Annotated in this window: 52 protein-coding genes, 1 tRNA gene and 1 pseudogene (1 of these 54 only partly in view); 22 read left to right on the forward strand and 32 right to left on the reverse strand. The window is 68.8% G+C overall.

Annotation, left to right across the window (positions count from 1 at the left end):
• From ACFDTH_RS01340 to ligA, 3 genes and pseudogenes are all read right to left on the reverse strand, one after another.
• Positions 1 to 579, reverse strand: a pseudogene (locus tag ACFDTH_RS01340) (sensor histidine kinase); the annotation flags it as partial.
• Between the two features lie 94 nt (positions 580 to 673).
• Positions 674 to 3,973 (reverse strand): carboxypeptidase regulatory-like domain-containing protein, encoded by a 3,300-nt coding sequence (locus tag ACFDTH_RS01345; protein WP_375285702.1) that lies wholly within the window; start codon positions 3,971 to 3,973, stop codon positions 674 to 676.
• Between the two features lie 167 nt (positions 3,974 to 4,140).
• Positions 4,141 to 6,270, reverse strand: a complete 2,130-nt coding sequence (gene ligA, locus ACFDTH_RS01350) for an NAD-dependent DNA ligase LigA (protein ID WP_375285703.1) — start codon at positions 6,268 to 6,270, stop codon at positions 4,141 to 4,143.
• Between the two features lie 95 nt (positions 6,271 to 6,365).
• Between ligA and ACFDTH_RS01355 the strand changes: the two genes are divergently transcribed.
• Positions 6,366 to 7,328, forward strand: a complete 963-nt coding sequence (locus tag ACFDTH_RS01355) for an SDR family oxidoreductase (protein ID WP_375285704.1) — start codon at positions 6,366 to 6,368, stop codon at positions 7,326 to 7,328.
• 82 nt (positions 7,329 to 7,410) lie between these two features.
• Complete coding sequence (locus ACFDTH_RS01360; RefSeq protein ID WP_375285705.1) at positions 7,411 to 7,824, forward strand: response regulator; 414 nt, start codon at positions 7,411 to 7,413, stop codon at positions 7,822 to 7,824.
• Here ACFDTH_RS01360 and recN read toward each other — a convergent pair.
• Entirely contained in the window at positions 7,821 to 9,473 is a 1,653-nt protein-coding gene (recN, locus tag ACFDTH_RS01365; RefSeq protein ID WP_375285706.1) for a DNA repair protein RecN, read from the reverse strand. The genes ACFDTH_RS01360 and recN overlap by 4 nt on opposite strands.
• Before the next feature lie 56 nt (positions 9,474 to 9,529).
• Positions 9,530 to 10,522, reverse strand: coding sequence for an outer membrane protein assembly factor BamD (gene bamD / locus ACFDTH_RS01370; protein WP_375285707.1), 993 nt, complete (start codon positions 10,520 to 10,522; stop codon positions 9,530 to 9,532).
• Positions 10,523 to 10,621: 99 nt separating this feature from the next.
• Between bamD and ACFDTH_RS01375 the strand changes: the two genes are divergently transcribed.
• Genes ACFDTH_RS01375 through ACFDTH_RS01395 form a run of 5 tightly spaced genes read left to right on the forward strand, consistent with a single transcriptional unit; the run spans position 10,622 to position 14,244 of the window.
• The gene (locus tag ACFDTH_RS01375) at positions 10,622 to 11,449 is read left to right on the forward strand and encodes a class I mannose-6-phosphate isomerase (protein WP_375285708.1); all 828 of its coding nucleotides are present in this window, start codon (positions 10,622 to 10,624) and stop codon (positions 11,447 to 11,449) included.
• Between the two features lie 58 nt (positions 11,450 to 11,507).
• Positions 11,508 to 12,047, forward strand: coding sequence for a hypothetical protein (locus ACFDTH_RS01380; RefSeq protein WP_375285709.1), 540 nt, complete (start codon positions 11,508 to 11,510; stop codon positions 12,045 to 12,047).
• On the forward strand, positions 12,044 to 12,637 hold the full coding sequence (locus tag ACFDTH_RS01385) for an OmpA family protein (protein WP_375285710.1): 594 nt from the start codon (positions 12,044 to 12,046) through the stop codon (positions 12,635 to 12,637). Before ACFDTH_RS01380 ends, ACFDTH_RS01385 begins: the two co-directional genes overlap by 4 nt.
• A gap of 25 nt (positions 12,638 to 12,662) precedes the next feature.
• Complete coding sequence (locus ACFDTH_RS01390) at positions 12,663 to 13,823, forward strand: glycosyltransferase (RefSeq protein ID WP_375285711.1); 1,161 nt, start codon at positions 12,663 to 12,665, stop codon at positions 13,821 to 13,823.
• 43 nt (positions 13,824 to 13,866) lie between these two features.
• On the forward strand, positions 13,867 to 14,244 hold the full coding sequence (locus ACFDTH_RS01395; protein ID WP_375285712.1) for a VOC family protein: 378 nt from the start codon (positions 13,867 to 13,869) through the stop codon (positions 14,242 to 14,244).
• Positions 14,245 to 14,446: 202 nt separating this feature from the next.
• Here the strand turns inward: ACFDTH_RS01395 and ACFDTH_RS01400 are convergent, their stop codons facing one another.
• From ACFDTH_RS01400 to yajC, 4 genes are all read right to left on the reverse strand, one after another.
• Entirely contained in the window at positions 14,447 to 14,815 is a 369-nt protein-coding gene (locus ACFDTH_RS01400) for an Mth938-like domain-containing protein (protein WP_375285713.1), read from the reverse strand.
• A gap of 71 nt (positions 14,816 to 14,886) precedes the next feature.
• A complete protein-coding gene (secF, locus tag ACFDTH_RS01405) occupies positions 14,887 to 15,858 on the reverse strand; it encodes a protein translocase subunit SecF (protein WP_375285714.1) in 972 nt (323 codons plus the stop codon).
• Between the two features lie 12 nt (positions 15,859 to 15,870).
• A complete protein-coding gene (secD, locus tag ACFDTH_RS01410) occupies positions 15,871 to 17,469 on the reverse strand; it encodes a protein translocase subunit SecD (RefSeq protein WP_375285715.1) in 1,599 nt (532 codons plus the stop codon).
• Between the two features lie 10 nt (positions 17,470 to 17,479).
• Positions 17,480 to 17,818, reverse strand: a complete 339-nt coding sequence (gene yajC / locus ACFDTH_RS01415) for a preprotein translocase subunit YajC (protein ID WP_375285716.1) — start codon at positions 17,816 to 17,818, stop codon at positions 17,480 to 17,482.
• Between the two features lie 185 nt (positions 17,819 to 18,003).
• On the opposite strand from yajC, the gene ACFDTH_RS01420 reads away from it, so the two are divergent.
• Positions 18,004 to 18,080: transfer RNA gene (locus ACFDTH_RS01420), tRNA-Pro, on the forward strand.
• A 404-nt stretch (positions 18,081 to 18,484) separates the two neighbouring features.
• Here ACFDTH_RS01420 and ACFDTH_RS01425 read toward each other — a convergent pair.
• From ACFDTH_RS01425 to ACFDTH_RS01440, 4 genes are all read right to left on the reverse strand, one after another.
• The gene (locus ACFDTH_RS01425; RefSeq protein ID WP_375285717.1) at positions 18,485 to 18,799 is read right to left on the reverse strand and encodes a hypothetical protein; all 315 of its coding nucleotides are present in this window, start codon (positions 18,797 to 18,799) and stop codon (positions 18,485 to 18,487) included.
• Complete coding sequence (locus ACFDTH_RS01430) at positions 18,796 to 19,929, reverse strand: class I SAM-dependent methyltransferase (protein ID WP_375285718.1); 1,134 nt, start codon at positions 19,927 to 19,929, stop codon at positions 18,796 to 18,798. The genes ACFDTH_RS01425 and ACFDTH_RS01430 overlap by 4 nt, the downstream gene beginning before the upstream one ends.
• Positions 19,926 to 20,864 carry a VOC family protein gene (locus ACFDTH_RS01435; protein WP_375285719.1) on the reverse strand — a complete coding sequence of 313 codons (939 nt, stop codon included), beginning with the start codon at positions 20,862 to 20,864 and terminating at the stop codon, positions 19,926 to 19,928. Before ACFDTH_RS01435 ends, ACFDTH_RS01430 begins: the two co-directional genes overlap by 4 nt.
• Before the next feature lie 95 nt (positions 20,865 to 20,959).
• Positions 20,960 to 21,718 carry a GntR family transcriptional regulator gene (locus ACFDTH_RS01440; RefSeq protein ID WP_375285720.1) on the reverse strand — a complete coding sequence of 253 codons (759 nt, stop codon included), beginning with the start codon at positions 21,716 to 21,718 and terminating at the stop codon, positions 20,960 to 20,962.
• 65 nt (positions 21,719 to 21,783) lie between these two features.
• Between ACFDTH_RS01440 and ACFDTH_RS01445 the strand changes: the two genes are divergently transcribed.
• A complete protein-coding gene (locus ACFDTH_RS01445) occupies positions 21,784 to 22,182 on the forward strand; it encodes a heme-binding protein (RefSeq protein WP_375285721.1) in 399 nt (132 codons plus the stop codon).
• A gap of 191 nt (positions 22,183 to 22,373) precedes the next feature.
• On the opposite strand, the gene ACFDTH_RS01450 is transcribed toward ACFDTH_RS01445, so the two are convergent.
• The 7 genes from ACFDTH_RS01450 to ACFDTH_RS01480 form a co-directional block, all read right to left on the reverse strand.
• Positions 22,374 to 23,225, reverse strand: a complete 852-nt coding sequence (locus ACFDTH_RS01450; protein ID WP_375285722.1) for an SDR family NAD(P)-dependent oxidoreductase — start codon at positions 23,223 to 23,225, stop codon at positions 22,374 to 22,376.
• Between the two features lie 19 nt (positions 23,226 to 23,244).
• Positions 23,245 to 25,215 (reverse strand): FAD-dependent oxidoreductase, encoded by a 1,971-nt coding sequence (locus ACFDTH_RS01455; protein ID WP_375285723.1) that lies wholly within the window; start codon positions 25,213 to 25,215, stop codon positions 23,245 to 23,247.
• Between the two features lie 8 nt (positions 25,216 to 25,223).
• Positions 25,224 to 25,523, reverse strand: a complete 300-nt coding sequence (locus ACFDTH_RS01460) for a hypothetical protein (RefSeq protein WP_375285724.1) — start codon at positions 25,521 to 25,523, stop codon at positions 25,224 to 25,226.
• A gap of 60 nt (positions 25,524 to 25,583) precedes the next feature.
• Positions 25,584 to 27,974 carry a TonB-dependent receptor gene (locus tag ACFDTH_RS01465; RefSeq protein WP_375285725.1) on the reverse strand — a complete coding sequence of 797 codons (2,391 nt, stop codon included), beginning with the start codon at positions 27,972 to 27,974 and terminating at the stop codon, positions 25,584 to 25,586.
• A gap of 222 nt (positions 27,975 to 28,196) precedes the next feature.
• Positions 28,197 to 28,790 carry a glutathione S-transferase family protein gene (locus tag ACFDTH_RS01470; protein WP_375285726.1) on the reverse strand — a complete coding sequence of 198 codons (594 nt, stop codon included), beginning with the start codon at positions 28,788 to 28,790 and terminating at the stop codon, positions 28,197 to 28,199.
• Entirely contained in the window at positions 28,787 to 29,605 is an 819-nt protein-coding gene (locus ACFDTH_RS01475; RefSeq protein ID WP_375285727.1) for an alpha/beta fold hydrolase, read from the reverse strand. Before ACFDTH_RS01475 ends, ACFDTH_RS01470 begins: the two co-directional genes overlap by 4 nt.
• Positions 29,605 to 31,023, reverse strand: coding sequence for an FAD-dependent oxidoreductase (locus ACFDTH_RS01480; RefSeq protein WP_375285728.1), 1,419 nt, complete (start codon positions 31,021 to 31,023; stop codon positions 29,605 to 29,607). The genes ACFDTH_RS01475 and ACFDTH_RS01480 overlap by 1 nt, the downstream gene beginning before the upstream one ends.
• Before the next feature lie 194 nt (positions 31,024 to 31,217).
• On the opposite strand from ACFDTH_RS01480, the gene ACFDTH_RS01485 reads away from it, so the two are divergent.
• The gene (locus ACFDTH_RS01485; RefSeq protein WP_375285729.1) at positions 31,218 to 32,168 is read left to right on the forward strand and encodes an alpha/beta fold hydrolase; all 951 of its coding nucleotides are present in this window, start codon (positions 31,218 to 31,220) and stop codon (positions 32,166 to 32,168) included.
• A 3-nt stretch (positions 32,169 to 32,171) separates the two neighbouring features.
• Here ACFDTH_RS01485 and ACFDTH_RS01490 read toward each other — a convergent pair whose 3' ends face one another.
• Genes ACFDTH_RS01490 through ACFDTH_RS01500 form a run of 3 tightly spaced genes read right to left on the reverse strand, consistent with a single transcriptional unit; the run spans position 32,172 to position 35,518 of the window.
• A complete protein-coding gene (locus ACFDTH_RS01490; protein ID WP_375285730.1) occupies positions 32,172 to 32,939 on the reverse strand; it encodes an IclR family transcriptional regulator in 768 nt (255 codons plus the stop codon).
• A gap of 28 nt (positions 32,940 to 32,967) precedes the next feature.
• Complete coding sequence (locus tag ACFDTH_RS01495) at positions 32,968 to 34,326, reverse strand: MFS transporter (protein ID WP_375285731.1); 1,359 nt, start codon at positions 34,324 to 34,326, stop codon at positions 32,968 to 32,970.
• Between the two features lie 4 nt (positions 34,327 to 34,330).
• A complete protein-coding gene (locus tag ACFDTH_RS01500; RefSeq protein WP_375285732.1) occupies positions 34,331 to 35,518 on the reverse strand; it encodes a methyltransferase domain-containing protein in 1,188 nt (395 codons plus the stop codon).
• 175 nt (positions 35,519 to 35,693) lie between these two features.
• Between ACFDTH_RS01500 and ACFDTH_RS01505 the strand changes: the two genes are divergently transcribed.
• The 7 genes from ACFDTH_RS01505 to ACFDTH_RS01535 are packed head-to-tail and all read left to right on the forward strand — an operon-like array spanning position 35,694 to position 42,677.
• A complete protein-coding gene (locus tag ACFDTH_RS01505; protein ID WP_375285733.1) occupies positions 35,694 to 36,905 on the forward strand; it encodes an FAD-dependent oxidoreductase in 1,212 nt (403 codons plus the stop codon).
• A complete protein-coding gene (locus ACFDTH_RS01510; RefSeq protein WP_375285734.1) occupies positions 36,902 to 37,672 on the forward strand; it encodes a hypothetical protein in 771 nt (256 codons plus the stop codon). Before ACFDTH_RS01505 ends, ACFDTH_RS01510 begins: the two co-directional genes overlap by 4 nt.
• A 3-nt stretch (positions 37,673 to 37,675) precedes the next feature.
• On the forward strand, positions 37,676 to 39,133 hold the full coding sequence (locus ACFDTH_RS01515) for an aldehyde dehydrogenase (RefSeq protein ID WP_375285735.1): 1,458 nt from the start codon (positions 37,676 to 37,678) through the stop codon (positions 39,131 to 39,133).
• Positions 39,130 to 40,473: an MFS transporter gene (locus ACFDTH_RS01520; RefSeq protein ID WP_375285736.1), complete on the forward strand. Its 1,344-nt coding sequence runs from the start codon at positions 39,130 to 39,132 to the stop codon at positions 40,471 to 40,473. The genes ACFDTH_RS01515 and ACFDTH_RS01520 overlap by 4 nt, the downstream gene beginning before the upstream one ends.
• A complete protein-coding gene (locus ACFDTH_RS01525; protein ID WP_375285737.1) occupies positions 40,470 to 41,375 on the forward strand; it encodes a hypothetical protein in 906 nt (301 codons plus the stop codon). Before ACFDTH_RS01520 ends, ACFDTH_RS01525 begins: the two co-directional genes overlap by 4 nt.
• Positions 41,372 to 41,851, forward strand: a complete 480-nt coding sequence (locus tag ACFDTH_RS01530) for a YybH family protein (RefSeq protein WP_375285738.1) — start codon at positions 41,372 to 41,374, stop codon at positions 41,849 to 41,851. Before ACFDTH_RS01525 ends, ACFDTH_RS01530 begins: the two co-directional genes overlap by 4 nt.
• Position 41,852: 1 nt before the next feature.
• On the forward strand, positions 41,853 to 42,677 hold the full coding sequence (locus ACFDTH_RS01535; RefSeq protein ID WP_375285739.1) for an alpha/beta fold hydrolase: 825 nt from the start codon (positions 41,853 to 41,855) through the stop codon (positions 42,675 to 42,677).
• Positions 42,678 to 42,729: 52 nt separating this feature from the next.
• Here ACFDTH_RS01535 and ACFDTH_RS01540 read toward each other — a convergent pair whose 3' ends face one another.
• From ACFDTH_RS01540 to ACFDTH_RS01555, 4 genes are read right to left on the reverse strand one after another with little or no spacing between them, the layout of a single operon-like run.
• Positions 42,730 to 43,653: a polysaccharide deacetylase family protein gene (locus tag ACFDTH_RS01540; RefSeq protein WP_375285740.1), complete on the reverse strand. Its 924-nt coding sequence runs from the start codon at positions 43,651 to 43,653 to the stop codon at positions 42,730 to 42,732.
• Positions 43,653 to 44,576 (reverse strand): polysaccharide deacetylase family protein, encoded by a 924-nt coding sequence (locus tag ACFDTH_RS01545; RefSeq protein WP_375285741.1) that lies wholly within the window; start codon positions 44,574 to 44,576, stop codon positions 43,653 to 43,655. Before ACFDTH_RS01545 ends, ACFDTH_RS01540 begins: the two co-directional genes overlap by 1 nt.
• The gene (locus tag ACFDTH_RS01550; protein ID WP_375285742.1) at positions 44,576 to 45,256 is read right to left on the reverse strand and encodes an isochorismatase family protein; all 681 of its coding nucleotides are present in this window, start codon (positions 45,254 to 45,256) and stop codon (positions 44,576 to 44,578) included. Before ACFDTH_RS01550 ends, ACFDTH_RS01545 begins: the two co-directional genes overlap by 1 nt.
• Positions 45,253 to 46,209 (reverse strand): hydroxymethylglutaryl-CoA lyase, encoded by a 957-nt coding sequence (locus ACFDTH_RS01555; protein ID WP_375285743.1) that lies wholly within the window; start codon positions 46,207 to 46,209, stop codon positions 45,253 to 45,255. The genes ACFDTH_RS01550 and ACFDTH_RS01555 overlap by 4 nt, the downstream gene beginning before the upstream one ends.
• Positions 46,210 to 46,327: 118 nt before the next feature.
• Between ACFDTH_RS01555 and ACFDTH_RS01560 the strand changes: the two genes are divergently transcribed.
• From ACFDTH_RS01560 to ACFDTH_RS01575, 4 genes are read left to right on the forward strand one after another with little or no spacing between them, the layout of a single operon-like run.
• The gene (locus ACFDTH_RS01560; protein WP_375285744.1) at positions 46,328 to 47,485 is read left to right on the forward strand and encodes a CaiB/BaiF CoA transferase family protein; all 1,158 of its coding nucleotides are present in this window, start codon (positions 46,328 to 46,330) and stop codon (positions 47,483 to 47,485) included.
• A 1-nt stretch (position 47,486) separates the two neighbouring features.
• The gene (locus ACFDTH_RS01565) at positions 47,487 to 48,896 is read left to right on the forward strand and encodes a 3-isopropylmalate dehydratase large subunit (RefSeq protein WP_375285745.1); all 1,410 of its coding nucleotides are present in this window, start codon (positions 47,487 to 47,489) and stop codon (positions 48,894 to 48,896) included.
• Complete coding sequence (gene leuD / locus ACFDTH_RS01570) at positions 48,893 to 49,516, forward strand: 3-isopropylmalate dehydratase small subunit (protein WP_375285746.1); 624 nt, start codon at positions 48,893 to 48,895, stop codon at positions 49,514 to 49,516. Before ACFDTH_RS01565 ends, leuD begins: the two co-directional genes overlap by 4 nt.
• Positions 49,517 to 49,538: 22 nt before the next feature.
• Positions 49,539 to 50,168 (forward strand): glutathione S-transferase family protein, encoded by a 630-nt coding sequence (locus tag ACFDTH_RS01575; RefSeq protein ID WP_375285747.1) that lies wholly within the window; start codon positions 49,539 to 49,541, stop codon positions 50,166 to 50,168.
• 372 nt (positions 50,169 to 50,540) lie between these two features.
• On the opposite strand, the gene ACFDTH_RS01580 is transcribed toward ACFDTH_RS01575, so the two are convergent.
• The 4 genes from ACFDTH_RS01580 to ACFDTH_RS01595 all read right to left on the reverse strand — a co-directional run bounded on the left by ACFDTH_RS01580 (position 50,541) and on the right by ACFDTH_RS01595 (position 52,941).
• Positions 50,541 to 50,810: a DUF3297 family protein gene (locus ACFDTH_RS01580; protein WP_375285748.1), complete on the reverse strand. Its 270-nt coding sequence runs from the start codon at positions 50,808 to 50,810 to the stop codon at positions 50,541 to 50,543.
• A 93-nt stretch (positions 50,811 to 50,903) separates the two neighbouring features.
• Complete coding sequence (locus ACFDTH_RS01585) at positions 50,904 to 51,260, reverse strand: hypothetical protein (protein ID WP_375285749.1); 357 nt, start codon at positions 51,258 to 51,260, stop codon at positions 50,904 to 50,906.
• Between the two features lie 125 nt (positions 51,261 to 51,385).
• Positions 51,386 to 52,144 (reverse strand): SDR family NAD(P)-dependent oxidoreductase, encoded by a 759-nt coding sequence (locus ACFDTH_RS01590; RefSeq protein WP_375285750.1) that lies wholly within the window; start codon positions 52,142 to 52,144, stop codon positions 51,386 to 51,388.
• The gene (locus tag ACFDTH_RS01595; protein ID WP_375285751.1) at positions 52,141 to 52,941 is read right to left on the reverse strand and encodes an enoyl-CoA hydratase/isomerase family protein; all 801 of its coding nucleotides are present in this window, start codon (positions 52,939 to 52,941) and stop codon (positions 52,141 to 52,143) included. The genes ACFDTH_RS01590 and ACFDTH_RS01595 overlap by 4 nt, the downstream gene beginning before the upstream one ends.
• Before the next feature lie 69 nt (positions 52,942 to 53,010).
• Between ACFDTH_RS01595 and ACFDTH_RS01600 the strand changes: the two genes are divergently transcribed.
• Entirely contained in the window at positions 53,011 to 53,904 is an 894-nt protein-coding gene (locus tag ACFDTH_RS01600) for a crotonase/enoyl-CoA hydratase family protein (protein ID WP_375285752.1), read from the forward strand.
• 22 nt (positions 53,905 to 53,926) lie between these two features.
• Here ACFDTH_RS01600 and ACFDTH_RS01605 read toward each other — a convergent pair whose 3' ends face one another.
• Positions 53,927 to 55,047, reverse strand: the 3' portion of a protein-coding gene (locus ACFDTH_RS01605) for a cation acetate symporter (protein ID WP_375285753.1). Its footprint extends 583 nt past the window's final position; only the last 1,121 of its 1,704 coding nucleotides appear in the window; its start codon lies beyond the right edge, outside the window; it ends in the stop codon at positions 53,927 to 53,929.

Raw genomic sequence — 55,047 nt, forward strand, 5'->3', positions numbered from 1 at the left:
CGTGTTGAACAGGAAATGCGGGTTGAGCTGGTAGCGCAGCATCGCCAGCTGCGCGGACGAGGCCTGCATCTCCAGGTCGCGCATCTGATCGATCTGGTCCTCGACGATCAGATAGAAATTGATCCCGAAATAGAGCGCTGACCAGCCCGCCAGCACCGTGAAATTCAGGAACACGCTGCCCAGCAGCAGCGCCAGATCAATCCCGGGCGCGCCGTTCTTGATGAAGCCGAACGAGAAGGCGTCGAGCAGCGAATAGAAGAAGGTGGCCGACCCCAGCGTCAGCACCGTCAGGATCACGCCCGAGATCCGCCCCACCCGCCGGTACACGCCATAAAGCGCGGAGAGCAGCAGGGTCAGGCAATAGCCGACGATCGATTCGATGATGATCGGCACGATCAGCTGGAGCGAGAAGCCGCTCGACAGCGTCGAAACCGAACGCAGGATCAGGTAACCCGACCAGCCCGCCGCCTGGAGGAACCAGAAGGCGCGCGCCTTGTCCTCGAAGAAGGGACGGACGGAGATCGGCGGCCGCGGCTGCGCGACCTGTCCGGCGAGCGGGGAGGCGGGAAGGGTCGCCATTGCCCGACCCTCTACACGGGCCACCGCGCCGGCGCAAAGCAAAGGGCCGCCGCTCGTGAGAGCGACGGCCCGATGGCTTGCCGTGGAGGCCCGATCAGAACTTGAAGCGGGCACCCAGGCGGATGAAGTACAGCGACGGGCGGATCTCCGGGATCGCGTCGCTCGGCTTCACGGCCGAGGAGTAGCGATACTGCGCGCAGGGCTGCGCAGTGGAGGTCGCGACCGGGCCGCCGGCCGAGGTCAGGCACTGCACCTGCACCACGTCCTCGATGTACGGGAAGCCCGACTGGCGGAAGCCGCCCCAGTCCTTGTTGAGCAGGTTCGGCAGGTTCTGGATGTCCGCGAACACCGAAACGCGCGAGCGGCCGATGAACGTCGGGATCTCCTGCTCCACGTGCAGGTCGATGCGGGTGAAGGCACGCGCGCGGCCCAGGTTACGCGGAGCGATCTTGCCGCGGTAGTTCTTGAGGTTGGTCGAGCCGATGATGCTCTCAAGCGCTGCCTGGGTCTCCGGGCTGTCGTAGCTGACCAGCGGATCGGTGCCCGACTGCGGCACGTACAGCAGGTAGCGGTCGTCACGGCCGGTCAGGCCAAACACCGTGCTGCGCTGGCCGCTGCCCGCATCGGCCATCGTGTAGCTGTACGGACGGCCCGCGGATGTCTCGCCGAACAGCTGGATGATCGAACGATAGTCGCCGAAGAACGAGTGATCGAAGCCGACGCCGTACTTGAACGACCAGGCCACCTGGTCGTTCGACGTGCCATAGGCCGCCGCATCGCCCAGGAACGCACCGTTGGCGTAGTTCGAACCCGCGGTCGACGAGGTCGCCGGGGTCTGATCCTTCACGTCCTGCAGCGTGTACGAGAAGTTCAGGTTCAGGCCGAAGTCGAACTGCTTGTCGACGCGCACCACGCCGACGTGGCTGCGGCCCTTGTCGCCGTTGGTCAGCACGATGTCGGTGTTGGTGCTGTTGTTGGTGCCGGGGAACGGACCGAAGCGCGGGCGACCGTCCGGCAGCGTACCGTTGGCGACCGAGCGATAGTCGACGAACTGGATCGAGTCCTTGGTGCGGCTGAAGTAATAGTCCGCGCCGAAGGTCCAGCCGCCGCCTAGGAACTCGCGCGGGGTCCAGTCGGCCGACAGCGTCGCCTTGTAGACCGAGGGGATACGGAAGTCCTTCGACAGCGCGTTGATGTTGGTCGTCGGGTTCGCGCCGGTATCCGGGATCAGCGCCTGGAGCTGCGCCGGAACGGTGCTGCCCGAGACGTTGTTGAGCACGGCATTGCCGATCGCCGGATCGAGTGCCGCGCCGTTCAGCGTGTAGCTGTTCGGGCCGGTGCGGATCACGGTGACCGAGCCGATGCCGACGCCGCCGATGCCCGCGCCCGAGTTCGAGTAGCTGTTGGACAGGTACACGTCCGGGGTGCCGCCACCGAATACGCCGAAGCCGCCGCGGAACTTCACGTCATCGATCGGCTCCCAGTTCACGCCGATGCGCGGCTGCCAGAGGTCGAGACCCTTGAAGTTCTTGCCGTTCGAATAGCCGTAGCGGTCGACGAAGCCCGGATTGACCGGGATGTCGGTGTCCTGGTCGAACAGATCGTAGCGGATACCATAGCTCAGGTTCAGGCGCGGCGTGATCTGCCAGTCGTCCTGGATGCCGGCGGTGAACTGGCGATACTGGAAACTGGCGGCGGCATCGTTGATGTCGCCTGAGGCCGGACGCTGGAAGGTCACCGAATTTGCGGTGCCCGCCTGGAAATCGGCCAGCGAGTCGAAGTAATAGTTGCCGGTCGCGTTCTGCAGGAACAGGTTGAAGATCTTCGTCTGGCTATATTCACCGAACACGCGCAGGTCGTGATCGCCATGCTGCAGGCGAGCCATCAGCGAGCCATTGTACGTGTCCGTGTTGAACACGTTCGCCTGGCGCGAGATGTCCGGGCCGAAGAAGATGCGGCCGGTCGCCTGCGTGCCGGCGGCGTTGTCGGCCGGGCTGCACTGGTTGGTGGCGCCGACGCTGTTCGGATCCAGGCAGACGCCGAACTGGGCGAAGCCGGTGCCGTTCAGCGAGAATGAGCCACGCTCGTAGCTCTTGTACAGGAAGCGCGCTTCGGTCGAGAACTCGTCGGTCCACTGCGAGTTCAGCTGGGCGATGCCCGCGCGCAGCAGCTCGGTCGCCTGATAGCCGTTCGACGACAGACCCAGCGTCGGCCCGGTGTTCGACGCGCTGGTGTTCTGCTGGAAGGTCGTCACGTCATAGGCGTTAATGTAGCTGACCGAGAAACGCTGATTGTCGGTGACGTTCCAGGTGATCTTACCGACGATCTTCTCGTCCTTGTCCTGCGAGATCGTCAGCGGATCGCCGGCCTCGAAGCCATACTGGTTCTGGGCGATGTTCTGGATGTTGGTCACGTCCGCCGCGGTGATGCGGGGGATCTGGCCGATCACCGGCGACAGCGGATTGCCCTCGGTGTTCTTTTCGCCGGAGATCATGAAGAACAGCTTGTCCTTAATGATCGGGCCGGAGAGCGTCGCGCCGTAGGTCTCGCTCTTGAAGTCGAAATTGGTGCGAACGCCGTCACCATTGCGGTCACCGGTCAGCCCATCGGTGTTCTGGCTGTAGAAGCCGTTGCCGTGGAACTCGTTAGTGCCGGTCAGCAGCACCGCGTCCATCGCGCCGCCCAGAAAGTTGCCCTGGCGAATGTCATAGGGCGCGACCGAGGTGGAGAACTGGCCGATCGCGTCCAGCGGCACCGGGCCGCGGCGGGTCGGGTTGGCGTCGGAGTTGAGGCCGAAGTTGTCGGAGACGACGACGCCGTCGATCGAGAAGCGGTTGTAGCGCGGGTTGATGCCGGCGAACGAGATCGCCTTGCCGCCGCCCGAACCGGACGTGTCCTCGAACTTGGCGAACGGATCGCGGCGGGCGAGGTCGCGGATGTCGCGGTTGACCGATGCGACGCGGCCGATCTGGCGGGCGGTCAGGATCGTCTGCGGGCCATCGCCCTTCGAGCCGGCGCCGGCGACGCTGGCGGCGGTGACGACGATATCCGCGCCGGCATCGCTCTCGCCAGCGAGATCGATCGGCAGGTCATAGGGCTGGCCGACGACGAGGTACACGTCGGTCACGGTGCGGTTGCCTTGCGCGCTCGTCACTTCCACGCTGTACGGGCCGCCCGGGCGCAGGCCGCCAAGGCTGAAGCTGCCGTTGTTGCCGCTGGTGCCGGTGGAGCGGCTGTTGGTGGAGGTGTCGGTCACCACGATCGACGCGCCGGCGACCGGCGCACCCGCCGCGGTTACGGTACCGCGGACGGTTGAGGTCGTCTCCTGCGCGTGAGCCGCGGCCGGAATGACGAGCGCGGCAATGGCCGCACCCAGCAACAGATTGTTTCGCATGTCTCTTTCCCTTTGCGCGAGGCGCCTGGTGGCCGCTTTTTGCGGCTCGACCCGCGGGCCCCTGCGCCGGATTTATGACAGGTCTGAGACAGCTGTGGCGTTGGTTCCGTGTCGTGGGCGCTTTAAAATGCTGCGTTGCAATATTGCGACAGTGCGACCGGCTGATGTCATTCCGCCGCCGCCACGATCGCCTGCCATCCGGCTTCATCGACGACGCGGATGCCCAGATCGCGCGCCTTGGTCTCCTTCGATCCCGCGCCGGGGCCCGCCACCACCAGATCGGTCTTGGCCGAAACCGATCCGGCCACACGCGCGCCCAGTGCGATCGCCTGTGCCTTGGCCTCGTCGCGACTCATCGTCTCAAGTGTGCCGGTGAACACCACCGTTTTGCCGGATACCTCGGAGGCGCGGGTCTCCACCACAAATGGCGGTGGCGACACCTCGGCGAGCAGGTCGTGCCAGACCGTGCGGTTGTGCGCTTCGTGGAAGAAGTCCGCCAGCGCATGGGCAACCGCGCCGCCGACATTCTCCACGCCGATCCGCTCGGCCAGCGCCTTGTCGAGTCGGGTCTGGTGCTTGCGGTCGGTCTCGCCAAGCTCTGCCCCGGTGCCGGCACGCAGCGCGATCAGCGCGTCGGCGAGCGCTTCGATCTCGGCGAAAGTGGGATAGCGCTTGAGCAGGTCGCGCGAGGTGACGCTGCCGATGTGGCGGATGCCCAGGCCGAACAGCAGCCGCACCGGATCGGGCGCACGCTTCGCCTCGATCGCGGCGAGCAGCCCGTCGACCGATTTCTCCTGCCAGCCTTCCCGGCCGAGCAGGGCGTCGCGGTGCGCGGCGAGGCGGAAGATGTCGGCCGGCTCGGCGATCCAGCCGAGATCGAGGAACTCGACGAGCGTCTTTTCGCCCAAACCCTCGATGTCGAGTGCGCCGCGGCTGACGAAATGGCGCAGCCGCTCCAGCCGCTGCGCGGGGCAGACGAGCCCGCCGGTGCAGCGGATATCGACCTCGTCCTCCTCGCGCACCGCCTCCGAGCCGCATTCGGGACAATGCGTGGGGAAGGCCCACGCGTCGCGGGGCGTGTCGTGCGTGAGGTTCTCGACGATCTGCGGGATCACGTCGCCCGCGCGCTGGAGCACCACGCGGTCGCCGGGGCGGACGCCGAGCCGGTCGATCTCGTCGGCATTGTGCAGCGTCGCGTTGGAGACGACCACGCCGCCGACGGTGACGGGCGTGAGCCGGGCGACCGGGGTAAGCTTGCCGGTGCGCCCGACCTGGATGTCGATCGCCTCCAGCGTCGTCTCGGCGCGCTCGGCCGGAAACTTGTGCGCGATCGCCCACCGCGGGTTGCGGCCGACGAAGCCGAGCCGCTCCTGCCAGTCGAGCCGGTCGACCTTGTACACCACTCCGTCGATGTCGAACGGCAGGTCGGCGCGCTCCTTCTCGATCTGGCGATACACCATCAGTGCGATCTCGACCGTGCCGGCAACGCAGAAATAGTCGGAAACCTGGAAGCCCCACTCTCGAAGCCTCTCGATCACCTCCGATTGGGTCGCGCCGGGCACCTTGCTCGACTCGCCCCAGCCGTGCGCGAGGAAACGCAGAGGACGGCTGGCGGTGACGGCGGCGTCCTTTTGCCGCAGCGAGCCGGCGGCGGCGTTGCGGGGATTGGCGAACTGGCGCGCCTCCTTGCCAGCCGCTTCCGCCTCGGCGAGCAGTCGGGCATTCAGTGCGGCAAAGTCCGCCTTGGCCATATAGACCTCGCCGCGCACCTCGAACACGTGCGGCGCGCCGGTGATCTCACGCGGCACGTCGGCGATGGTGCGGACGTTGTCGGTGACCACCTCGCCGGTCGTCCCGTCGCCGCGGGTCAGCGCCTGGACCAGCCGGCCGCCCTCGTAGCGGAGCGAGCACGAGAGGCCGTCGATCTTGGGCTCGGCAGTGAGCTTGATCTGTTCATCGTCGGCGAGGCGCAGGTAGCGACGCACGCGGGCGACGAACTCGGTCACCTCCTCGTCCGAGAAAGCATTGTCGAGGCTGGTCATCGGTCGGGCGTGGCGCACCTTGGCGAGATGCGCGGCGGGTGCAGCGCCGACCTGGTGCGTCGGCGAGTCGCTGCGCACGAGGTGCGGGAAGGTGGCCTCGATCGCGCTGTTGCGGCGGCGCAGAGCGTCATAGTCCGCATCCGGTATCTCGGGCGCATCGTCGGTATGATAGAGCGTATTGTGGCGGGCGATCTCGGCGGCGAGGCGGGCCAGCTCGGCGGCGGCCTCTTCGTCGGTGCGGGGCAGCGCGGTCATGACACCGGGCTATGCGCTGGCGCTTTCGCATTCAAGGCGGGTGAACCGATCGGGAGCGAAGTGGTTGAGGCGGAAGCCGAAACGGAGTTCCCGCCATGACCGACACCAGCCGCCGCGACATCCTGAAGGGCGGCGCCGCCGCGACCACGCTGGCCGCGGCTGCGCAGGCCGCGCCCGCGCCGCGCACCGACCCGCAGACGAAATACACGTCGGAGCCCTTTCAGGAGCAGCCGCAGAAATGGCCCGCGCTCCAGCGCGACATGAAGCCGGTGCCCGATTCGGGCGAAACCAGCTACAAGGGTTCAGGCCGGCTCCAGGGCATGAAGGCGCTGGTCACCGGCGGCGACTCTGGCATCGGCCGCGCCGCAGTGATCGCCTTCGCGCGCGAGGGCGCGGACGTTGCGATCAATTACTATCCCACCGAGGAGCCCGACGCGCAGGATGTCGCCAAGCTGCTGCGTGCGGAGGGGCGCAAGGTGGTGCTGCTGCCTGGCGACCTGACCGACGAGAAATTCTGCCTCAAGCTGATCGCGGACGCCAACCGCCAGCTCGGCGGCCTCGACATCCTGGTCAACAACGCCGCCTATCAGCAATCGAAGGCCTCGATCGCGGAGATCACCCACGAGCAGTTCGACCGGACGATGAAGACGAACGTCTATGCCATGTTCTACCTGTCCAAGGCCGCGCTTCCGCTGATGAAGCCGGGCGCGACGATCATCAACACGGCAAGTGTCAACAGTGTCAATCCTGGCGAGGAGCTGCTGGACTATGCCACCACCAAGGGTGCCATCGCGATCTTCACCAAAGGTCTCGCCAAGCAGGTCGCCAGGCAGGGCATCCGGGTGAATGCGGTCGCGCCGGGACCGGTGTGGACCCCGCTCCAGGTCGCGGGCGGCCAGCTGCCGGGCAAGCTGGGCGAATTCGGGCAGGACACACCGCTCGGCCGCGCCGGACAGCCCGCGGAGCTGGCCGCGCTGTACGTGACGCTGGCCGATCCGACCGTCAGCTTTACCAGCGGTAGCGTGTTCGGCGCCAACGGCGGCACCGGCGCGATCTAGAAAGAACCTTAACGACTCGTCCCGTTTGAAGCGGGAGTGCAGCCACTTATATGGTTAACGCACTGAAAACGCGACGAACTGCATGCTGCGGCGCGGAACGGGTCCGCGCCGCTTCGGTTCGAGCCGCATGACTGAACGACGTCCCGTCGTCCTCGTGGTCGAGGATGAGCCGCTGATCCTGATTCATTCGCATCTCGCCCTGGAGGATGCTGGCTACTTGCCGATCGCCGTTGCCAGTGCTGGCGCCGCACTCGACGCGCTGCGCGAGCGCGGCGATGTCGAGATCATGTTCACGGACGTGCGCCTGCCCGGCGGCATGGACGGCCTGGCGCTCGCCCGGCGCGTGCGGCAGGCCTATCCGCACGTCGCGATCGTAGTCACCTCCGGCTCGCAGCGCGTCGAGCCGGAGATGCTGCCACGCGGCGCCGCCTTCGTTGCCAAGCCCTATACCGCTGCGCAGATTACCCGAATGCTGGAGCGTGCCATCGCCGCCTAGCTCACCAGCAGGCGATCCGCCTGGGCGCGCGCCTCATCGGTGACGGTGGCGCCCGAGAGCATCCGGGCGATCTCCTCGCGGCGCTCGTCCGGCGAGAGCTGGCGCACACCGGTGCGGGTGACGGTGCCGTCGCTTGCCTTGGCGATCAGCAGGTGCTGCGCGCCGCGCGCGGCAACCTGGGGCGAGTGGGTCACCACCAGTAACTGGGTGCGCTCCGCCAGTCGCGCCAGCCGCTCGCCGATCGCCGAAGCGACCGCGCCGCCGACACCGCGATCGATCTCGTCGAACACCATGGTCGCAGCGGCGCCCTCCTCCGCTAACGCGACCTTGAGCGCGAGGATGAAGCGCGACAGTTCGCCGCCGCTGGCGATCTTGACCAAGGGCGCGAAGGGCGCCCCGGGATTGGTGGAGATCTCGAACTCCACGCGGTCCGCGCCGGCAGCCGACCACTGTTCGTCACCGAGCGGCGCCACCGCGGTGCGGAAGCGGGCGGCGTCGAGCTTGAGCGGAGCAAGTTCGCCCGCGACCGCCGCGTCGAGGCGGGCGGCGGCTTCGGATCGCGCCATGGTCAGCACGCCGGCAGCGGCCTTGAATCCCTGTCGAGCCGCGGCGCCTTCGGCCTCCAGCGCGGCAATCCCTTCCTCGCCCGACTCGAGGCGCTGAAGCCGGCCATGCAGCTCCTCGGCAAGCGCCGCCAGTTCATCGGGCTGGACGCGGTGCTTGCGCGCCATGCCGCGCAGATCGAACAGCCGCGCCTCGTCAGCCTCCAGCGCGCGCTCATCATAGGCGAGCGCGACCTCCGCCTCGCGCAGCCGCTCCTCGGCCATCGACCCTTCGGCAACCGCGCGGTCCACCGCAGCAAGCGCGTCGGCGAGCGCGGGGTGGTCGGGCGCGATCCGTTCGAGCACGCGCGCGGCCTGGCGGAGCTTGGCAAGCCCACCATCCGATCCTTCCAGCGCCTCGGCGACGCTGTTCAGGTCGCCCGCCACCTTCTCGGCGCGCTGCATTGCCCGGCGGCGTTCGGCGAGGGTCTCCTCCTCGCCCGGCTGGGGGGCGAGCGCATCGAGCTCGGCGACGGCATGATCCAGCCATTCGCGGTCGCGCTGCGCGGTCTCGATCTCGGCGCGGGCGGCTGCGAGCGCGGCTTCAGCGGCGCGCCAGCGGGCCCAGGCCGTGCCGACCGGCGCGGTGTCGATCCGTCCGAAGGCGTCGAGCAGCGCGCGGTGGCCACGCGGGTTGAGCAGGCCACGATCGTCATGTTGGCCGTGGATCTCGACCAGCCGGCTGCCCAGGTCGCGCAGCAGCGCGGCAGAAGCGGGCTGGTTGTTGACGAACCCGCGGCTGCCGCCATCCGCCTTGACCACGCGGCGAACGATCAGCGGCTCGCCCGGCTCGATCTCGATGCCATTCTCGTCGAGCAGACCGGCGACGCCCGCGGGCAGATCGAAGGTGGCAGTGACCGAGGCCTGTGTGGCGCCGTGGCGGACCAGGCCGCTGTCGCCGCGCGCGCCCAGCGCCAGGCCGAGCGCGTCGAGCAGGATCGACTTGCCCGCGCCGGTCTCCCCGGTGAGCACGCCCAGCCCCTGATAAAAGTCGAGATCGAGCGCCTCGATCAGCACGACGTCGCGGATGGCGATGGCGGTCAGCATCGCGCGCGAGCCTTAGCGGAATGCGGCGGCGACGCGACCCCTTTTCGTTCCGCCTTTCAGGCCCCCGGCGAATCGGCGGCGGAGGGGCCTGCGGAACCCGGCGTGCCGCCGTCGGGCGTCGCGCTGCTGGGGGTGTTGCCGTCCGGCGTTTCGCCCGCGCCGCTGGGGGTGGCGGGGGTCGGCGTCCCCGGCGCGGCGGCGCCCGGGGTGCCGCCCTCGCTGCCCGGGATCGACTGAACCGGCTGCGATGCCAGCACGGGCTCGCCCGGCGCCAGCGGCGCGATCGGCTTGGCGGGATGATCGCCCATCAATTTGTACGCACGCTCATACCAGTCGGTGCCGGGGTAATTGGCGCCCAGCACTGCCGCCGCCTTCTCCGCCTCCGCGCGCACGCCGAGAGAGAGATAAGTTTCGGTCAGCCGCATCAGCGCCTCGGGCGTGTGGGTGGTGGTCTGGTAGTCGTCCACCACCTTGCGGAAGCGCAGGGTGGCGGCGAGCCACTGACCGCGGCGCTCGTAGAAACGACCGACCTCCATCTCCTTGCCGGCGAGATGGTCACGGACCAGGTCGAGCTTGAGCCGCGCGTCGGCGGCATAGCGGCTGGTGGGATAGCGGCGGACCAGTTCGCCCAGCGAATCCTGCGCCTGGGCGGTGATCTTCTGGTCGCGGGTCACGTCCACGATCTGCTCGTAATAGCAGAGCGCGATCAGATAATAGGCATAAGGCGCATCGCGGTTGCCGGGGTGGACCGACAGGAAGCGCTGCGCGCCCTGGATCGCCTGGGTGTAATCCTTGTTCAGATAATAACTGAACGCCCCCATCAGCTGCGCGCGCCGCGCCCAGATCGAATAGGGGTGCTGGCGCTCCACCTCGTCGAACAGCGCGGCGGCGATCTTGTAATTGCCGCGATCGAGCCGGGTCTTGGCGGTGGTGTACAGGGTGCCGACGTCGCGGGCGACGTAGGGCAGGTCGCCGCGGCTGCGATTGCGGGCGCAGCCGGCGGTGGTGACAAGGACGAGCGCGAGGGACAGCGCGGTGATCTTACGCATCGCCGCTGCCCTTAACCGATCCGATCGGGCCGGAACAGCGGGGAAACGCATGCCCGGCTCGTGCGTTCGGCGCGGGACATCATTTCGGGGAACGAACGAATGCCTGCCACGTTGCTCGCCACCAAGCGGGTGGAAAAGGTCTGGGGCCGCCACCGCCTCTTCCCCGGCTTTCCCGATCCGGCGCCCGATGCCGAGCCGATCGGCGAAGTGTGGTTCCAGTCGCCGCATCCCGAAGAACCCGACATGCTGGTCAAGTACCTGTTCACCAGCGAGAAACTGTCGGTGCAGGACCATCCGTCCGATGAGGAGGCGCAGAAGCGAGGGCTGCCGCGCGGCAAGGACGAATGCTGGCTGGTGCTGGACGCCCAGCCCAATTCGACCATCGCGATCGGTCCCAAGGCGCCGATGACCGCGGACGAGCTGCGCGCGAGCGCGCTGGACGGGTCGATCGAGGACAAGCTCCACTGGCAGAAGGTGAAGGCGGGGGACTTCATCTACTCGCATTCGGGCGTGATCCACGCGATCGGCGCAGGGCTGACCATCATCGAGGTGCAGCAGAACTCTGACACCACCTATCGCCTTTACGACTATGGCCGCCCGCGCGAGCTTCACCTGGACGACGGCGTCGCGGTGGCGGACCTCAACCCCTATGTCGCGCCGCCGATGCCCGGAGAGGTGGCGCCGGGGCGGACGATCCTGGTGGAAGGGCCAAAGTTCGTACTGGAGCGCTGGGGCGGCGGCGACCGCGACATCGCGCTGCCGGAGGGCAGGATCGGCTGGCTGGTGCCGATCAGGGGCGAGGGCGTGGTCGGCGGGGTCGCGTGGAAGGCGGGCGAGTGCGTCACCGTCGAGGGTGCGGAGCGGCTGCACGCCTCCGCCGACGCGGACATGCTGTTCGGCTATACGGGAACCACGCGGATCGGCTGAACCGGAACCGGGCGCGTCTTCGGATCATTGCCGTTCCGAATCGACATGGGAGAGCGAGATGAGGGTCATGGTGGTGGTGATCGCGGCGGCGCTGGCGGGATGCTCCGGCCAGGATGCGGCCGAGCAGGCCACCGCGCCTGCGCCCGAGGCGACCGCTGCTGCCGACGCTGGCGTCGTACGGGAGGAGATCGCGCCCGCTCCCACGCCAACGCCGGTGCCCACGGTTGCCGCGATCCAGACGCAGTCCGGTCCGCGAGGCTATCAGGCGGCGCTGACGCGCGCCACGGTGACGGGTGACATCCTGACGATCGCGCTCGCCTTCTCCGGGGGCAAGTGCTGTGCGCATCCCGACGTGGACGAGATCAGCCTGATCGATGATGCCACGTCGCAACGGATCGGGGTGCTCAAGGACAATTCGGGCAAGTGGATGGCCGGCCCGATGTCGATCAGCAAGCGCCAGCTGAATATCGGCAACGGCAGCGGGGATGCGCCCACCCAGGTCTTCCTGAAGTTCCCCGCGCCGCCCGCGACCAGCAAGACGGTGTCGCTGACGATTCCCGAGGTGGCCCCCTTCGATGCGGTGCCGGTGACCCGGTGAGGGTGCTTGCCCTGCTGATTGCCCTGGCGGCGTGCGGCCAGCAGCCTGCGCCCGAGGTTGAGGCGACACCGCAGGCGGCTCCGGTGCCCGCTCCCTCGCCGCCATCCGCTACGTCCGGTCGGCAGATTGGATCGGTCAGCGGCCTTTCGGCCGAGACGAGCTCGCTGACCGCCGACATCAGCGGCTTCTCGATCGAGCGGACCGACACCGGTACGCGGGTGCTGCTGGCGGCGGACACGCTGTTCGACTTCGACAAGGCGACGCTGACCGCGGCGGCCGAGCAGAATCTTCGGCGCGCTGCCGATCTGGTACGGCAGGGCGGCGAGGGCGCGGTGACCGTGACCGGCTTTACCGATGCGAAGGGCGAGGACGCCTACAATCTTGCGCTATCCCGGCGACGCGCCGAGGCGGTGGCGGGCTGGTTCCGGACACAGCCGGAGCTGCGTGCCCGCACCTTCAAGACCGAGGGGCGCGGCGAAGCCGATCCCGTAGCGCCCAACACGGCGGCTGACGGAACCGACGATCCCACGGGCCGCGCGCGCAACCGGCGCGTCACCATCGACATACCAAGAGGGGCGACGCGGCCTTAACTTGCGAGGCGCTAAACGCATCGCGATGCTGCGCGTTCTGACCCTGTCCACGCTGTTCCCGGATGCGACGCGGCCGAACTTCGGCGTGTTCGTCGAGCGGCAGACCCTGGGGCTGGCGGCGCATCCCGAGGTGGCGCTTAGCGTGGTGGCGCCGATCGGGGTGCCGCCCTGGCCGCTGTCGCGCCGGGGCCATTATCGCGACTTTGCAATGGTGCCGGAGCGGGAGCGCTGGCAGGGGCTCGACGTGCACCGGCCGCGCTTCACCGTCCTACCGGGGACGGGTGGGCACTTCCATGTTCCGGCGCTGGTCCGCGCGTTGTGGCCATTGCTCGACCGGATTCGCGGTGCGGCGGGATTCGACGTGATCGACGCGTCCTTCTTCTTCCCGGACGGGCCGGCGGCGGTGGCGCTGGGGCGGCGCTACGGCGTGCCGGTCTCGATCAAGGCGCGCGGCGCGGACATCCACCATTGGGGGCGGGCGCCCGCCACCGCGCGTCAGGTGCTGGCGGCGGCACGGGAGGCGGACGGGCTGCTCGCCGTGTCCGGAGCGATGGCGGACGACATGGTCGCGCTCGGCATGCCGCGGCCGACGGTGCACCATACCGGCGTCGATCTCGATCGCTTCGTACCCGTGGACCGGGCGGCAGCGAAGGCGGCCCTGGGGGTGCACGGGCCGCTGGTGATCGCGGTCGGCGCGCTGATCCCGCGCAAGGGGCATGACGTCGCCATCGACGCGGTGGCGCGGCTGCCTGGCGTTCATTTGTGGATCGCCGGCGAGGGACCGGAGCGCGCGGCGCTGGCGGCGCGGATCGCGGCGGCGGGCCTCGGCGATAGGATTCGCCTGCTTGGCGCGGTGCCGCATGCCGAGCTGCCCGCGCTGCTGGCGGCGGCGGACGTCAGCGCGCTCGCCAGCAGCTCGGAAGGGCTCGCCAATGCCTGGATCGAATCACTCGCCTGCGGCACGCCGGTGGTGGTGGCGGAGGCGGGCGGCGCGCGCGAGGTGGTGACTGGCGCGGCGGGGCGGATCGTCGCGCGCGAACCGGGCGCCTTTGCGGATGCAATCGGTGAGCTGCTTGCATCGCCGCCGCCGGCGGATGCGGTGCGCGCATCGGTGGCGCGCTTCACCTGGGCGGCGAATACCGCGGGGCTGTTCGAGCACCTTTCGGAGCTGGTGCGCGGGCACTGATCGCCGCGGCCGGGCGTTCGGGCGGAAGCGTCGGAGAACATCCATGATCCACCACGTTTCAGTCGGCAGCAACGATATCGCGGCGGCGCGGCGGTTCTATGAGACGGTGATGCCGCTCGTGGGGCTCGCTCTGATGAAGTCCGCCGAGACCGCACTGGACTTCGGAAGCGGCATGCTCGCGTTCAGCGTCGAGACGCCCAAGGACGGCAAGCCCGCGACCGTAGGCAATGGCAGCCACGTCGCCTTCGGCGTCGAGGACCGTGGCGCAGTGGACGCCTTCTACGCGGCAGCGCTGGCGAATGGCGGGACATGCGACGGCAAGCCGGGGCTGCGGCCGGAGTATGACGCGCACTATTACGGCGCCTTCGTCCGCGATCCGGACGGCAACAAGATCGAGGCGGTGACCTACTCGGCGAAGTGACCGGCCACGAATTGAGGCGGTTTAGGCGCAGACGCGGGTTTCGCCAGGGCGGGTTCTGCCAGGCGAAGGTGGAGCGGCAATCCCGCGTCCGGGCGGCAGAACGCGCCACCTTGGCGCCTGCATCAGTGACTGGTCATGAGAAGGAGCGGGCGCTTGCGGGCGCGTTCCGCATTCGTACCTGACGAGGTGCGTGTAGGAAAGTTCAGGGCAAAGGATAGAGCGCCATCGCCACGCTGCGCGATTCGGCGCGCAGCACCGCCCAGGCGCGCGCGGCGGCGCGGCTGTCCATCGGGTCGAGGCCGATGCCGCGCGCCTCCAGCGCCTGCACCAGCGCACGGGGCGGGCGGGCGAGCGCGTCGCCGGTGCCGAGCAGGATGAACTCGGGCGCGGGATCGAGCAGCGGGGCGAGGTCCGCCTCCGCCAGGCCGGCGAGCGGCGGCGGCGTCCAGGCGAAGACGTCCGTCGTGGTCATCAGCAGCGCGGCGAAGCGACGCTCGTCCACCAGATAGCCGGCGGGGCCGAAGGCGCGGACCACGGGGCCGCCGTTCTGGGGTGCGGTGTCGAGGCGCATGTTCCGGCTCCTCATGTCTCCCCGCGAAGGCGGGGATCCAGTCTGGGCTCCCGCCTTCGCGGGAGCACATATCACCGCTCGCGCGGGGCGATCCGCTCGGCGTTGCTCAGGTCCACCCGCGCCGGCTTCTTCTCGCCCGGTTCGGCGCGCAGGCCTAGGCTGATCAGCAGCGACGAGGAGACGTAGATCGATGAATAGGTGCCGACGACGATGCCCAGGATCATTGCCGCCGTGAAGCCGCGCAGCACGTGGCCCCCCAGGAACAGCAAGGCGAACAAGGCGAGCAGGATGGTTACGGAGGTCATCACGGTGCGCGGCAACGTCTCGTTGACCGAAAGGTTGATGATCTCGCGCATGTCCATCTTGCGATAGCGGCGCATGTTCTCGCGGATGCGGTCGTCGATCACGATCTTGTCGTTGATCGAATAGCCGATGATGGTCAGCACCGCGGCGACGATGTTCAGATCGAAATCGAACTGGGTCAGCGCGAAGAAGCCGAGCGTCATCAAGAGATCGTGGACGATCGCCACGATGGTGGAGACGCCGAACTGCCATTCGAAGCGGAATATCGCGAACAGGCCGATGCCCAGGATCGCCAGCACCACCGCGAGCACGCCGTTGCGGATCAGCTCGTTCGAGACCTTGCCCGACACGGTCGAATAGCGGGTGAAGGTGGCGCCGGGGAACGCCTGGGTCAGTGCCGCCGACACCTTCTTGACCGCGGCGTTGGTGGCGCCTTCGTCCGCGCCGTCCTGGGTGGGCAGGCGGATGGTGAGCACGCGCGGATCGCCGAAGGTCTGCAGCTGCGCCTCGCCCAGGCCCTGCGCATCCACCACCTCGCGCACGCGGGTCAGGTCGGGCGGACTGGCGAACCGCTCCTCGATCATCAGGCCACCGACGAAATCGACGCCCAGGTTCAGCCCGCGCGCGAAGGTGACGCCCACCGCCAGCACGCTAAGCAGCAGGGTCAGCCCGAACGCCCAGCCGCGCAGCCGGACGAAATCGATGTTGGTGTGATCGGGGACGAGTTTGAGGAGCTTCATGGGTCGCCCGCCTTAGATATTGATCGTCTTCGGCTTCGCCCGGCGCAGCCAGCCGGCAACCAGCATGCGGGTGAAGGTGACGGCGGTGAACACGGAGGTGGCGATGCCGATCAGCAGCACCACGGCAAAGCCCTTCACTGGGCCCGAGCCGAGCACGAACATGATGATGCCGGAGATGGCGTGCGTCATGTTCGCCTCGAAGATCGTCCGGCTCGCCTCCTGATAGCCGAGCTCCACCGCCTGGACGACGCTGCGCCCGCGGTGCCGCTCCTCGCGGATACGCTCGTTGATCAGCACGTTGCAGTCCACCGCGGTACCGATGGTCAGGATGAAGCCGGCGATGCCGGGCAGCGTCAGCGTGCCGTTGATCAGCGACAGAACGCCCAGGATCACGAACACGTTGATGACGACCGCAAGGTTCGCATAGACGCCGAACCGGCCGTAGGTGACCAGCATGAAGGCGATCACCAGCGCCACCGCGACCGCGCTGGCGAGGATGCCGGCGCGGATCGATTCCTCGCCCAGGTCCGGGCCGACGGTCGATTCCTCCACCACCTTGAGGTCGACCGGCAGCTTGCCCGAGCGCAGCGCGATCGCGAGCTGGTTGGCCGAATCGACGGTGAAGCTGCCCGAGATCTGCGCGCGCCCGCCCAGGATCGGCTCGTTGATGTTGGGCGCGCTGATCACCTGATTGTCGAGGATGATCGCGAACGGCTTGCCGGTATTCTCCTGCGTCACCCGCGCGAAGCGCCGGCCGCCCTCGCCGTTGAAGGTGATCGCCACCTGCGGCTGGTTGTCCTGCTGGCTGAACTCCTGGCGCGCATCGGTGAGCTGATCGCCCGAGATGATCACCTGGCGCTTCACCGCGATCAGCGGCACGCCCATCGGGTTGCCCGGATAGGCGAGGATCTGGCTGCCGATCGGCGCCTGCTTGCTCGCCAGCTGCTGCGGGCTGGCGGTCGTGTCGACCAGCTTGAACTCCAGCTTGGCGGTCTTGCCGAGCAGGTCCTTCAAGGCCTGCGGGTTCTGGAGGCCGGGCACCTGGACGACGATGCGGCTGGCGCCCTGGCGAACGATGGTGGGCTCACGCGTGCCGAGCTCGTCGATGCGGCGGCGGACCACCTCGGTGGCGTCGCCCATCGCGGTGTCGATCGCCTGGGTGATGCCGGCGCTGGTCGGGGTCAGCACGAAGCGGCTGCCGTCCACCACCGCAATGTCCCAGTCGCGCTGGCCGGTCATGCCGACGCCGCTGGTCATCGGCAGCAGGCGCTGGCGCGCGGCATCGACCTGCGCGGCGTCGCGGACCATGAAGCTGAGGCGGCCGCCGCGGGTGGAGATATCGCCGATGGCGATGCGCGGGTCCTGCCGGCGCATTTCCAGCGACACCTGCTCGCGCATCGATTCGAGGCGGGTCTCGACCACGTCCTGGGTGTCCGCCTCCAGCAGCAGGTAGCTGCCGCCGGCGAGGTCGAGCCCCAGGTTGATCCGCGGCGGCTTGACCGGCCAACCGTTGGTGACACGTTCGGGCAGGAAGCTGGGGACCGCCAGCGCGCACAGCGCGGCGAGGATCAGCCAGATCCCGACGACCTTCCAGCGGGGGAAATCGAGCATCGCGGCGCGCTCAGTCGTTCGCCGGCTTGCTGCCGAGCGGGGTCACCTCGGTCAGCGTCGCCTTGACCACGCGGACGCGGGTGTTGGCGGCGATCTCCACCTCGACGACCATATCCTCGACGCGGGTGACCTTGCCAATCAGCCCGCCTGCGGTGACCACCGAATCGCCCTTCTTGACCGCGGAAATCGCATCCTGATGAGTTTTCATCCGCTTCTGCTGTGGGCGGATCATCAGAAAATAGAAGACGACCATGACAAGCGCGAGCGGTGCGAAGAACTGGATCGACCCGGCTAGGCTATTTGACTGGGCGCCGCTTGCGGCCTGGGCATAGGCAGGAGAAATGAACATCGGCCTCTGACGGGATCGGGGGAGCGGGGCGGGTGCCCACGCATATGCGCCGCGCCGCTACCATCGCTCGGCCCCCCGCGCAACATTGGGGCGGCTGAGCGCACGATGCCTTGCATCGCGCCGCCCCCGCGCGTAGAGGCCCGCCTTCGGGTTCCCCGGAGCATGTCTCCATGGGGCCCGTCGGTCGGGGCGTAGCGCAGCCTGGTAGCGCATCACACTGGGGGTGTGGGGGTCGCAGGTTCGAATCCTGTCGCCCCGACCAGCTTCATTAGGCACTTGGTCCCATATTTTCCGATGGGCTGTCTTGGCGATGCTCGTCAGCAAGCACCTGGCAATCACATCTTTCGTCTATCCTGGTGAATCGTCCGGGGATCGCCCTGGAGCGCGGGCACGAGGGCGAGATCCTCGAGAGTTACGTGACAAGAACAGAGACAAGGCGGCAGCGTTCAGCTTCACGAAGAGAGCGCTGACGTGCCATGGTCCACCCGAGGCGATTGCGACCGACGGGCTCCGCAACTGCGGCGCTGCCATGGATGAGCTCCGCTGCGCTGACGGAGAGGCAGGTTTTTGCGAGCTAAGTCGCTGAGTATGTTAGGTAACGTGCACAGCTTCGGGGTAAGTCCCGTCCCCAGATTGCTGTGCCCCGGCTTGGTACTGCTTCGGCCTCTAGGCGCCTTGCGAGTGCCGCGGATCGATAAGCGGGCGAAGCACGCGTAACTGCAATGCCTCGGCCTGCTCCGCCTGCTCGTGGCGTATCTCCTCCGGCACGTCCGCCTCTTTCCATGCGGCGAGACTGATCCCGCGCAGCGACGCGACTTCCCGTTCAAGTCGGTCGATGCGCTCCTGCGCGGTGGTGAGTTCCACCAGCAGCGCGAGCGCCATGCAGAGCACCTTCTCCGTCTCCGCGTCGTTGAGGCTGGTCGGGCGGATACCGCGCCCGCCTCGTATCACCATCTCGACGGCTTCGGCGGCGCCGGTCATGCCTGCACCTCGGGCTTGCGGCCGCTGATCACGTACCAGCGGTTGATGTTGCTCACCGCCGCCACGGCATGTTCGACGACGCTGTCCGGCGCGAAGCCGGCGGCGGTCATATCCGCCTGAAGATCGGCCTCGTTATAGGTTTTCCAGAAAAGTTCGCCGTTGAAGCGGGTGTCCCAATTCTTCTCCACCTTGTGCACTTCCGTGGGCGCAAAGCGGGTATCGACGTCCTGGAAGATCACGATGCCCCCCGGGCGCACGACACGAAGCGCCTCCGCCATCGCGCGGCGCCGCTTCTCCGCGCCGATCTCGTGCAGCATGTTGTGCGAGACCACCAGGTCGAAGCTGTCGTCGGCGAAGCGCAGGTCGGCGGCGTCCATCTGGTGGAAGTGGACGGCGACACCGAGCGCCTCGGCGCGGGCATGGGCGTAGCGGAGCATGCCGGCACCGATGTCGATGGCGTGCACCTCGGCCTCGGGGAAGCGATCGGCATAAGCGGCGGAGGCGGCGCCGGCCGAACAGCCGAGATCGAGGATGCGCGTCGGCACGATTTCCGGAAAGTCCTCCTCCAGCAGCCGGAAGACGACGCCCGCCTTGCTGTCGCCCTTGCCCGCGCCCTGGCCGAAGGAGAAGATGTTGCCGCCGGTCTCGTAGAAGGCGCCGGCGACCACGTCCTGCGGCCCGTCGTCGCGCGCATAGCCGCCGGGCTGGAGGTGGACGTCGGCGCCCGCCACCTCGGGCGAGATGTCCTCGCCGGGCCGCAACGTCAGGCTGCCCTTGCGGTCGGGCGCGGCGGCGAGGGCGGCGGCGGCCGCCTCCATGCGCGCGCGGTCGCGGAAGATCGGCTCGCCCACCGAGACCCAGATCATCTCCTGCGAGGCGCGGTTGGCGGCGCTCCACAGCCGGTAGTCGACCGATTCGAACAGCGCCTGCTCGATCTCGTCGGGTGACTGCGGCTGGCGGCCGTGCCGCGCGGCGAAGGCAGGGGCGCCCTCCTCGTGGAAGCGGCGGACGTTCTGCGCGCGGACGCGGCTGTTGAGCAGCTTGCGCAGCGACACCACCGCGCGCTGGCGCGACAGCTCGTCCGCGGTCGCCTGGGGCAGGATCGGATGCTGGACGTCGCGAACCCTCATGCTGGCCTCTCCTCGATGAACTCGATCAGTTCGCCCGCGGGTCCGCGCACGGTGCAGGCGCGCTGGCCGTCATATCCCGGCCCGTCGCGGCGGACCGGCGGCGCGATGGCGAGCGGTGCCACCCGGTCGAGGTCCAGCGTCGCGAGGCTCGCCATCGCGCAGCCCGGCACCAGCGCGCCCGGCTCATGGGGGCGGGGGGCGGCGATGCGGCCTGGGCCGGTGGGATATTCGTCGAACTCCAGCAGATAGCCGTGCTCGGCGAGGCCCGCGGTGGTCATGCGGATGATCTGGTCGGCGGCGAGGCCCTGCGCCCGCTGGACGATCGCGATGCGGCTCTCGCGCAACGGGCGGCGCTTGAGGTCGAACAGGTCGCAATACCAGTTGCGCAAGGCATCGAAGTCGGGGCCGGCGACGACAAGGATGAACGGCCGGTCGATCAGCGAGCGCGGGCGCGGCAGGATCGAGGCGGCGCGATCGCCGGTTTCGGTGGTGAAGTACAGGCACTCGCCCGCCGGACCGACCGCCTGCATGGCGACGATCGAGGGCATGAACTGGAGCGGCGTGGGCGGTGCGAGGATGGTGACGCCGGCGGCGACGAGGCGGCGGTGCACCTCGTCCACCTCGTCGACGATGATCTCGAACGCCGCCCAGCCGAAGGTGGTGAGTGGACGGTAGCCCGGCACCGCCTCGGTTTCGACGATGCGCAGGTAATCGTCGGGCGCGCCACCGGTGCTCAGTACCGCATAGGGCCGGCCGGCGACCGCAGGCGCCCCCCAGCTGGCGGCGAGATCCTGCGCGACCGTGCCGCGCTCGCGCACATGATAGCCGAGCACGCCGACGTACATCGCCTCCGCCGCCGCCACATCCGGCGCGCCCACCGTCGCGAAGCGGAAGCGGGTGAGCCGCGGCGTGCCGTGCGACGTCCAGTCGTTCATGGACGCCAGCCTATCAGCAAATACACTTATTTCTATATCAATTCAGACGGGCGTGGCAGAAGGGCGGCATGACCGGTGCCGCCCCCCTTCAGCCGTCACGCGCGCGCGGAATGGAGGTCCAGCCTGATCTGGTAGAGATCGGGCCGGAACTGCGCGAGAACGTGCTGCACCGGACGGCGTGCGACATCCAGCACGGTGCGGCTGACCCGCAGGATCGGCGAGCCGATGTCCACCTCAAGCAGCGAGGCGGTGCCCGCATCGGCAAGCGAGGCGGTGATCGTCTGGGTCGCGGCGCCGATGTGGACGCCCGCCTGTTCGAGCAGGCTGAGCATCGGCGTCGCCTTCAGCGCGGCGCGGTCCATCGCGCCGGCAAGTTCGGCGGGCACGTAGCTGACCAGATGGCTGATCGGCTGGTTTTCCAGCCAGCGCACGCGCGCGACGCGCAGCACCGGCGCTTCGGGCGCGATCTCCAGCGCCTCGGTGATCGGCGCGCGCGCGGCGATCGTGTCCAGCTCCAGGATGCGCACCTGGGTCTTGCGACCATAGGTGATCAAGGATTCGATTGCCTGCTCGATGCTGCCTTCGATCGGGCGGGCGGGCGACTGATAGGTGACATGCGTGCCGACGCGGCGCTTGCGCTCGACCAGGTTGGTTTCGGCCAGCTCCGCCAGCGCACGCCGCGCGGTGATGCGCGACACGCCGAAGCTTTCGGACAATTCCTCCTCGGTCGGCAGGCGCGAGCCGAACGCGCGCTCCCCGCTGATGATCTCCTCACGCAATTGCAGGAAGATCTGATGGTAGAGCGGCACCGCCTGGAGCCGATCCACCGCCGGCGTGTCGTCGCGTCTGCCCAAGGCCATTCTCCCGTGGCTGCCCGCTTGTCCGCTCCGTCCCACCACAACAAGAGGAAAACGCCATCATGATTGCCAAGAACGGGCTGGAAGCCGCCGAACTGGATGCGATGCTGGCAGCGGGCCTGGCGAAGGCGCGCGAGGTCGGTGTCGCCGCGACGATCGCGATCGTGGACGAGGGCGGCTACGCCTGCCGGCTGTATCGCTCGGACGGAACGGGCGCGATGACCCCGGCGGTCGCGCTGGCCAAGGCGCGCACCGCGGCGCTGATGCGCGCGCCCTCGGGGGCGCTCACCGCACGGCTGAAGGACGAGCCCGAGCTGCTGCGGCTGACCGATTACCTGCCTATGCCCGGCGGACTGCCGGTGCGGCATGCGGGCGCGTGCATCGGCGGCGTCGGCGTGTCGGGCGGCACCGGCGAGCAGGACGTGGCGGTAGCGCAGGCCGGGTTGGAGGCGCTGGGGTGAGGTGGCTGGCTTTGGTCCGCCAGGCCCAGAGCCGCCATCGACCAACTTGACCCACCTCCGTTCGCCCTGAGCGAAGTCGAAGGGCAAGCGCAGCGCCTGCCAAAGTGCTTCGACTTCGCTCAGCACGAACGGTTTGGGTCAGTTAAGCGCCATTCTTGGCTGGATCAGGCTCCGGCCAACCGACACCGCGATCAGTGCATCTCCTCGCCGCCGGACACGTTCATCGCCTCGCCGGTGATGTAGCGCGCCTGGCCCGAGCAGAGGAAGGCGCAGGCGTTGGCGGTATCCTCCGGCGTGCCGACGCGGCCGAGCGGGATGCGGCCGCGCATCGCCTCCAGATACTCCTCGACGCTCTGGCCGCGCATCTGCGCCATATATTCGTTCTGCCAGGAGCCGAGGCCGGTGGTGACATGGTTGGGGCAGACCATGTTCACGTTGATCTGGCTGGGCCCCATCTCGATCGCCACCGACCGGGTGAGCCCGACCAGCCCGTGCTTGGAGGCGATGTAGGATGAGGTGAGCGCCGAGCCCGACTTGGAGCCGCGGCTGCCGATCGAGACGATCCTGCCGCGGCCCCAGCCGGGCTGCTCGTCCTGCGCCTGCATCTGGCGGATCGCGTACTTCATCGCGAAGAAGGCGCCGCGCAGATTGACGTCGAGCACCGTGTCCCATTTCTCCTGGGTCTGCTCGACGAACGGCCCGAACAGGTAGCCGACGCCGGCATTGTTGACGAGGATGTCGAGCCGGCCGAACTCGGCGACCGCGCGCGCGACCAGCCCCTCGACCTCGCTCTCGACGCGCATGTCGGCGGTGTGGGTGACGATGCCGGGGTGAAGCGTGCGCAGTTCCTCCGCGACCTGCTCCAGTTCGGACGCGGCGCCGACGCCATGTTCGGGCGCCATCGCGCCCTTGGTCTCGCCGAGATCGTGGAGGACGAGGCGCACGCCGTCTTCGGCAAGCTTGCGCGCGATCGCCGCGCCGAGGCCGCCGTGGCGGCCGGCACCGGTGACGATGGCGACCTTGCCGTCGAGATCGGGATACATGGGCATTTCCTCTCGGGTTCTATAGATCCATCGCGGTGCGATAGCCTTCGGACGTGGCGGCGAGCACCGTGCGTGGCGCCCAGGCATCGCCGATCACCCGCACGTCGATCCCGGTGGCACGGAGTGGCGCCTCCAGCGCGAGATCGGGGATGCGCGGGGTGGCATAGGTGAACAGCGCGACGTCGCAGATCGTGCCGGTCGCGCCGGTGAACACGTCCGCATAGGATACCTCGCCTTCCTCGAAACGTGAGGTGGCGAGCGGGGCGACGTTGCAGATGGCGACGATGCCCTTGGCGGCGAAGCGCGCCTGCACGCCCTGACGGGTGACCATCGCCTCCTCGCTGGCGATCCGGTCGCGGTCGGTGAGCAGGACGACGCGGTCGAAGCGGGCATGCAGCAGCTCGGCGGCGGCATAGGTGAAGGCGGTGCCGTCGGCATCGTGGATCACCGCGGTGCCTCCCTCGCGCCCGGTCCGCTCGGCAAAGGCGGCGGCGACGGTGCGCAGGTCCGGGAAGAACTCGCGATATTCCTCGGGCAGGTAGGATGGCACCGCCGGGGTGGCGCCGGTGGCGAGGATCACCGCGTCCGGCGCAAGGTCGCGAACCGCATCGACGGTGGCGATGGTGTTCCACCGGAAGGTCGCGCCCGCGCGAGTGGCGGCAAGGCGCTGGTAATCGTAGACGCTGCTGAGGTTCTCGCCGCCGGGCAGCAAGGCGTGGAGTCGGGTCTTGCCGCCCGCCTCGTCCGATGCGGAGAAGACCGTCACCGCGTGCCCGCGCGCCGCCGCGACCCAGGCCGCCTCCATGCCGGCGATCCCCGCGCCGACCACCACCACCCGCTTGCGCGTCTCCGCTGGCGCGGGCGTCCAGTCGGCCTCGTCGGGCGTGCCGACGCGCGGATTGTTGTCGCAATTGAGCCCGCGCCCGACGTTGATCATGTGCCAGCAGGTGTTGCAGCCGACGCAATAGCGGATCTGCGCTTCGCGGCCCTGCTCGGCCTTCACGCCCCAGGCGGGATCGGTGACGAGCGGGCGGCCCATCATCACCAGATCGGCGAGGCCATCGCGCACGATCCGCTCCCCCTCGTTCGGGTCCGTGATCAGCCCCAAGGCGCCGAGCGGCACGCCCGGCGCATGGCGGCCGAGTGCGGCGATCCGGTCGACATAGGGGGTGCGGGGGCCGTGCAGGTCCGGCAGATGCTCGTAGAGGGTGTGGCCGTGCGCGCCCCAGCAATAGGTCAGATAGTCGACCGTGCCGGTGGCATGAACCAGCTGCGTGATGCGCGCGGCTTCGGCGAGCCCGATGCCGTCCGCCATGCCATCCTCGGCGGGCAGCTTGACGCCGAGCACGAAGCCCGCGCCGCAGCTCTGGCGCAGCGCCGCGATCAGCTCCAGCAAGAGGGTGGCGCGGCCGTCGAGATCGCCGCCATAGCGGTCCTCGCGCACGTTGGAGCGGCGCGCGAGGAACTGGTGGAACAGGTGGCCGTGCCCGGCGGAGATCTCGACGCCGGCGAAGCCCCCCTGCTGGAGCGCGCGCGCCGACTGCGCAAACTCGGCGATCATCCGCTCGATCTGCGCGATCGAGAGCGCGTGCGGGATCGTGCCGCTGAGGTCGTCCGGCAGCGCCGAGGGGCCATAGGCCTGCGGGTTGCGGAAGCCCGAGCGGAAGCCGCGGCCATTGTCCTGCACCTGGCCGAGCATCAGGCTGCCGTGCCGGTTCACCGCCTCCGCCCAGCGCGCCAGCGCGTCGGCGTTGACGCCCGACAGCACGGCCGGGCGGGTCGGCAATTGCTGCCAGGAGAGCATCGCCATCGGCTCGCTCACCAGCATCGCCGCGCCGCCGCGGGCGCGATTGGCGTAATAGTCGATCAGCCGGTCGGTGACGCGTCCGCCTTGGGCGAAATGCGTCGACATGGAGGCGTGGACGATGCGGTTGCGCAGGGTGCGGCCGCCCACGTCGACGGGCGAGAAGAGGTGCGGGTAGGCGTTCACGGAGCTGATCAGTCGCGCGTGTGCATCCGCATGACCCGCTGGAAATAGGCGTTGCGCCAGGCGTTGCGCTCCGCCTCCACTGCGGCGTCGGCGCGGTAGCTTTCGATGCCCTCGCGCGTCACCACACCCTCGGTGTCGAGCAGCCGCTCCACCGTGTCGAGCCGTTCGCGCATCACCGCCAATTCGGTCATCAGTTCGAAGACGAAGGTCATCACCTGGTCGATCGCGGGATCGTCGAAGAAGTGCGGGCGCGGGCCCTTGCTGCTGCGCGGCAGCGAGACCTCTTCGGGCGGGCGGAACTCGGGCATCATCGGTCCTCGATCGGGTGGGTCCGGGCGGCGGAAGGGCGCCGCCCGCACCTTGACGGCTCAGAAATCGAAGCGCGCGCGCAGCGTCCAGCGACCCGGCTCGTTGAGATACGGGAAGATCAGGAAGGATGCGACATAGCGCCGGTCGAAGCAGTTGGCGCATTCGGCCGAGAGGCTCCAGCCCTGCTCGCGGTTCCGCAGCATGAGGCCGGCGTTGTACAGGCTGTGCGCTTCCTGGAAGCCGCGCGGGTCGTTCTGCGCGGAGGGGAAACTGCCGTCGGTATAGGCCCAGGTGCCCGAGGGGATCAGCTGAAAGTCGCCGAACTCCGCGGTGTAGTTGATGTTGAGCGTGGAGTTGAACGGCGCGACGCGGCTGGGCAGGGCGATGTCGCCCGATTGGGTGACGATGCCCTGGTTGCAGCTGGAGGTGATGCCGGCGCGGCACCGCTCCGCCTGCTCGAGCACGGTGGGGTCGACATTCTTGAAGCGCGCATGCTGGAGGCCCGCGGTCCAGGAGATGTTGAGGCCGCGGAACGGCACCACCGTCAGCTCAGATTCGAGGCCGTAGTTGCGCAGGTCCGCGAAGTTGCGGGTCACGTAGATGATCTGGCCGGGTACCAGCGGGTTCTCGCGGCCGGCGGGCAGCTGATTGTCGAAGTCGTTGAAGTAGAAGCCGGTCAGGTTGAAGCGGACGCGGCGGTCGAAAAACTCGGAGCGCAGCCCGCTCTCGAACGACCAGATCGTTTCGCGATCGAAGGGGAACATGCCTGCCGCGTTATAGGCGCGCGACACCCAGCCGCCCGACTTAAAGCCCTTGGTCGCCGAGGCGAACACCGACACGTCCGGCGCGAACTTCCAGTTGAGCGCGAAGCGCGGCGTCCACACTTTTGCGTCCTGCCGCACCGGATTGCCGGCGAGGATCACGTCCACGGTGGAGAAGGGCTGGTTGAGGCCGACCGGCGGCAGCGGCGATGCGTTGGGCCGGAAGTTGATGTCCTTGAATTCCGCAGTGTAGCGGATGCCGGCTGTCGCGGTAAGCGAATTGGTGACCTTATAGTCGGCTTGCAAATACCCTGCGATCGCATCGGTGTTGTTGCGCATCGTTCGGTCTGCGAAGAGCGTGCCGACGCCGGTGGTGCCGATCGAAAGGTTGGCGAAGCTGGTCTCGTTGTCCTCACGGATGTAGTAGACGCCGCCGACATAGGTCAGCTTGTTGTCGAAGGCATTGCCGGTGAGCTTGATCTCCTGACTGAACTGCCCGTGCCAGCTGTCATTGGCAAGAACCGACGTGGAGCCCGGTACCGGCGTGATGATGTCGTTCGGATATTCATAGACCGTAGCAGTGCTGAGGAGGCTGCCGGCGCTGTCGGTGAGATATTCGTTGTAGATGTGACGATAGCCGGTGATGATGTTCACCGTGACATTGTCGATGATGTCGAGCTGCAAGTTGGAGGTTGCCGACCACGTTTCGGCGACGTTGCCGAGGGTATTGTCGGCAAGCTGGGGCGACAGATACTCGCGGCCGAACACGTCCGCGACGGTCTTGCCTTCTTGCAGCCTGGTGAAGCTGACGCGGTCCTTGCTGTCGCGATCGTAAAAATTGGGGAAGTTGGCGTAGCTCTGGTAGTTATAGTCGGCGGTCACGTCCCAGGTGACGTCCGCGCCCAGGAAGCGCAACGCGGCGCGGCCGCCATAGCTGTGCTCGGAGTTCAGCCGCTGGCCGGTGACGCGGTTCTCGACATAGCCGTTGTCGTCGACGAAATAGCCCTGGAATTTGCTGAGCAACTTGTCCTGGACGATCGGCAGGTCGATCGCGCCGCGGATGGTGGCGCGATCGTAGCGGCCGTAGCTTCCCTCGACGAAGCCGCCCGCCTCACGCGCCGGCTTCTTGAGGATGACGTTGATCGCGCCGCCGGTGGTGTTGCGGCCGAACAAGGTGCCCTGGGGCCCGCGCAGCACCTCGATCCGCTCGACATCGAAGAACTGGAAGTTGTTGGCGCTCTGCCGCGACATGTAGACGTCGTCCACATAGGTGCCGACCGGCAGGTCGAAGGTGGAGATCGTCTCGTTGTTGTTCAGCCCGCGCATCGAATAGCTGTTGGCGGTGCCGACCGAGGTATTGTTGTGCGCGATCAGGTTCGGGACATAGGCGAACAGATCGATGGTGCGCGTGATCTGGCGGGTCTGGAGATCCTGCTGGGTGAAGGCGCTGACCGCGAGCGGCACGTCCTGGAGGCGCTCCTCGCGCCGCTGGGCGGTGACGACGATGTCGCCGATGCCTTCCTGCGCATCGGGGGCAACCGAGGAGGAGGGTTCCTGCTCGGTCGTCGCCTCAGTTGGCGCCGAGGTGGAAGTGGTGCCCGGCGCGGTCGTCTGTGCCTGAGCGCCGCCGGCGAGCAGGGCCGACAGACTGAGCCCGGTGATGAGCAAGGTGCGAAGCTTGGTCGTCATCTCGTATCCCCTTTCGCATTGGCCCGGACGGGGATCAGCCCGTCCGGACGTTCCCCGTTCCCGAGGCAAAGCGTTCCCGTGCCCCGCCGATCGACGACGGCGGGGCTTATCCTGCGTAACGATATTTTTATTTGTTATATGTCTAAGACATTTGAGCAGGCGAGTCACGCGGTTTGTGACGGTTTTTATCTCCGGCCGCGCGTGTTGCCGGGGTGCAACAGGTCAGCCGTTGTACGCCGGGCGCGCCAGCGCGGCGCCGAGCCAGCGGGCGACGTTCGGATACCCGTCGAGGCCGACCTTCGCCGGTTTTGCCAGCGCGGCGATTGCGGCGACGTTGATGTCGGCGACGCTGAACGCATCGCCCAGCAGCCACGCGCGCCCGTCGAGCGCCCGATCGAGCACCGCGAGCGGCCCCTGAAGATCGGCCTCCGCCTTGTCTGCGGCAGCGGCGTCGCGCTGGTCCTCAGGTTTGATCGCGCGTTCAAACAGGCAGGTGGTGAGCGGCTTCTCCAGCTCGTTCAGCCCCCAAAAGGTCCATTGCCAAACCAGCGCCTCGCCGCGGACATCCTCGGGATAGAGGCGACCGAGCCCGTGCGCCTTGGCGAGGTACAGGCTTTGCGCGAAGGATTCGAACAGGACGAAGCCGTCCTCCACCAGCGCCGGCACCTTGCCGTTCGGATTGATCGCGAGATAGGCGGGCTGCTTGATCTCGCCGGGCGCCGGCTCGATGCTCTCGACCGCGAGGCCGAGTTCGCGCGCCACCCAGAGCGGGCGCCGGGCGCGCGAGCCTGGGCGACCGTAGATCGTGAGGGTCATTCGCTGGCTCCGTCGAGGAAGTGGAGGATGGGGGCGGCCCATTCGGGCGCCCGCTCGAACACCATGCCCGCGCCACCGGGCAGCTCGGCATAAGCCCAGCCGGGGCGGCGGCGGACCAGCTGCTGCCCCATCGGAAACAGCCGGTCGGTGCGGCTGGCGATCACCAGAGTCGGGCAGGCGATACGATCGAGGTCTGCCTCCAGATCATAGGCCGGGGCGGCGCGATGGCCGTCCTCCTTCCATGGGCCGTTGGCGAAATAGGCGACCAGGCCGACATGCACCGTCTCGTCGCTCCAGGCGGGATCGGCGATGCGGCGGACTACCGCCCAGCGATCGGTGAAATGGCTACCGTCCGGCTTGATCTCCTGCACGTCGGCAAGGTGTGCCGCACGCTCGGCGCGTTGCTCGGCCGAGTAATAAGGCATGTTGTCGGTGACCAGCGCACGCACCCGGGCGGGATGCTCCGCGGCGAGGCGTGCAGCAACCAGCCCACCGCCGTGGTGGCCGGCGACCGCCACCGGCGGCAGATCGAGCGCGGCGATCACCGCCGCCACCGTCTCGGCATAGCCGTCGATGCTGGCGGCAGTGCGCGGCGGATCGGACATGCCGTGGCCGGGCAGGTCGGGCACGATCACGCGATAGCCGGCCTCTGCGAGTACCGGGATCGCCCGGCGATATTGGATCGAGCCCCAGGGCGCCTGGTGGACCAGCACGATCGGTGCGCCTTGGCCCAGCTCGCGGTAATGGACCTGGCCCTCGGGACCCTCGACATAGCCGCGGCGCTCGCCCGGCAGCACGTTGACTGGCGGCAGCATCAGGCGGCCACCCGCGCGGCGAGCCGCTCGCCCAGCAGGCGCCCGAAGGTGAGGGCGGGGGTGACCATCATCCCGCCGCACGCCGCCTTGCCCATCGTCTGGCCCGAGCCGAGCAACTCGCCGGCGGCGTAAAGATTGGCGATGACGCTGCCGTCCTCGCGGATCACGCGCAACTCGTCGTCCACCGCCAGCCCGACTGCGCTGGAGATCGAGCTGCCCTGCATGCGGATCGCGTAGAACGGCCCGGTGCCGATCGGCTGCGGCGCATGGGCGCGGCCGAAGAAGTCGTTGCCGGTCTCCACCCCATAATTGAACCCGGCGACCGCACGGACGAGCCCGGCGGGATCGATGCCGGCCGCCGCGGCGAGCGCGTCCAGCGTGTCGGCATGGCTGAAGGCGGGGCCGTCCTCGGCAAAGGCTTGGACAATCTGCTCGCGGCTCCAGCCGACCAGGATCGGCGGCGCGGCATCGAGGATCGCCTGGTCGAAGATGATCCAGTAGCGCCGGTCGGGTTGCTCGCTGAGCGCCATCTCGCGCGCGTCGACGCTGCGGATGTCTTCGCGGATGAAGCGGTCGCCGCGGGCGTTGACGTAGATTTCCCAGGGTTCGCGTCTCTCCGGGAAGGTTTCCACCGTCGCCAGGGCGCGGGCCGGGAAGCTGTCCGCATTGTAGAGCGTGCCGAAGTTGTTGAACACGTTCTCGTGCCCGCGCAGATAGCCGCCGGCGCCTCGGCCGAGCGCCAGACCGGCGCCGCGCGAGAAGCGCCACGGCGCGGCATTGTAGAGCGGGTAGCCGCTATGCTCGGCGAACAGCTCGGGATGCGCGGCATAGCCGCCGGTGGTCAGCACCACCGCGTCGCCGTCGAAGCGCAGCGTCTCGCCGGCCGCGTTGCGCGCCGACACGCCGCGGACGGCGCCGCCATCATCGGTCTCGAGCGCGGTCGCCTCATGCTCCAGCCGCAGATCGACCTTGCCGTCGGCGACCAGCCCCTCGACGATCGGCACCAGCACGTCCTTGACGCTGACCCCGCCCTGCGGGCCCCAATAATAGCGGTTCTCGCTATAAGGTTCGTGACCGAAGCCCTTGATCGGGTGTTCGGGTAAAGGCTCGAACCCGCGATCCATCAGCCAGTCGAACGTGGCGGCGGCATTGTCGATCGCCAGCCGGGCGAGCCCGCGGTTGATGGTGCCCCGGCTGATGCGGATCACGTCGGCGAAATGCGCGTCGGGCGTGTCGGCGATGCCGCGTTCGCGCTGGAGTCGGGTGCCGGCGGCGCTCATCTGGCCGGTCGCGACCCAGAGGGTGCCGCCGAGCACGTCCGCCGCCTCCAGCAGCAGCACCCGGGCGCCGCGCTCGGCCGCGAAGATCGTGGCAGTCAGGCCGGCCGAGCCGCCGCCGACGACAATCACATCCCACATCGCTTGCCTCCGTTCTGAAATGCAGAACAACGTTCCACAAGCAGGCTAAGCGGGGACAATGCGGCGGGTCAAGGCCGGTTTTCGCGGGCGAGAAGATAATCGGTCGAACGGCTGCGCGGCATTGACAGCCAACCCGAACGGCAACATTCTTTCCGTTGGAACAACGTTCTAAAATACGGAACAAGGATTCGATCATGCTCCTGCGCAATATTCTTGTTGCCTCGCTGATCGCCGCTCCGGCCGCTGCCGAGGAGCATGCGCCACAACCGGCACCGACGATGCGCGCGGAAGGTTGCCATCCGCCGGCGCCGGACGACGGCAGCTGGGACGGGCTGGGCGTGCTCAAGGGCGGCAAGGGTTATGCGCCGACGCCGATGGGGCAGGTGCATTATCGGCTGATGGGGCCGGCGGATGGGCCGGTGCTGCTGCTGATCCACCAGACGCCCTGGTCGCTGATCGAATGGGCGGACATCCAGCCCTGCCTCGCCGCGCGCGGCATCCGCACGCTGGCGGTGGACACGCCCGGCTATGGCATGTCCGACGCGCCGGAGGGCAAGCCGAGCATCCAGGCCTATGCCGACAATGTCGTGCCGGTGCTCGACCATCTGAAGCTCCGCCGGGTGGCTGTGGCGGGGCATCATACCGGCGCGGCGGTAGCGGCGGCGCTCGCGGCGCGGCACCCGGACCGGGTGACCGGCGTGGTGCTCCATGGCGCGCCGAATTACAACGACGCCGAGCGCGCGCAGCGGCTGGCGATGCCGCATCCGGACCTGACGCTGCGGCCCGACGGCAGCCACCTGAGCGCCTATTACGCCAAATTGTGGAAGGCGCAGGGGGTGGCGCCGCGCAACCTGGCGACGATCAACTGGTCGACGCTAAACATCTTCCTGGCCGGCGCCTCCGACGTGGCGCATGCCGCGGTGTATCACAACGACATGGCCGGCGACCTGAACCGGATCGCGGTGCCGGTGCTGGTGCTTTCGGACGGCGGCGACGCGCTCCACCAGATCGACCAGCGGACCGGCGCGATGAAGCCCAACTTCCGCTATGCCAAGTTCTCCGACGGCTCGGCGCACTCGCTGCTGGTGGAGCCGGCGCGCTGGTCCGACACGGTCGGTGCGTTCGTCAAGACGCTGGCGCGCTGACCCTCAGGCGACCAGGCGGGTTCCCGCCGGAGTCGCCGAGGCGCCGAGCGCGCGCGAGGCCTCCGCGGCGGCGGCGCGCACCTGGGTGATCAGCGTCGCCTGGTTCTCGTCGGTGAAGCGCGACAAGGGCAGGGTCAACCCCATCGCGGCGAGGAGCTGGTTGTCCGGCCCCCAGACCGGCGCCGAGACGCCGCCCACTGCCGGCTCCCACTCGCCACGGTTGATCGCGATGCCGGCGGCGCGCACCTCCTCGGTCGAGGCCTCCAGCTCGGCGGGCTTGGTGACGGTGCGCGGCGTATAGGCGCGCAGCGGCTGCGCCAGCGTCTCGCGCAGCGCGGTGGGGTGGAAGGCGAGGAAGATCTTGCCGGTGGCGGAGCAATGCGCGGGCGCGCGCTCGCCGATCTCGGAAAAGGCGCGCACCGAATGCACGCCCTCGGCCTTGTCGATGTAGATCACTTCCGGCCCGGCCGAGATGGCGAGGTGCACTGTCTCCAGCGTCGCGCGGGCGAGCCGGTCCATGATCGGGCGGATGGTGCGCCTGAGGTCCAGCCGCTCGATCACCTTGGCGCCCTGCTGCCAGATCTTGAGCGTGGCGGCATAGCGGCCGTCGACCGCGGAGACATAGCCGAGCTCCACGAAGGTCTGGAGCGTGCGGTGGATGTTGCTCTTGGGCAGGCCGACCTGCCGCGCCAGTTCGGACACGCCGATCGGCTCGGGCGACGCGATCAGCGCCTCGAGCACGGCCATGCCCTTCACGATCGTCTTGTCCATGGATCCTCTCGGCGGTGGCGCGGCGCCGTCAGTTATGGGGCGCAGGGCCGGCCTGCGCCAGTGCCGTCTCGAGGTCCCGCACGGCGACGCGATAGTGTTTCAGGCCAAAGAGCACGGTGAAGATCGAGGGGATGCCGATCAGCAGCACGTAGAAGCAGAGCACCACGCCGATCTTCTTCGGGTCACCGGTATAGTCGGTCGCCGCGCCGATGATCGGCGGGCCGAGCAGCGGGCCGATCAGCGAGATGAAGGTGTTGAAGATCGCCAGTCCCTGGGTGCGCATCTCGCCGGGGATGATCTGCGCCATGGAGGCGGGGCCGCCGGCGGTCGCCACCGACTTGCCGATGAACGCGACGAACATGAAGGCGATGCCGAACTGCGCGCTGGGCATCACCGGATAGAGCGCGCTGGCGGGCACGCAGATCAGCAGGCCGAGGATCAGCACGCGCATCGACCCGTCGACATGGCCGGCGAACCTTTTGGCGGACCAGACCGCCAGTGCGGTGCCGATCGGGCCGGCGGTGAAATAGAACAGGCCGGTGATGAAACCGGTCTGCGCGATGCTCCACCCCCACACGCGGCTGAACAGCGGCACGTTCCACAAGGTGAGCGCGCTCAGCGCGAAGTTGCAGGTCGATCCCACGATCAGCGCGCCGAAACCGCGCCAGCGCGCGCCCATGTAGCGGAAGGCGGCGGTGCCGCTGGTCTTGCCGGCCAGCCGCTCCTGCCGCTCGGGTTCCTTCACCGTCAGCATCATGCCTGCGAACAGGAAACCGGGGATGCCGACCAGCACGAAGGTCGCCTGCCAGGGCGCCAGCGTGCCGAACACCGGCCAGGTGACATGGCCGAGCTTGGTGAGATAGCCCACCACCGCACCGCCGAGCAGGAAGGCGAGGCCCGCGCCGAGATACGGCCCCGCCATGTACACGCTGATCGCGCGCGCGCGCTCGCGCCGGTTGAAATAGTCGCTGATCATCGAGACCGAACAGGGGCTCACCACCGCCTCGCCCAGCCCAAGGCCGAGGCGCATCAGGAACAGCGGCAGGAAGGTCGCGACCAGTCCGCTGCCGACCGTCATCGAGCACCAGATGACGATGCCTGTGAACAGCAGCCACTTGCGGTTGGAGCGGTCGGCGAACCAGCCGAGCGGGATCGCGGCGAGGACGTGGAACATCGAGAACGCGGGGCCGAGCAGCAGGCCGACCTCGAAATCGCTGAGGTGGAGCGAGGCCTTGAGCGGCTCCACCAGCAGCGACAGGATGAACCGGTCGAAATAGGACAGGATGAAGATCGCCAGCAGCAGGACGACGACATACCAGCGGTAGGCCGAACCCTTCTGCTGCGGCTCGGCGCGGTCGGGCGCGACGGCGCCGCTCAAGCTTGCCACGCGCTCAGGCCGCCTTGCGGCTGCCGAAGACGTACCAGCCGCCCTTGCCGTGGCGCGGCCGGCCTGGCTCGTCCCAGCCGAACGCCTTTGTGCGATCGGGGTAGGCGCCGATGTCGGGCAGGATCAGCGCGAAGCTCGCGGCGGGGTCGAAGCCGGCCTTGTCCATCAGCGCGATCGGATCCTGGTTGCGCCAGGCGGTGTACGCGGGCTCGTTGTTGTTGCGCGTGTCCCAGTTCCAGAAGTAATTCTCCCAGGCGTCGACCAGATGGTGCGCGGGCAGTTCCTGATGGACCATCAGCCCGCCTGGTCGAAGCAGCCGGTGACATTCGGCGAGCACCTTCTTGGTCGCCCAAACCGGGATCTCGTGGAAGAAGAAGCTGGAGACGATCAGGTCGAAATGACCGTCCGGGAAGTCGGTGCCTTCCGCATTCTGCTGGCTGAAATGCACCGGCACGCCCTCATGCTCGGCGATGGCATGGCCGTAGCGGAGCAGCGGCGCGCCGACGTCGATGCCGTGCGCCTCGACGCCGGGGAAGGCGGGGACATAGGGGATGAGGTTCTTGCCCGAGCTGGTGCCGATATCGAGCATCCGCTTGGGCGTGAAATCGGGGAACTCGGCCTTGATCCAGCGGCTGATCACCTTGGCGACGCCGCCCCAGGCGCGGTGGCTCTGCTGCGCGGTGAAGACGCGCGCGCCCAGGCTCACCACCGCGCCCTGCGCCACGTCGTCGTCGGTGAATTCCGAATGGAAGCAGCCGGGGGTGAGGTGCACGTCCATCACGTCGACATACTTCGGCACCTCCAGCCCGGCGTCGGTGCGGAGGCTGCCGCCGGCGGGACTGCGCTCCGCCGCGTCGCGCGCCGCGGCGACCAACTCGGGCAGCGCGCGCTCGACCTGCGGCTGCACCGACTGGAAGCACATCTCCTGCGCATTGTAGCGAAGCGTGCTGTAGAAGCGGTAGCTGGCCTCGCTGCGCATCGCCCGATCGATGTCGTGCCAGCTCTCGGCCGGTTCCTTCATGCGCGGCGCGATATGGGTACGATAGTCCACCTCCAGCGCCTCGGCGAAATCCTGGATAGCGTGACGGCGTAGTGTGCTGCAGAACTTCTGGCGCGCCAGCTCGTCATGCGTGGGGCGGGTGAGCTGCTCAATATCCGCGACCGCGGCGTTCGAAAGACCGGTGTCCGTCATGGCTGACCTTTCGTTCTGAATAACAGAACCTTGTTCCGAATCGAAGCGTAACGTGGTCTGGTAAGCCACACAAGGCCTTCGATCCGCGGCGCAGCTTCCGCCAAAAAACAGGGTTGCGCAACGCCAATTAGTCATAGACCTATAACAAATCAGCAGCGGCAGGCGGGGAGAACGCATGGCGGCGGAGCGGACGGGCGTGATCGTGGTGGGGGCGGGGCCGGTGGGGCTGACCGCCGCCTATCTGCTCGGCCATCACGGCATCCCGTTCACGCTGATTGCTGCCGAGCCGGTGCTGGCGACCGACCTGCGCGCCTCCACCTTCCATCCGCCGACGCTGGACATGCTCGACGTGCACGGCCTCGCCGCGCCGCTGGTCGCGCAGGGGCTGGTCAGCCAGACCTGGCAGATCCGCCTGCACCGCACCGGCGAGCGCGCCGAATTCGATCTTGCCGCCATTGCGGGCGACACCCGGTATCCCTTCCGCCTCCAGTGCGAACAGTCGCGGCTGTGCGCGCTGCTACTCGATCGTATCCGCGCCGATGGCAGGGGCGAGGTGCTGCTCGGCTGGCAGGTCGACGCAGTGTCGCAGGACGGCGCGGTCGCGACCGTCACCGCACGGCCGATCGACGCGCCGGAGGCCGAGCCGCGCACCTTCGCGGCGCCCTATGTGATCGGCGCGGATGGCTCGCGCAGCGCGGTGCGCGCCGCTGCCGGCATCGCCTTCAAAGGCCGCACCTATCCCGAGACCACCGTGCTGGCGACCACGACCTTCCCGTTCGAGGCGCATCTCGAGGGCCTGTCCAACGTCAATTATGTCTGGAAGGAGGGCGGCACCTTCTCCCTGTTGCGCCTGCGCCAGCTGTGGCGGTGCAGCCTCTATCCCGATGGCGACGAGAGTATCGACGAAGCGCTGATGCCGGCGAGCATCGCCCGCAAGCTGAACGAAATCGCGCCGGGTGCGGGCGATCACCCGGTCGGGGAGACGCGCGCCTATCGCATCCACATGCGCATCGCCGACAGCTACCGCGCCGGCCGGCTGCTGCTGGCGGGCGACGCCGCGCACGTCAACTCGCCCTCCGGCGGGATGGGCATGAACGGCGGGGTGCATGACGCGTTCGAACTGGTCTCGACGCTCGCGGAGGTGTGGAACGGCGCCGACGCCACCCTGCTCGACCGCTACACCCGCCGTCGCCGACCGATCGCCGAGCAGGAGGTGCTCGCCCAAGCGGACCGCAACCGCGCGCGGATGCAGGAGCGCGACGACGGCAGGCGCCGCGAGATGCTGCACGCGCTCCAGCGGACCGCCGCCGATCCGGACACGGCGCGCGAGCACCTGCTGCGCAGTTCGATGATCGCGGGCCTGCGCCGTGCGGCGGCGATCACGTGAGCGGCTATGATTATGGCCGCGCCGGGCTGGTCGGCATCGGCACGCCGCAGGCCAATCCTACGGTCGAGGCGGAGATGGCGATCCTGCTGCCCGCCGGAATGGCGATGGCGGTCACCCGGCTGACCAGCGTCGTCGGCGCCGCGCCGCTGGAACGGCTGCGCGACTATCTGCTCCACCTGCCGCTGCACCTGGCAGCCTATGACACGTTGCGGCCGGCGGTGTTCGGCTTCGCCTGCACCGCCTCCTCCTATCTGGTCAACGACGGTGCGGCGCGCGCAGTGCTGGACGCCTGCGAGACGCGGTTCGGCTATCCGGTGATCACCGCCGCCGACGCGATCGCGCAGGCGCTCGACCGCATCGGCGCGCGGCGCATCGCGCTGGTCAGCCCCTATCCCGCGTCATTGCGCGAGGCGGCGGTGCGCTTCTGGTCCGCCAAGGGCTATCGCCTCAATCCGGTGCTGGCGGCGGGCGACCTGATGCCCGATGCGGACACGCGCGGCATCTATGCGCTCGGGAGTACGCATGCGGCGGCGGCGCTGGCACAGGCGGACCTGTCCGGCGTCGATGCGGTGCTGCTGAGCGGCACCGGCATGCCCTCGCTGCCGCTGATCGCCGGCTGGACCGGCGCGATGCCCGTGCTCTCGTCCAACCTGTGCCTCGCCGCCGCGCTCGCCGCACCGCTCGGCCAGGGCGACCTGCTCGATCTCGAAAGCGCCGCCGGCCGCGCCTGGCGCGCTCGCTGCCGCACCGCCACGCTGGAGGCCTGACCGATGGACACGATCACCGCTCTGATCGCCGGGGAGACGATCACGCGGGGCGAGGCACCGATCCCGATCATCGATCCGGCGACCGACACGTTGGTCGCCGAACTGCCCGAAGCCTCCGGCGACACGGTCGACCACGCGGTGGCGGCAGCGCGGCGCAGCTTCGAGGAGGGCGCGTGGCGGACCATGCCGGTGGAGCAGCGCCAGGCGGTGCTGCGTCGCTGCGCCGACCTGATCGACGCCGCCGTCGAGCCGCTCGCCGACATCGAATGCACCAACACCGGGCTGCCGCTGGCCCAGATCAAGGGGCGTTCGATCCCGCGCGCGGCGGACAACTTCCGCTTCTTCGCCGATTACATCGGCCAGGCGACCGGGCGGCTGTACGAGCAGCATCCCGATTACCTGACCATGGTGCGGCGGGAGCCGATCGGGGTCGCCGCGCTGATCAGTCCGTGGAACTCCCCGATCGCGCTCGGCTCGATGAAAATCGCTTCCGCAATCGCCTTCGGTAACAGCTGCGTGATCAAGCCGTCCGAACAGGCGCCGCTCGGCATCAGCCGGCTGGTCGAGGTGATCGGCGCCGCCGGGCTGCCGCCGGGGGTGGTCAACCTGGTCAACGGCCGCGGCCACAGCACCGGCGATCGGCTGGTGCGCCACCCGGATGTGGATTGCGTCGCCTTCACCGGCGGAACGCCGACCGGGCGGGTGATCATGCGCACCGCGGGCGAACTGCTCAAGCCGGCGGTGGTCGAGCTTGGCGGCAAGTCCGCCAACATCATCTTCGACGATGCCGATTTCGAGGCGGCGCTGGACGGCGCGCTGCTGGGCATCTTCACCAACAACGGCCAGCAATGCCTGGCCGGCTCGCGCATCCTCGTGCAGCGCGGCATCGCCGACCGCTTCGTCGAAGCCTTTGTGGAGCGGGCGCGGCGGATTCGGGTGGGCGACCCGCGCGATCCCGCCACGGTGATCGGGCCGATGGTGTCGCAGCGACACCGCGATCATGTGCTGAGTTTCGTGCCGGGGGGTGCGGCGGAGGGCGAGACGCTCACCGGCGGCCGCCGCGCCGGCGAGGTCGGCGCCTATGTCGAGCCGACTTTGGTGCGCGTGTCCGATCCTGACGCGCGCGTGTTCCAGGAGGAGATCTTCGGGCCGTTCGCCGCGCTGATGGTGTTCGATACCGACGAGGACGCCTATTGCCTCGCCAACCACAGCCGCTTCGGCCTGGTCTCCTACGTCTGGTCGCAGAGCCTGCAACGGATCATGACCGCGCAGGAGCGGCTCCAGGCGGGCACGGTCTGGTGCAACACCCCGATGATGCGCGAGCTGCGCGCGCCGTTCGGCGGCTGGAAGGAGTCGGGCATCGGCGCCGACGGCGGGCTGGAATGCGAGGCGCACTACACCCGCGCCAAGACGGTGAGCGTCCCGCGCCGGCCGCTGCCGCTCAGGAAGCTGGGCGCGTGACCGCGCCGCGCCGAATCTGGCTCGCGGTCGGGCTGCTGTTCCTGGCGCAGGCGCTGTCGCACCTCGACCGGTTCCTGCCCAGCCTGCTGATCGGGCCGATCAAGGCGGACCTTGGGCTCAACGACTTCGAGGTCGGGCTGCTGCTCGGGCCGGCGTTCGCGGTGTTCTACTGCACCATGGCGCTGCCGGCGGGCTATCTGGCGGACCGTTACAGCCGCCGCAAGCTGCTCGCCGGCGCGATCGCGATCTGGTGCGTGATGACGATGCTGGCCGGGCTGGCGGACAGTTTCGGGCTGCTCCTGCTCTCGCGGCTCGGCGTCGGGCTGGGCGAGGCGGCGCTGACGCCGTGCGCGCTGTCGCTGATCAGCGACTGGTTCGATCGCAGCCGCCGCCCCCGCGCGGTGGCGTTGATGATGGCGGGGACCACCTTCGGCTCGGCGATGGCGTTCCTGTGTGGCGGGCCTTTGGTGGCCTATATCGTCACGCTGCCGCCGATGACGCTGCCGCTGGTCGGCACGGTGGAGCATTGGCAATCGGTGTTCCTCCTCGCCGGCCCGCCCGGCCTGCTGCTCGCCGCCGCGATGCTGACCGTGCCCGAGCCGCCGCGCACCGAGCGGATCGGTGCGGCGATCGGCGAGGATGCGGCGCACCACATCCCGCTCGGCGCCGCCTTGCGCTTCATGGCCAGCCGCTGGCGCGCCTTCCTGCCTTTGGTGGTGGGCAATGCCGGGTCGCTGTCGATCGGCACGCTCAGTCTGTGGAACACCGCCTTGTTCGAGCGCAGCTTCGGCTGGGACGTGCGTCGCTTCGGCGTGACCGCGGGGCTCATCTATCTCGGAGTCGGCCTCGTCGGCTATCCGCTCGCCGGCTGGCTGGCGAGCCGGCAGCTCAAGGCGGGGCGCGCCGACGGCACCTTGCGCGTGTTCCTGCTGGGCATCTCCATCGTGGTGCCGGCGACGATCTTCTACCCGCTGGCGCCGAGCGGCGGCTGGGCGGCGGTGGGCTTCGCCTTCTTCATGCTGGGCCAATGCCTGTGCGGCACCGCGGGGCCCTCGTCGCTGACCCTGCTGACCTCCAGCGACGTGCGCTCCACGGTGACCGCTGTCTATTTCATGATCCTCAGCCTGGTCAGCCTGGTGATCGGGCCGCTGCCGGTGGGGCTGCTGGTCGATGCGTTCGGCGATCCCGCCAGCCTCGGCCGCGCGATGGCGATCGAGGCGGCCGTGATCGGCGTGCCGGCGATCGTGGTGCTGGTGCTCGGCTTCCCCGCCTTCCGCCGCGGCGTCGCCGAGGTGGAGCAGCTGATCGCCGCCAGCGCACGCAAGGAGACTCAAGCATGACCGATCGACCCCGGCTGGGCGGCATCCGTGCCGTAACCTATTCGGTGCCCGACATCGCCGCGATGGAGCAGGCCTATGCCGGCGTGCTCGACTATCGCGTCACCGATCGCGGCGCGGTTTCGCCCGCGCGCGCCGCCTTGTGGCAGGCGCCGGAGGTGGCGGGGCGGCGCTACGTCTCGATGACGCCTGCGAGCGGCGAGGCGGTGCCGCTGCACTTCGTCGAGACCCCGCTTCGCGAGCCATGGCGCGCGCTCACCACCCATGGCTGGAACGCGACGGAGATCATCGTCGAGGATGTGAACCGCCTCGCCGAGCGCATCCCCGGCTCGCCCTTCCGCCGCATCGGCGGCCCGCGCCCGCTGACCAATTATCCCAAGATCAGCGCGATGCAAGTGATCGGGCCGGCGGGCGAATGCGTGTACCTGACCCATGCGCCGCCCGGTTGCGGCATGGACTTGGGGCCGGCGCGATCGTTCGTCGGCCGCGTCTTCTCGGTGGTGGCGGGCGGGCCCGACATTCACGCGATGAACGCCGCCTATGCGGGCGCCTTCGCCAACCCCGTCCGCCCGCCCAAGCCGACGCCGATCGGCATCATCAACGAGGCGAACGGCCTGCCCGCGGATCACAAGACCAACCTCGGGCTGGTCGAGCTGGACTGGGGGACGGTGCTGGAGCTGGACGGCTATGCCGAGGCGATGGGTCCGCGCCCGTGCCGCGCGGGCGACCTGCCGCCGGGCATGGCGGTGGTGACGCTGGACCTGTGTGCCCCAGGAGGCGCCTACGATCCCGATGCGGTGCGGTCGCCGCGGCTGTCCGACGCGCCCGATGCGCGGCTGACCCTGTGGCAGGGCGGCGCGGGCGAGCGGATCGAACTGCTGGCCACCGGAGGAGACGCCTCATGAGCATCGAGCGGGAGATCGGCGATTTTGTCGCTGAGTATGTGCGGCTGTGGAACGCCTATGACGTGCCGGCGATGCGCGCTTTGTGGGACGAGGCCGAGCCGAGCCCGATCTATGTCGCCGAGGAAGCGGAGCCGATGATCGGCTGGCCTGCGATCCGTGCCTATTGGGGGATCGACCGCAGCCGATCCGACCGGCTGCTGACCTGGGACCGGCTGGAGGTGCGCGAAGCGGCGCCCGACCTCGTCATCGCCTTCTATCACATGCGCTGGAACGTGTTCATCCCCGGCAACCGGCTGTACCCGCGCCCGTTCGGCGGCGCGGTGCGGGTCAGCGCGATGCTGCGCCGCAAGCCGGAGGGATGGCGGCTGTTCCATTATGTCGAGGCGCCGCTCGCCGCGCTGATCCAGCTGCGCCAGGCCTCCGAAGCGATGGTCGATCCGGCGCTGCACGCGCGGATTGCGGCCAGGGCGGGCTGAGGTGCCGGGCGTCGACCGCGCCTTCGTGCGCGCGGCTGGTGGCGAGATCCACCTCCGCCGCGCGGCGGGGGAAGGGCGGCCGCTGGTGCTGGTCCATGCCTCGCCCGGATCGTCGCGCGCGCTGCTGCCGCTGCTGGGCGAACTCGCCGCCGCCGGGCTGCCGCTGGTGGCGCCGGACACGCCGGGCAACGGCGATTCGGACGATCTCGCGCCCGCCGATCCGGAGATGGACTGGTACGCCGACGCACTGATCGCGCTGCTCGACGCGCTCGGCCTCGACCGGGTCGACCTCTACGGCACGCACACCGGCGCGCGGATCGCCGTGGAGACGGCGGCGCGCCACCCGGATCGTGTCGGTCGGCTGATCCTGGACGGGCTGATCGACTATCCGCCCGAAACCCGTGCCTTGTTCCTGGAGCATTACGCGCCCCGCAAGGTGCCCGACGACCATGGCGGGCATTATGCCTGGGCGTTCAACTATATCCGCGATCAGGTGGTGCATTTCCCGCACTTCCTGCGCGATCCGGCGCACCGGCTGATGACCCGCGCGATGCCCGATGCCGCCGCGCTCCATGCCGCGACGCTCGACGTGCTCAAGGCGCTGACCTCCTACCATAAGGCCTATCGCGCGGCCTTCCGCCACCCGGTGGCGGAGCGGCTGGCCGAGGTGCGCGCGCCGACGCGGGTCTGGCGTGCCGAGGGCGAGCTGCCGGACCTGCGCGCGGCGGTGGAGGCGCTGGCGGGCGTGGCGCCGGATGCCAGCGTGGAGGAGGTTGGCCGCTCGCCGGGGGACAAGGCGGCGGCGATCCTGCGGTTTCTGCGTTAGGGTGTGCTCCCGCGAAGGCGGGAGCACCCAACCGTTGGTGACGAACTATGGGCTAGATCGCCCCCTTCGCCGCATCGACGATCGCGTCGCCGCGGGCGAACCAGGTGCCCGGCCGCGCCGCCAGCTCCGCCAGCAGCCGCTCGAACGCGCCGATGCGATAGGGCAGGCCGAGGATGTATGGCGTGACGTTGAGCGCCAGCATGCGCCCGCCCCAGGTCTCCGCCTCGCGCGCGAGCAGGTCATGCGCGTCGAGCATCTGCTCGACATAGCTGTCGACACCATGCTGCTGCGCGACCAGGATCTGCCGGTCGGACAACTCATGGCTCAGCGGCAGGTTGACGAGGTCGCCCGCCGTGGTGTGGAAGCGGTAAGGCAGTTCGTCGTTCACCCAGTCGCACATGTAGTCCAGCCCCGCCTCGGCGAGCAGCCGCGGCGTTGCGAAGCTCTGCGAGCGGGCGATCGACAGCCAGCCACGCGGGCGCGTGCCGGCCACCTCCTCCAGCGCGTCGAGCGCGCCGGCGATCAGCGCGCGCTCGTCGGCCTCGGGCATGCCGCCGGCGATCGTGCCGTTCATGTCGGTGGAATGCGCGATGATCTCGTGGCCCGCGGCGACCACGTCGCGGATGATCGACGGATAGCGTTCGGCGATCGCGCCGTTTGCCGCCACCGAGACACGCGCGTCGACCTTCGCGAAGGCATCGAGCAGCCGGTACAGGCCGACGCGCGTGCCATATTCGCGCGCGGTATAATGGCGGAAGTCCGGGTAGCTGGTCTGCATGTGGCCGGGCGCGCGGAACGGCTGGTCCGCGGGCGTGATCGGGAACCATTCGAGGTCGACGGTGATCCACACCGCCACCGTCTTGCCCTCGGGCCAGGCGAGCGGCGCGCGCGCGCGCATGTCGGACCAGGGATAGAGGTCATGGTCCATGCCGTGCCGGCGCTTGGCATAGGCGAGATAGGCGGGATCGAGCGGCATCAGCGCGCCTCCAGGTAACGGGCGGCGTCCGCGGTCGCGGCATCATAGCCGTTGGCGAGGAAATGGTCGGCGATGTCGCCCGAGCGGGTGATCCACGCGCGCCCGTCCGCGGCGATGTGCCGCAAAGCCTCTTCAAAGGCGGCGATCCGGTGCGGCTGGCCGATCAGATAGGCGTGAAGCGGGATGCACATCACCGTGCCCGAGGCCGCGCCCTCCGCCGCCAGCCGCTCGAACTGGCGGATCAGCGTCTGCGCATATTCGCGCGGGCTCATGTTATAGACCAGGAAGCCGTAATGGTCGTTCACCTCCAGACTGTACGGCATGGAGATGAGCCGGCCGGACTTCACGTGCACCGGGCCGGGCTGGTCATCATGATACAGGTCGCAGGTGTAGGTGAGGCCGTATTCGGCGATCAGGTCCAGCGTGCGCGGCGTGTGGGTGAGCGCGGGGGCGAGCCAGCCCTTGATCGTCTGCCCGGTCGCGGTGCGCACCGTGGCGATCGCATCCTCGATCAGCGCGCGCTCCTGCGCCTCGTCCATGCCGTAGCTGTAGCGGGTGTTGTAGACGCCGTGGCTGAAGAACTCCCAGCCGAGCGCGTTGACCTGATCGACGATCTCGGGGTGATGCTGGCACATCGCCACCGACAGCGACACCGATCCCTTGAAGCCGTGCCGCTCCATCGCGTCCACCAGCCGCTGGTGGCCGACGCGGTTGCCATAGTCGCGATGGGAATAGCCGACGACGTCGGGGTGGGGCCGCGCCCAGCTCTTGCGGTGCGGGTTGGCGGGGGGATCGAGCTCGTAGAACTCGATATTGGGAGATACCCAGACCGCAACCGTCTTGCCCTCGGGCCATTCGATCTTCGCGCGGTCGCGATTGGGGCGGAAGTCGTACAGGCCGGGATCCGCGGCACCTTCGTGCATCAGCGCGCCTCCAGCCAGTCGATCACCGCCTGCACTGGCTCGACATCGGCATATTTCAGCTGGAGGTCGGTGAGATTGGCATAATGGTAGCTCTCGTGCTTGTCCGCGCAGCATTCGATCGGCACGATGGTGCGATAGCCGCGGCTCAGGCTGTCCACCGCCGCGGCGCGGATGCAGCCGGAGGTGGAGCCGCCGGTCAGCACCACCGTGTCCACCTTGTGCCAGACCAGCAGGCTTTGCAGCGGCGTCTCGAAGAAGGGGGAGGGCATGCGCTTGGTGTAGACGGCGTCGCCGGGCAGCACCTCGCACCGGTCGTCCAGCGCGGCGCGGCGCGAGCCGTGCTTGATGTTCTGGAGGCTGTCCTCGGTGTTGGTGCGCGTGCCCCAGACGCCCGCGTCCGAGGCATCGTCGGCGTAGGCGACATGCGTCCACACCACCGGCATGTTCTTGGCGCGGGCGAGGCGGGAGAGGGTGTTGACGTATTCGATCTGCCGCGGATCGGTCTCGTAGGCGGTCTTGAACTCGTCGATGCGCGTGTAGGCGTTCTGGAGGTCGATGTTGACGATCGCCAGTTTCTCGCCGAACCCGAACTTCTTGCGGGCCGGATTGGCCATCACCTCTTCGAACAGTTGGCGCGCGGTTTTGTCCTCGCGCACCATCCGGGTGCCCACGATCGTCATGCTACCTCCAGGGTTCGGGCGGCGCCGGCCTGCCGGAAGCCCAGCGGCAGTCCGGCATCTGGCGTGAAGCCGTAGAGCGGTTCGCCGGGCAGCGCCTCGGCGAGGATGGCGCGTACGGCGTTGAGCCGCTCCAGGTCGATGCCGGTGCGCAGCCCCATCGCCTCCAGCATGAAGACGAGGTCCTCGGTCACGATATTGCCCGACGCGCCCGGCGCGAATGGGCAGCCGCCGAGACCACCCAGCGATGCATCCAGCGTCGTCAGCCCGCAGTCCAGCGCGGCCAGCGCATTGGCGAGGCCCAGCCCCCGGGTGTTGTGGAGGTGGATGCCGGTCACCGCCGCCTCGCCGACTGCGCCGCGCACCAGCGCGATCAGCCGCTTCACCGCGGCGGGATCGGCATAGCCGGTGGTATCGGAGATGCCGACCTCGTCGCAGCCCGCCGCCATCAGCCCTTCGGCGAGCCGCGCGATCTGCGCATCGGGGATCGCCCCCTCCAGCGTGCAGCCGAAGGCGGTGGACAGGCTCCCCTCGAAATGCGGGCGCTCGCTCGCGGGCAGCGCGGCGATCATGGCGGCGATCTCCTTCGCCTCGGCCAGCACCTGTTCGTGGGTGCGGCGCAGGTTGCGCAGCGAATGCGTCTCGGAGACCGACAGCGGCAGCGTCAGCTTGTGCGCGCCCGCGGCGATCGCGGCGGCGGCGCCGCGCGCGTTGGGCACCAGCACCGCGACGGTCAGGCTGGGGATGGTGCGGGCAAAGGCGACCACCTCCGCGGTGTCGGCGAGTTGCGGCAGCAGCTTGGCAGGGACGAAGCTGCCCACCTCGATCTCGCGCACCCCGGCGGCGGCCTCGGCGGCGATCCAGGCCTTCTTCGCCGCCAGCGGCATCACCGGGTCGATGCTCTGCAACCCGTCGCGCGGCCCGACCTCGCTGACCAGAATGTCGATGCCCTGCATGGCGGTGCTCCCCGTCTCGCCCAAGTGCCGACCGACCGCGGCCGTTGCGTTATTTGTATTATGTCTATATCAAATGCGCAACGCCGTTCAAGGCGAGACATGCAGCATCGGGGAGCGAATGTCGCCAGATACCCTGCCGTTAGCCGGCCTCAAGGTCGTGGAATTCACCCACATGGTGATGGGGCCCGCCGTGGGCGTGATCCTGGCCGATCTGGGCGCGGAAGTCATCAAGGTCGAGCCGGTGGGCGGGGACCAGACGCGCGAATTGCTCGGCTCGGGCGCGGGCTATTTCCCGATGTTCAACCGCAACAAGCGCAGCATCTGCCTGGACCTCAAGAGCGCCGACGGGCTGGAGGCGGCGCGCGCGCTGCTCGCCACCGCGGACATCCTGATCGAGAACTTCCGCCCCGGCACGCTCGCGAAGCTGGGCCTCTCCTATGAGGCGCTCCGGGCGGAGAATCCGCGGCTGATCTATTGCTCGGCCAAGGGGTTCCTGACCGGCCCGTACGAACAGCGCACCGCGCTGGACGAGGTGACGCAGATGATGGGCGGGCTCGCCTATATGACCGGACCGCCTGGGCGGCCCTTGCGTGCGGGCTCCTCGGTGATCGACATCACCGGCGGCATGTTTGGCGTGATCGGCATCCTCGCGGCGGTGGAGCGCCGCCACCGCACCGGCGAGGGCGGCGAGGTGCGCTGCTCGCTGTTCGAGACCACCGCCTTCCTGGTCGGCCAGCACATGGCGCAGGCGGCGGTGACCGGGCAGGCGGCGCGGCCGATGCCGGTGCGCATCTCCGCCTGGGCGATCTACGACGTGTTCGAGACCGCGAACGAGGGCGAGCAACTGTTCGTCGGCGTGGTCAGCGATGCGCAATGGGTCGCCTTCTGCCGGGCCTTCGGGCTCGACGCGCTGGGCGACGACCCTATGTTGGCGAAGAACAACCAGCGCGTGCTGGCGCGCGAGGCGATCCTGCCGCAGGTGCGCGCGCTGTTCGCGGAGATGGCGCGCGACGAGCTGGTCGCGCGGCTGGAAACGATCGGCCTGCCCTTTGCGCCGATCACCCGGCCGGAGGACCTGTTCGACGATCCGCAGCTCAACGCGGGCGGGCTGGTCGAGCTGACGCTGCCCGACGGCCGCACCACCCGCCTGCCGGCACTGCCGGTGGAGATCGATGGGGAACGGGCCGGGCTGATCCGCGACCTGCCCGCGATCGGCGCGGACACGGCGGCGGTGCTGGCGGAGATCGGCCGTCCGGTGCCCGCCGACGCCGCCTGACATGCTCGCGCGTACGCTCTTCGAGAAGCTCTGGGACCTGCACCGCGTCGCCGATCTCGGCGACGGCACCGGGCTGCTGCTGATCGATCGCATCCTGCTGCACGAGCGGACCGGCAGCGTCGCGCTGGAAAGCCTGCGCGAGGCGGGGCGGCCGGTGATGGCGCCGGGTCATGTCTTCGTCACCATGGACCATATCGTCGACACTTTGCCGGGCCGCGGCGACGCGACGATCATGCCCACCGGCACGCAGTTCATCACCGCGACGCGCGCGGCGGCGCAGGGGGCGGGGCTGACCCTGTTCGACATCGGCGATCCGCGCCAGGGCATCGTCCACGTCGTCTCCCCCGAACAGGGCATCGTGCTTCCCGGCCTGAGCCTGGTCTGCCCGGACAGCCACACCTGCACGCAAGGGGCGCTGGGAGCGCTCGCCTGGGGCATCGGCTCGACCGAGGCGGAGCATGCGCTGGCCACCTCCACCCTGCGGGTGCGGCGGCCGCGCACGATGCGCATCCGCATCCATGGCACGCTCGGCGCGGGCGTCACCGCCAAGGACCTCGCGCTGCACCTGATCGCCCGGCTCGGCTCGGCGGGCGCGAGCGGGCATCACCTGGAGTTCGCCGGCACGGCGGTCGAGGCGCTCGACATCGAGGGCCGGCTGACCCTGTGCAACATGGCGACCGAGATGGCTGCTTTCTCCGCGGTGATCGCGCCCGACGACAAGACCATCGCCTATCTCGAAGGCCGTCCCTATGCGCCGAAGGGCGCGAGGTGGGAGGCCGCGGTCGCCTTCTGGCGGACGCTGCACAGCGATGCCGGGGCGACGTTCGACCGGGAACACCATTTCGACGCGGCGGAGGTGGCGCCGATGGTGTCCTGGGGCACCAGCCCGCAGCAGGCGGCGCCGCTTGGCGCGACGGTTCCGCCGTTCGATGCCGATGCCGGCCGCGGCACGCAGGGCGCGCATGACCGCGCGCTCGATTACATGGCGGTGGGCGAGGGACAGGCGCTGGCCGGCCTGCTGATCGACGCGGCCTTCATCGGCTCGTGCACCAACGCGCGGCTGTCGGACCTGCGCCGCGCGGCGGCGATCCTGAAAGGCCGCCATGTCGCGCCAGGGGTGAAGGCGATCTGCGTTCCCGGATCGACGCGGGTGAAGGCGCAGGCCGAAGCGGAGGGACTCGACCGCATCTTCCGCGACGCCGGTTTCGAATGGCGCGAGGCGGGCTGCTCGATGTGCTTCTTCGCGGGCGGCGAGAGCTTCGGCCACCGCCAGCGGGTGATCACCTCCACCAACCGCAATTTCGAGAGTCGGCAGGGGCCCGAGACCCGGTCGCACCTCGCCTCGCCCGAGACGGTCGCCGCCTCCGCGATCGCCGGGCGGATCACCGATCCGCGGGAACTGGCGGCATGAGCGGCGAACCGTTCCGCCGGCTGACCGCGATCGGCGTGCCGCTGCTGCGCGACAATGTCGATACGGACGCGATCATCCCCTCGCGCGAGATGAAGTCGGTGTCCAAGCGCGGCCTTGCCGACGGGCTGTTCGCGGGCTGGCGCTACACCGAGGTCGGCGGGCGCGATCCCGACCCCGCGTTCGTGCTCAACTGGCCGGGTTTCGCTGAGGGCCGCATCCTGGTGTCGGGCGCCAACTTCGGCTGCGGATCGAGCCGCGAGCACGCCGCCTGGGCACTGGCCGAATATGGCTTCCGCGCGATCGTCGCGCCGAGCTTCAACCCGATCTTCCGGGGCAATTGCATCCGCAACGGCATCGTTCCGGTCGAGCTGGACGGCGCGGCGGTGACCGCGCTCGGCCGCTATCTCGAAGAGGGCGCGGGCGACCGGCAGGTGACGGTCGATCTGGAGCAGGAGCAGGTGTCGAGCGCGGCCGGCACCTGGAAGTTCGGGCTTGAGCGCGAGAGTCGGGAGATGCTGCTCGAAGGGCTCGACGCGATCGACCTGACGCTGCGCGCGCGGGACCAGATCGCAGACTTCCGCGAGCGTGATCGTGCGCTTAGAGGCTGGGCTTATCTGTGAGGCAGTCGCGGGGAGACTTGGCGTGATCCTGTACGATGCGGCGCATGCCCCCAGTCCGCGGCGGGTGCGCATGGTGCTCGCCGAAAAGAGCCTCCAGATCGAGCGGCGCACGGTGGACCTGCGCACCGGCGAACATCTGGCCGAGGCCTTCCGTCGCATCAACCCGCTCGGCACCGTGCCGGTGCTGGTGGTGGACGATCTCGTGCTCACCGAATCGTCAGCGATCTGCCGCTACCTCGATGCGATCGCACCCGAGCCGCCGCTGTTCGGCCGCACGCCGGCCGAGATCGCGGTGATCGAGCAATGTTGCCGCCGAATAGAGGAGCATGGCTATCGCCCGGCGGTCGATGCGCTGCGCAACCGCGCCCCCGCTTTCACCGATCGCGCCCTGCCGGGAATGAGTGATGCGGTGCCGCAAATTCCCGCACTGGTGGACCGCGCGGCCATCGTCTTCGAAAGCTTTACGCGAGAACTCGACCGGCGCCTGCGAGATACTAGGTGGATCGCGGGTAGTTTCTTCTCATTTGCGGATATCGCCGCGCTCGTCGCCATCGACTTTGCCGAGAGAGCGCGGCTGACAGTGAGCGACGGGCTGGCGAATCTCGCCGAATGGCGGGCTGCGATGAATGGACGATCCAGCGCCTCCGCGTGACGGCGTCCGTGCGGAGTTCGCGCGGGCTTGGATCAGTCATCCCGGTCGTGCTCGGAGGAAGGTCGAAGTAACAAATCACGTCCTTATGGCAGGGCATCGACGATTGCCTGACCGCATGCGTGCGTGTCGGGTGGAGCATCGGCGAGGCGGACCAGATCTGGCCCATTGATTGGCGATCCCCTGGCCGGCGATGTCGGGCGCCGATTCGTGCACGGACGCGAACGGCGGGAGTGCCGTGGCACCAAGACCTACGCGGACGGTAAGTCACTCAGTATGAGTGACGATCCTCTCGTTGAAGCTGGTCAGCATATTTCGCGCACCACACTGGGGGAGTGGGGGTCGCAGGTTCGAAGCCTGTCGCCCCGAACGAATTTAGCCTTCGGAAGGCTCTTCTTCAGAGGCGGCGGCAGGACGCTCGAACCAGGCTTCCACCGGGCCGGTGAGCTTGATCGTCAGCGGGCGGCCGCGGCGATCGACCTTCTTGCCGAGCGCGACGCGGATCCAGCCCTCGGAGATGCTGTATTCCTCGACATCGCGGCGCTCGACGCCCTTGAAGCGGATGCCGACCCCGCGTTCCAGCACCGCCTGGTCGAAGTGCGGGCTGTCGGGATCGATCGAAAGATGGTCGGGGGGCGTATCCATGGGCGGGTGCCTAGCGGCGGGTTGGCGGTGAGTTCAAACGAAAACGGCGCGGGAGCCAGGCTCCCGCGCCGTTCGATCAGGGTGTCGCCCGGATTACCAGCGACGGTAGCGCACCACCGGTCCGCGGCGATAGGCATAGGGCCGGTAGTAAGGCCGCCCACGATAGACCACGCGCGGACGGTACGCGCGCGGGCGATAGACGACTGGCGGGCCGTAGAAGCGGCGCGGGCCGTAGTAAGGGCCGTAATAGCCGCCGTAATATGGGCCGCGGTTGCCTGCGATCGCCGCGCCGACGCCCAGGCCGACGATGCCGCCGACGATCGCCGCGCCCGCGACATCGCCGCGATCGTAACGGCCGCGCCAGCGCTGTGCTTCCGCCGGAGCGGCAACGGTGAGAACGGTGGCGGCGAGGGCAGCGCCCAGACCCGCCTTGGTGATCATGCTGGTCATACTCGAACCTCCTCTACACATACGCCCGGTCCGCTGGTGATAAGAACGCATGAGTCGGTGAGCGTGTTTCAACGCTGTAATATTCGCCGCCTGAACCCGCTGCGAATGCGCCGTTCATTTGCGGTTTAGCCGCCGCCGTGAAGGTTGATCTTCTGGCCGGTGACGTAATCTGCGTCGGCCGAGACGAAGAAGGCGACGGCGGCGGCGACGTCTTCGGGCGTCGAGACACGGCCGAAGGGCGAGGAGGCGGCGAGATCGTGGATGTCGGCGACGCCGCGGGTCGCCCTGGCGAGTCGCTCGCCCATGTCGGTGACCGTCAGGCCGGGCGCGACGATGTTGACGCGGATGCCGTTGGCGCGCTCCTCCTTGGATAAGACCAGCGCCAGCGCCTCGGCGGCGGCCTTGCCCATCGAATAAGGCGCACCGTGCGCGGCATGGTAGAGCGTGGCGACGCTGGAGATCATCACGATGTCGCCGCGCCCGCCCTCGGCCGCCTGCGCGCGCATCGAGGGGAGCACCAGCTTCGACAGATAGTGCGGCGCGAAGGCGTGGGTGCGCATCACCCGCTCGAACTCGCCCGGATCGGTGTCCGCGACGGTCTGGCCGCGGCTGGCGATACCGGCGTTATTGACCAGGATGCCGATGCCGCCGAAGTCCGCGACGACCGCCTGCACCATCGCTTCGCACTCCTCGAAGCGGTCGACCGAGGCGGCATAGGCCTTCGCCCGGCGGCCCATGCCTTCGATCTCGCGGACGACATCAGCCGCCGACTCAGCGTCGCGGCGATAGTTGACCGCCACGTCGGCACCGTCGCGGGCGAGGCGCAGCGCGATGGCGCGCCCGATGCCGCGGCCCGCGCCGGAGACGAGCGCGACCCGGTTCATGCCTGTGCCTTTCGCGAATAATCGGGGCGGCGCTTCTCGAAGAAGGCGCGGATGCCCTCGCCGAAATCGGGGCTTGTGGCGCACAGGATCTGGTTGCGGTCCTCCATCGCCACCGCCGCCTCCAGGCTGGGCGCGTCGAGGCTCATCCGCAGGCATTCCTTGGTGAGGCGCAGGCCGAGCGGCGCGGTGGTGAGCATCGCCTCCACCAGCGGCGCGGCGGCCTCCTCCATCGCCTCGTCGGGCACGACGCGGCTGGCGAGGCCGGTCCGCTCGGCACGGTCGGCGGTGATGAAGTTTCCGGTGAGCATGAACTCGGCGGCGACGCTGGCGCCGACCAGCCGCGGCAGGAAATAGCTGACGCCGATGTCGCAGGCGGAGAGGCCGATGCGGATGAAGGCGGCGTTCATCCGCGCGCTCTCGCCGCAGATGCGGATGTCGGCCGCCAGCGCCATCGCGAAGCCGCCGCCGCAGGCGGGGCCATGGACCAGGGCGATGATCGGCTGCGGGCAATAGCGCATCGCCATCACGATCTCCGCGATCGAACGCTGGTGGGCGAGCCGGTCGATCGTGTCGGCCGCGCCGCGCCCGTTTTCCTGGAGGTCGAGCCCGGCGCAGAAGGCGCGGCCGGCGCCCTTCATCACCACCACGCGGCAGTCGCGGTCCTTGGCGAGGCCGCGGAAATAGCCGCTGAGTTCCTCCACCATCGTGTCGTCGAGCGCGTTGAGCCGCTCGGGCCGGTTCAGCGTCAGCCAGTCGACCTCGCCGCGGCGCTCGACCGCGATCGCCTGATAGGCCACCTTCCTCTCCCTCTTGTTCCGTAACCTTTGTTACGGCAGACGGGGGCGAAAGCAAGGGAGAGGCGCGCAATGGCTTACGAACAGATTCTCTATGCGGTGGAGGCCGGCATCGCGACGATCACGATGAACCGGCCGGAGAAGCTCAACGCCTTCACCGGCACGATGATGGCCGAGATGATCGATGCGTTCGACCAGATCGACGCCGACGATTCGGTGCGCTGCGTGATCGTCACCGGCGCGGGCCGCGCGTTCTGCGCGGGGGCGGACCTTTCCGCCGGCGCCAAGACCTTCGACTATGACACGCGCGCGGATCGGCCGGACCATGGCAGCGGCCGCGGCGGCCTGTCCTACGAGATGGAGGAAGCGCGCGACGGCGGCGGGCGGCTGACCCTGCGCATCTTCGAATGCCTGAAGCCGGTGATCGCGGCGATCAACGGCCCGGCGGTGGGCGTCGGCTCCACCATGACGCTGCCGATGGACATTCGCCTGGCGAGCGAGTCGGCGCGGATGGGCTTCGTGTTCGCGCGGCGCGGGATCGTGCCCGAGGCGTGCTCGTCCTTCTTCCTGCCGCGCGTCGTCGGCATCAGCCAGGCGCTGGAATGGTGCTTCTCGGGCCGGGTCTTCGATGCCGCCGAGGCGCAGGCCGGCGGGCTGGTGAAGCAGGTGGTGCCGGGCGACCAGTTGCTCGCGGTCGCGACGGCGCTGGCGCGCGAGATCGCCGATAACACCGCGCCGGTCTCGGTGGCGCTGACCCGGCAGATGCTGTGGCGCGGCCTCGGCTTCGGCCACCCGATGGACGCGCACAAGGTGGACAGCCGCGCGATCCTGTCGCGCGGCCGCTCGGGCGACGCCAAGGAGGGGGTCACTTCGTTCCTGGAGAAGCGCGCGCCCGCCTATCCCGACAAGGTGTCGGTGGACATGCCGGACTTCTTTCCGTGGTGGGAGGAGCAGCGCTACAGCTGACGCGCGGCGCCGGGCGGCGGCGTCAGTGCGCCGCCGCGCCGTGCACGCCCACGCCTGTTTCCGAGCGGAGCCGCTGCTCCGGGTACGCCGCCCGGTCGATCGCGGCTCGCGGCGAGCGGTCGGCAAGCGAGATCAGCCAAATCGCCAGGAAACCCGAGGGCACCGAGAAGAGCGCGGGCGACGAATACGGGAAGATCGCCTTCTCGAACCCGAACACCGCCACCCAGATCACCGGCGATAGGACGGTCAGCCCAAAGGCGCTGAGCAGTCCGACGGCGCCGCCCCAGGCCGCGCCGCGGGTGGTGCAGCCGCTCCACAGCAAGGACATCACCAGCACCGGGAAATTGCCCGAGGCGGCCAGCGCGAAGGCAAGGCTGACCATGAAGGCGACGTTCTGCTTCTCGAACACGATGCCCAGCACGATCGCGGTCAGCCCCAGCACGATCGTGGTGATCCGGGAGACGCGCAGTTCCTTCTTCGGATCGGCGGTGCCGCGGCGGATCACGCTGGCATAGATGTCGTGGCTGATCGCCGAGGCGGCGGACAGGGTGAGGCCCGCCACCACCGCCAGGATCGTCGCGAACGCCACCGCGGAAATGAAGCCGAGGAACAGGTTGCCGCCGATCGCATGCGCCAGGTGCATCACCGCCATGTTGTTGCCGCCGCGCAGGGCGCCTGCGGCGTCGACATAGTCGGGGTTGAACGAGATCATCACGATCGCGCCGAAGCCCAATACGAAGGTGAGCGCGTAGAAATAGCCGATCCACACCGTCGCCCACAGGATCGACTTGCGCGCCTCGCGCGCGTCCGGCACCGTGAAGAAGCGCATCAGGATGTGCGGCAGGCCGGCGGTGCCCAGCATCAGCGCGAAGCCGAACGATAGCGCCGAGATCGGATCCTTGATGAACCCGCCCGGCCCCATGATCGCGCGGCCCCTGGCGGCGGCGTCCTCCGGCGACAGGCCGGTCTCCAGCGCGAGGCGCGTCTTGATCGCCACTGCCCGCGCGAACAGCGCCTCGAACGAGAAGCCGACATGCGCCAGCACGCCCAGTACCAGGAAGGTCGCGCCGAGCAGCAGCAGCACCGCTTTGATGATCTGCACCCAACTGGTCGCGCGCATCCCGCCGAACAGGACGTAGACCA

Source organism: Sphingomonas sp. (assembly GCF_042096255.1).
Taxonomy (GTDB): Bacteria; Pseudomonadota; Alphaproteobacteria; order Sphingomonadales; family Sphingomonadaceae; genus Sphingomonas.

What these genes read in the sequence shown, in the direction of transcription:
- ACFDTH_RS01345 (WP_375285702.1), bottom strand. Translation starts at nt 3,973, where the DNA reads ATGCGAAACAATCTGTTGCTGGGTGCGGCCATTGCCGCGCTCGTCATT.
- ligA (WP_375285703.1), bottom strand. Translation starts at nt 6,270, where the DNA reads ATGACCGCGCTGCCCCGCACCGACGAAGAGGCCGCCGCCGAGCTGGCC.
- ACFDTH_RS01355 (WP_375285704.1), top strand. Translation starts at nt 6,366, where the DNA reads ATGACCGACACCAGCCGCCGCGACATCCTGAAGGGCGGCGCCGCCGCG.
- ACFDTH_RS01360 (WP_375285705.1), top strand. Translation starts at nt 7,411, where the DNA reads ATGCTGCGGCGCGGAACGGGTCCGCGCCGCTTCGGTTCGAGCCGCATG.
- recN (WP_375285706.1), bottom strand. Translation starts at nt 9,473, where the DNA reads ATGCTGACCGCCATCGCCATCCGCGACGTCGTGCTGATCGAGGCGCTC.
- bamD (WP_375285707.1), bottom strand. Translation starts at nt 10,522, where the DNA reads ATGCGTAAGATCACCGCGCTGTCCCTCGCGCTCGTCCTTGTCACCACC.
- ACFDTH_RS01375 (WP_375285708.1), top strand. Translation starts at nt 10,622, where the DNA reads ATGCCTGCCACGTTGCTCGCCACCAAGCGGGTGGAAAAGGTCTGGGGC.
- ACFDTH_RS01380 (WP_375285709.1), top strand. Translation starts at nt 11,508, where the DNA reads ATGAGGGTCATGGTGGTGGTGATCGCGGCGGCGCTGGCGGGATGCTCC.
- ACFDTH_RS01390 (WP_375285711.1), top strand. Translation starts at nt 12,663, where the DNA reads ATGCTGCGCGTTCTGACCCTGTCCACGCTGTTCCCGGATGCGACGCGG.
- ACFDTH_RS01395 (WP_375285712.1), top strand. Translation starts at nt 13,867, where the DNA reads ATGATCCACCACGTTTCAGTCGGCAGCAACGATATCGCGGCGGCGCGG.
- ACFDTH_RS01400 (WP_375285713.1), bottom strand. Translation starts at nt 14,815, where the DNA reads ATGCGCCTCGACACCGCACCCCAGAACGGCGGCCCCGTGGTCCGCGCC.
- secF (WP_375285714.1), bottom strand. Translation starts at nt 15,858, where the DNA reads ATGAAGCTCCTCAAACTCGTCCCCGATCACACCAACATCGATTTCGTC.
- secD (WP_375285715.1), bottom strand. Translation starts at nt 17,469, where the DNA reads ATGCTCGATTTCCCCCGCTGGAAGGTCGTCGGGATCTGGCTGATCCTC.
- yajC (WP_375285716.1), bottom strand. Translation starts at nt 17,818, where the DNA reads ATGTTCATTTCTCCTGCCTATGCCCAGGCCGCAAGCGGCGCCCAGTCA.
- ACFDTH_RS01425 (WP_375285717.1), bottom strand. Translation starts at nt 18,799, where the DNA reads ATGACCGGCGCCGCCGAAGCCGTCGAGATGGTGATACGAGGCGGGCGC.
- ACFDTH_RS01430 (WP_375285718.1), bottom strand. Translation starts at nt 19,929, where the DNA reads ATGAGGGTTCGCGACGTCCAGCATCCGATCCTGCCCCAGGCGACCGCG.
- ACFDTH_RS01435 (WP_375285719.1), bottom strand. Translation starts at nt 20,864, where the DNA reads ATGAACGACTGGACGTCGCACGGCACGCCGCGGCTCACCCGCTTCCGC.
- ACFDTH_RS01445 (WP_375285721.1), top strand. Translation starts at nt 21,784, where the DNA reads ATGATTGCCAAGAACGGGCTGGAAGCCGCCGAACTGGATGCGATGCTG.
- ACFDTH_RS01450 (WP_375285722.1), bottom strand. Translation starts at nt 23,225, where the DNA reads ATGTATCCCGATCTCGACGGCAAGGTCGCCATCGTCACCGGTGCCGGC.
- ACFDTH_RS01460 (WP_375285724.1), bottom strand. Translation starts at nt 25,523, where the DNA reads ATGCCCGAGTTCCGCCCGCCCGAAGAGGTCTCGCTGCCGCGCAGCAGC.
- ACFDTH_RS01465 (WP_375285725.1), bottom strand. Translation starts at nt 27,974, where the DNA reads ATGACGACCAAGCTTCGCACCTTGCTCATCACCGGGCTCAGTCTGTCG.
- ACFDTH_RS01470 (WP_375285726.1), bottom strand. Translation starts at nt 28,790, where the DNA reads ATGACCCTCACGATCTACGGTCGCCCAGGCTCGCGCGCCCGGCGCCCG.
- ACFDTH_RS01475 (WP_375285727.1), bottom strand. Translation starts at nt 29,605, where the DNA reads ATGCTGCCGCCAGTCAACGTGCTGCCGGGCGAGCGCCGCGGCTATGTC.
- ACFDTH_RS01480 (WP_375285728.1), bottom strand. Translation starts at nt 31,023, where the DNA reads ATGTGGGATGTGATTGTCGTCGGCGGCGGCTCGGCCGGCCTGACTGCC.
- ACFDTH_RS01485 (WP_375285729.1), top strand. Translation starts at nt 31,218, where the DNA reads ATGCTCCTGCGCAATATTCTTGTTGCCTCGCTGATCGCCGCTCCGGCC.
- ACFDTH_RS01490 (WP_375285730.1), bottom strand. Translation starts at nt 32,939, where the DNA reads ATGGACAAGACGATCGTGAAGGGCATGGCCGTGCTCGAGGCGCTGATC.
- ACFDTH_RS01500 (WP_375285732.1), bottom strand. Translation starts at nt 35,518, where the DNA reads ATGACGGACACCGGTCTTTCGAACGCCGCGGTCGCGGATATTGAGCAG.
- ACFDTH_RS01505 (WP_375285733.1), top strand. Translation starts at nt 35,694, where the DNA reads ATGGCGGCGGAGCGGACGGGCGTGATCGTGGTGGGGGCGGGGCCGGTG.
- ACFDTH_RS01515 (WP_375285735.1), top strand. Translation starts at nt 37,676, where the DNA reads ATGGACACGATCACCGCTCTGATCGCCGGGGAGACGATCACGCGGGGC.
- ACFDTH_RS01525 (WP_375285737.1), top strand. Translation starts at nt 40,470, where the DNA reads ATGACCGATCGACCCCGGCTGGGCGGCATCCGTGCCGTAACCTATTCG.
- ACFDTH_RS01530 (WP_375285738.1), top strand. Translation starts at nt 41,372, where the DNA reads ATGAGCATCGAGCGGGAGATCGGCGATTTTGTCGCTGAGTATGTGCGG.
- ACFDTH_RS01540 (WP_375285740.1), bottom strand. Translation starts at nt 43,653, where the DNA reads ATGCCGCTCGATCCCGCCTATCTCGCCTATGCCAAGCGCCGGCACGGC.
- ACFDTH_RS01545 (WP_375285741.1), bottom strand. Translation starts at nt 44,576, where the DNA reads ATGCACGAAGGTGCCGCGGATCCCGGCCTGTACGACTTCCGCCCCAAT.
- ACFDTH_RS01550 (WP_375285742.1), bottom strand. Translation starts at nt 45,256, where the DNA reads ATGACGATCGTGGGCACCCGGATGGTGCGCGAGGACAAAACCGCGCGC.
- ACFDTH_RS01555 (WP_375285743.1), bottom strand. Translation starts at nt 46,209, where the DNA reads ATGCAGGGCATCGACATTCTGGTCAGCGAGGTCGGGCCGCGCGACGGG.
- ACFDTH_RS01560 (WP_375285744.1), top strand. Translation starts at nt 46,328, where the DNA reads ATGTCGCCAGATACCCTGCCGTTAGCCGGCCTCAAGGTCGTGGAATTC.
- ACFDTH_RS01565 (WP_375285745.1), top strand. Translation starts at nt 47,487, where the DNA reads ATGCTCGCGCGTACGCTCTTCGAGAAGCTCTGGGACCTGCACCGCGTC.
- leuD (WP_375285746.1), top strand. Translation starts at nt 48,893, where the DNA reads ATGAGCGGCGAACCGTTCCGCCGGCTGACCGCGATCGGCGTGCCGCTG.
- ACFDTH_RS01580 (WP_375285748.1), bottom strand. Translation starts at nt 50,810, where the DNA reads ATGGATACGCCCCCCGACCATCTTTCGATCGATCCCGACAGCCCGCAC.
- ACFDTH_RS01585 (WP_375285749.1), bottom strand. Translation starts at nt 51,260, where the DNA reads ATGACCAGCATGATCACCAAGGCGGGTCTGGGCGCTGCCCTCGCCGCC.
- ACFDTH_RS01590 (WP_375285750.1), bottom strand. Translation starts at nt 52,144, where the DNA reads ATGAACCGGGTCGCGCTCGTCTCCGGCGCGGGCCGCGGCATCGGGCGC.
- ACFDTH_RS01600 (WP_375285752.1), top strand. Translation starts at nt 53,011, where the DNA reads ATGGCTTACGAACAGATTCTCTATGCGGTGGAGGCCGGCATCGCGACG.